Annotated in this window: 50 protein-coding genes and 2 tRNA genes (2 of these 52 running past the window's edge); 33 read left to right on the top strand and 19 right to left on the bottom strand. The window is 67.9% G+C overall.

What is annotated here, in order from left to right; all coding sequences use genetic code 11:
- A protein-coding gene (locus P8T65_RS23350; protein ID WP_215456920.1) for a single-stranded DNA-binding protein crosses the window boundary here: on the bottom strand, positions 1 to 229 show its beginning. The gene continues 359 nt to the left of window position 1, outside the view; the window shows 229 of its 588 coding nt (coding positions 1-229); its start codon is at positions 227 to 229; its stop codon lies off the left edge, out of view.
- 77 nt (positions 230 to 306) lie between these two features.
- Positions 307 to 597, bottom strand: coding sequence for a 30S ribosomal protein S6 (rpsF, locus tag P8T65_RS23345; protein WP_005482942.1), 291 nt, complete (start codon positions 595 to 597; stop codon positions 307 to 309).
- Positions 598 to 860: 263 nt separating this feature from the next.
- Between rpsF and P8T65_RS23340 the strand changes: the two genes are divergently transcribed.
- From P8T65_RS23340 to P8T65_RS23330, 3 genes are all read left to right on the top strand, one after another.
- Positions 861 to 1,175 (top strand): hypothetical protein, encoded by a 315-nt coding sequence (locus P8T65_RS23340; protein ID WP_005482944.1) that lies wholly within the window; start codon positions 861 to 863, stop codon positions 1,173 to 1,175.
- Between the two features lie 225 nt (positions 1,176 to 1,400).
- The gene (gene femX, locus P8T65_RS23335; RefSeq protein ID WP_184906387.1) at positions 1,401 to 2,522 is read left to right on the top strand and encodes a peptidoglycan bridge formation glycyltransferase FemX; all 1,122 of its coding nucleotides are present in this window, start codon (positions 1,401 to 1,403) and stop codon (positions 2,520 to 2,522) included.
- A gap of 65 nt (positions 2,523 to 2,587) precedes the next feature.
- Positions 2,588 to 3,619, top strand: coding sequence for an alanine racemase (locus P8T65_RS23330; RefSeq protein ID WP_033530670.1), 1,032 nt, complete (start codon positions 2,588 to 2,590; stop codon positions 3,617 to 3,619).
- 169 nt (positions 3,620 to 3,788) lie between these two features.
- On the opposite strand, the gene P8T65_RS23325 is transcribed toward P8T65_RS23330, so the two are convergent.
- Positions 3,789 to 5,297, bottom strand: a complete 1,509-nt coding sequence (locus P8T65_RS23325) for a glycosyltransferase 87 family protein (protein WP_316727208.1) — start codon at positions 5,295 to 5,297, stop codon at positions 3,789 to 3,791.
- A 185-nt stretch (positions 5,298 to 5,482) separates the two neighbouring features.
- A complete protein-coding gene (locus tag P8T65_RS23320; RefSeq protein WP_316727207.1) occupies positions 5,483 to 8,143 on the bottom strand; it encodes a transglycosylase domain-containing protein in 2,661 nt (886 codons plus the stop codon).
- Positions 8,144 to 8,516: 373 nt separating this feature from the next.
- Between P8T65_RS23320 and P8T65_RS23315 the strand changes: the two genes are divergently transcribed.
- From P8T65_RS23315 to P8T65_RS23305, 3 genes are all read left to right on the top strand, one after another.
- A complete protein-coding gene (locus P8T65_RS23315) occupies positions 8,517 to 9,197 on the top strand; it encodes a helix-turn-helix transcriptional regulator (protein ID WP_316727206.1) in 681 nt (226 codons plus the stop codon).
- A gap of 44 nt (positions 9,198 to 9,241) precedes the next feature.
- Positions 9,242 to 10,324, top strand: coding sequence for an inositol-3-phosphate synthase (locus tag P8T65_RS23310; RefSeq protein WP_316727205.1), 1,083 nt, complete (start codon positions 9,242 to 9,244; stop codon positions 10,322 to 10,324).
- A gap of 78 nt (positions 10,325 to 10,402) precedes the next feature.
- Complete coding sequence (locus tag P8T65_RS23305; protein ID WP_316727204.1) at positions 10,403 to 11,692, top strand: MFS transporter; 1,290 nt, start codon at positions 10,403 to 10,405, stop codon at positions 11,690 to 11,692.
- Between the two features lie 98 nt (positions 11,693 to 11,790).
- Here P8T65_RS23305 and P8T65_RS23300 read toward each other — a convergent pair whose 3' ends face one another.
- Positions 11,791 to 13,239, bottom strand: a complete 1,449-nt coding sequence (locus P8T65_RS23300) for a CCA tRNA nucleotidyltransferase (RefSeq protein ID WP_230212281.1) — start codon at positions 13,237 to 13,239, stop codon at positions 11,791 to 11,793.
- 236 nt (positions 13,240 to 13,475) lie between these two features.
- Between P8T65_RS23300 and P8T65_RS23295 the strand changes: the two genes are divergently transcribed.
- The 7 genes from P8T65_RS23295 (at position 13,476) to trxA (ending at position 23,135) form a co-directional block, all read left to right on the top strand.
- Complete coding sequence (locus tag P8T65_RS23295; RefSeq protein WP_316727203.1) at positions 13,476 to 15,884, top strand: DUF6049 family protein; 2,409 nt, start codon at positions 13,476 to 13,478, stop codon at positions 15,882 to 15,884.
- A 47-nt stretch (positions 15,885 to 15,931) separates the two neighbouring features.
- The gene (murJ, locus tag P8T65_RS23290; protein WP_316727202.1) at positions 15,932 to 18,148 is read left to right on the top strand and encodes a murein biosynthesis integral membrane protein MurJ; all 2,217 of its coding nucleotides are present in this window, start codon (positions 15,932 to 15,934) and stop codon (positions 18,146 to 18,148) included.
- Positions 18,149 to 18,266: 118 nt separating this feature from the next.
- Entirely contained in the window at positions 18,267 to 19,994 is a 1,728-nt protein-coding gene (locus tag P8T65_RS23285; protein ID WP_316727201.1) for a protein kinase family protein, read from the top strand.
- A gap of 25 nt (positions 19,995 to 20,019) precedes the next feature.
- The gene (gene sigM / locus P8T65_RS23280) at positions 20,020 to 20,733 is read left to right on the top strand and encodes an RNA polymerase sigma factor SigM (RefSeq protein ID WP_316727200.1); all 714 of its coding nucleotides are present in this window, start codon (positions 20,020 to 20,022) and stop codon (positions 20,731 to 20,733) included.
- Positions 20,730 to 21,617 carry a hypothetical protein gene (locus tag P8T65_RS23275; protein WP_316727199.1) on the top strand — a complete coding sequence of 296 codons (888 nt, stop codon included), beginning with the start codon at positions 20,730 to 20,732 and terminating at the stop codon, positions 21,615 to 21,617. Before sigM ends, P8T65_RS23275 begins: the two co-directional genes overlap by 4 nt.
- Positions 21,618 to 21,790: 173 nt before the next feature.
- Positions 21,791 to 22,762, top strand: a complete 972-nt coding sequence (gene trxB, locus P8T65_RS23270) for a thioredoxin-disulfide reductase (RefSeq protein ID WP_316727198.1) — start codon at positions 21,791 to 21,793, stop codon at positions 22,760 to 22,762.
- 40 nt (positions 22,763 to 22,802) lie between these two features.
- A complete protein-coding gene (trxA, locus tag P8T65_RS23265) occupies positions 22,803 to 23,135 on the top strand; it encodes a thioredoxin (protein WP_184906362.1) in 333 nt (110 codons plus the stop codon).
- A gap of 52 nt (positions 23,136 to 23,187) precedes the next feature.
- Here the strand turns inward: trxA and P8T65_RS23260 are convergent, their stop codons facing one another.
- The 9 genes from P8T65_RS23260 to rpmH all read right to left on the bottom strand — a co-directional run bounded on the left by P8T65_RS23260 (position 23,188) and on the right by rpmH (position 30,099).
- On the bottom strand, positions 23,188 to 23,805 hold the full coding sequence (locus P8T65_RS23260; protein ID WP_184906360.1) for a GNAT family N-acetyltransferase: 618 nt from the start codon (positions 23,803 to 23,805) through the stop codon (positions 23,188 to 23,190).
- A gap of 322 nt (positions 23,806 to 24,127) precedes the next feature.
- A complete protein-coding gene (locus P8T65_RS23255; RefSeq protein ID WP_316727197.1) occupies positions 24,128 to 25,222 on the bottom strand; it encodes a ParB/RepB/Spo0J family partition protein in 1,095 nt (364 codons plus the stop codon).
- Positions 25,219 to 26,292 (bottom strand): ParA family protein, encoded by a 1,074-nt coding sequence (locus tag P8T65_RS23250; protein ID WP_078853556.1) that lies wholly within the window; start codon positions 26,290 to 26,292, stop codon positions 25,219 to 25,221. Before P8T65_RS23250 ends, P8T65_RS23255 begins: the two co-directional genes overlap by 4 nt.
- 288 nt (positions 26,293 to 26,580) lie before the next feature.
- Positions 26,581 to 27,297, bottom strand: a complete 717-nt coding sequence (gene rsmG / locus P8T65_RS23245) for a 16S rRNA (guanine(527)-N(7))-methyltransferase RsmG (protein ID WP_184906356.1) — start codon at positions 27,295 to 27,297, stop codon at positions 26,581 to 26,583.
- 115 nt (positions 27,298 to 27,412) lie between these two features.
- Positions 27,413 to 27,925: a R3H domain-containing nucleic acid-binding protein gene (locus P8T65_RS23240; protein ID WP_184906354.1), complete on the bottom strand. Its 513-nt coding sequence runs from the start codon at positions 27,923 to 27,925 to the stop codon at positions 27,413 to 27,415.
- 15 nt (positions 27,926 to 27,940) lie between these two features.
- Positions 27,941 to 29,215, bottom strand: coding sequence for a membrane protein insertase YidC (yidC, locus tag P8T65_RS23235; protein WP_316727196.1), 1,275 nt, complete (start codon positions 29,213 to 29,215; stop codon positions 27,941 to 27,943).
- Positions 29,216 to 29,218: 3 nt separating this feature from the next.
- Positions 29,219 to 29,572 carry a membrane protein insertion efficiency factor YidD gene (gene yidD / locus P8T65_RS23230; protein ID WP_316727195.1) on the bottom strand — a complete coding sequence of 118 codons (354 nt, stop codon included), beginning with the start codon at positions 29,570 to 29,572 and terminating at the stop codon, positions 29,219 to 29,221.
- Positions 29,569 to 29,940, bottom strand: a complete 372-nt coding sequence (gene rnpA, locus P8T65_RS23225; RefSeq protein ID WP_078853524.1) for a ribonuclease P protein component — start codon at positions 29,938 to 29,940, stop codon at positions 29,569 to 29,571. The genes yidD and rnpA overlap by 4 nt, the downstream gene beginning before the upstream one ends.
- A 21-nt stretch (positions 29,941 to 29,961) precedes the next feature.
- On the bottom strand, positions 29,962 to 30,099 hold the full coding sequence (rpmH, locus tag P8T65_RS23220) for a 50S ribosomal protein L34 (RefSeq protein WP_005482975.1): 138 nt from the start codon (positions 30,097 to 30,099) through the stop codon (positions 29,962 to 29,964).
- A 416-nt stretch (positions 30,100 to 30,515) separates the two neighbouring features.
- Between rpmH and dnaA the strand changes: the two genes are divergently transcribed.
- The 9 genes from dnaA to P8T65_RS23175 all read left to right on the top strand — a co-directional run bounded on the left by dnaA (position 30,516) and on the right by P8T65_RS23175 (position 43,676).
- Positions 30,516 to 32,543, top strand: a complete 2,028-nt coding sequence (gene dnaA / locus P8T65_RS23215) for a chromosomal replication initiator protein DnaA (protein ID WP_316727194.1) — start codon at positions 30,516 to 30,518, stop codon at positions 32,541 to 32,543.
- A gap of 1,005 nt (positions 32,544 to 33,548) precedes the next feature.
- A complete protein-coding gene (dnaN, locus tag P8T65_RS23210) occupies positions 33,549 to 34,679 on the top strand; it encodes a DNA polymerase III subunit beta (protein WP_037689673.1) in 1,131 nt (376 codons plus the stop codon).
- Positions 34,680 to 34,890: 211 nt separating this feature from the next.
- Entirely contained in the window at positions 34,891 to 35,766 is an 876-nt protein-coding gene (gene gnd, locus P8T65_RS23205; RefSeq protein WP_316727193.1) for a phosphogluconate dehydrogenase (NAD(+)-dependent, decarboxylating), read from the top strand.
- A gap of 119 nt (positions 35,767 to 35,885) precedes the next feature.
- Complete coding sequence (gene recF, locus P8T65_RS23200; protein WP_184906344.1) at positions 35,886 to 37,010, top strand: DNA replication/repair protein RecF; 1,125 nt, start codon at positions 35,886 to 35,888, stop codon at positions 37,008 to 37,010.
- Positions 37,007 to 37,540 carry a DciA family protein gene (locus P8T65_RS23195; RefSeq protein ID WP_316727192.1) on the top strand — a complete coding sequence of 178 codons (534 nt, stop codon included), beginning with the start codon at positions 37,007 to 37,009 and terminating at the stop codon, positions 37,538 to 37,540. Before recF ends, P8T65_RS23195 begins: the two co-directional genes overlap by 4 nt.
- Before the next feature lie 395 nt (positions 37,541 to 37,935).
- Positions 37,936 to 40,005, top strand: coding sequence for a DNA topoisomerase (ATP-hydrolyzing) subunit B (gene gyrB, locus P8T65_RS23190; RefSeq protein WP_316727191.1), 2,070 nt, complete (start codon positions 37,936 to 37,938; stop codon positions 40,003 to 40,005).
- Between the two features lie 42 nt (positions 40,006 to 40,047).
- The gene (gyrA, locus tag P8T65_RS23185) at positions 40,048 to 42,642 is read left to right on the top strand and encodes a DNA gyrase subunit A (RefSeq protein ID WP_316727190.1); all 2,595 of its coding nucleotides are present in this window, start codon (positions 40,048 to 40,050) and stop codon (positions 42,640 to 42,642) included.
- Between the two features lie 18 nt (positions 42,643 to 42,660).
- The gene (locus tag P8T65_RS23180) at positions 42,661 to 43,491 is read left to right on the top strand and encodes a DUF3566 domain-containing protein (protein WP_316727189.1); all 831 of its coding nucleotides are present in this window, start codon (positions 42,661 to 42,663) and stop codon (positions 43,489 to 43,491) included.
- A 108-nt stretch (positions 43,492 to 43,599) separates the two neighbouring features.
- Positions 43,600 to 43,676: transfer RNA gene (locus tag P8T65_RS23175), tRNA-Ile, on the top strand.
- Between the two features lie 337 nt (positions 43,677 to 44,013).
- On the opposite strand, the gene P8T65_RS23170 is transcribed toward P8T65_RS23175, so the two are convergent.
- The gene (locus tag P8T65_RS23170) at positions 44,014 to 44,382 is read right to left on the bottom strand and encodes a DUF6344 domain-containing protein (RefSeq protein ID WP_316727188.1); all 369 of its coding nucleotides are present in this window, start codon (positions 44,380 to 44,382) and stop codon (positions 44,014 to 44,016) included.
- Positions 44,383 to 44,753: 371 nt separating this feature from the next.
- Between P8T65_RS23170 and P8T65_RS23165 the strand changes: the two genes are divergently transcribed.
- A complete protein-coding gene (locus tag P8T65_RS23165; RefSeq protein WP_003999697.1) occupies positions 44,754 to 44,882 on the top strand; it encodes a DLW-39 family protein in 129 nt (42 codons plus the stop codon).
- A gap of 296 nt (positions 44,883 to 45,178) precedes the next feature.
- Positions 45,179 to 46,738 carry a hypothetical protein gene (locus tag P8T65_RS23160; protein ID WP_316727187.1) on the top strand — a complete coding sequence of 520 codons (1,560 nt, stop codon included), beginning with the start codon at positions 45,179 to 45,181 and terminating at the stop codon, positions 46,736 to 46,738.
- 8 nt (positions 46,739 to 46,746) lie between these two features.
- On the opposite strand, the gene P8T65_RS23155 is transcribed toward P8T65_RS23160, so the two are convergent.
- On the bottom strand, positions 46,747 to 48,573 hold the full coding sequence (locus P8T65_RS23155; RefSeq protein WP_316727186.1) for a protein kinase domain-containing protein: 1,827 nt from the start codon (positions 48,571 to 48,573) through the stop codon (positions 46,747 to 46,749).
- Positions 48,574 to 48,866: 293 nt separating this feature from the next.
- Positions 48,867 to 49,415: a transcriptional regulator gene (locus P8T65_RS23150; protein WP_033530590.1), complete on the bottom strand. Its 549-nt coding sequence runs from the start codon at positions 49,413 to 49,415 to the stop codon at positions 48,867 to 48,869.
- A 182-nt stretch (positions 49,416 to 49,597) separates the two neighbouring features.
- Between P8T65_RS23150 and P8T65_RS23145 the strand changes: the two genes are divergently transcribed.
- Positions 49,598 to 49,670 (top strand) — tRNA-Ala (locus tag P8T65_RS23145).
- 466 nt (positions 49,671 to 50,136) lie between these two features.
- On the opposite strand, the gene P8T65_RS23140 is transcribed toward P8T65_RS23145, so the two are convergent.
- Positions 50,137 to 50,838 (bottom strand): DUF5324 family protein, encoded by a 702-nt coding sequence (locus P8T65_RS23140; protein WP_316727185.1) that lies wholly within the window; start codon positions 50,836 to 50,838, stop codon positions 50,137 to 50,139.
- A 360-nt stretch (positions 50,839 to 51,198) separates the two neighbouring features.
- Between P8T65_RS23140 and P8T65_RS23135 the strand changes: the two genes are divergently transcribed.
- Entirely contained in the window at positions 51,199 to 51,732 is a 534-nt protein-coding gene (locus P8T65_RS23135) for a peptidylprolyl isomerase (RefSeq protein WP_230215517.1), read from the top strand.
- A 152-nt stretch (positions 51,733 to 51,884) separates the two neighbouring features.
- Positions 51,885 to 52,772, top strand: coding sequence for a rhomboid family intramembrane serine protease (locus tag P8T65_RS23130; protein WP_316727184.1), 888 nt, complete (start codon positions 51,885 to 51,887; stop codon positions 52,770 to 52,772).
- A gap of 303 nt (positions 52,773 to 53,075) precedes the next feature.
- On the opposite strand, the gene crgA is transcribed toward P8T65_RS23130, so the two are convergent.
- Positions 53,076 to 53,330, bottom strand: a complete 255-nt coding sequence (crgA, locus tag P8T65_RS23125; protein ID WP_045558527.1) for a cell division protein CrgA — start codon at positions 53,328 to 53,330, stop codon at positions 53,076 to 53,078.
- A gap of 142 nt (positions 53,331 to 53,472) precedes the next feature.
- Between crgA and P8T65_RS23120 the strand changes: the two genes are divergently transcribed.
- The 6 genes in view from P8T65_RS23120 to P8T65_RS23095 are tightly spaced (at most 53 nt apart) and all read left to right on the top strand, a layout consistent with a single transcriptional unit that may run on beyond the window.
- Positions 53,473 to 54,252, top strand: coding sequence for a DUF881 domain-containing protein (locus tag P8T65_RS23120; RefSeq protein ID WP_316727182.1), 780 nt, complete (start codon positions 53,473 to 53,475; stop codon positions 54,250 to 54,252).
- 17 nt (positions 54,253 to 54,269) lie between these two features.
- Entirely contained in the window at positions 54,270 to 54,962 is a 693-nt protein-coding gene (locus tag P8T65_RS23115) for a class E sortase (RefSeq protein WP_316727181.1), read from the top strand.
- A 53-nt stretch (positions 54,963 to 55,015) separates the two neighbouring features.
- On the top strand, positions 55,016 to 55,177 hold the full coding sequence (locus P8T65_RS23110; protein WP_033530583.1) for a hypothetical protein: 162 nt from the start codon (positions 55,016 to 55,018) through the stop codon (positions 55,175 to 55,177).
- Positions 55,174 to 55,824, top strand: a complete 651-nt coding sequence (locus P8T65_RS23105) for an aminodeoxychorismate/anthranilate synthase component II (protein ID WP_033530582.1) — start codon at positions 55,174 to 55,176, stop codon at positions 55,822 to 55,824. The genes P8T65_RS23110 and P8T65_RS23105 overlap by 4 nt, the downstream gene beginning before the upstream one ends.
- Positions 55,821 to 57,065 carry a class E sortase gene (locus tag P8T65_RS23100; protein WP_316727179.1) on the top strand — a complete coding sequence of 415 codons (1,245 nt, stop codon included), beginning with the start codon at positions 55,821 to 55,823 and terminating at the stop codon, positions 57,063 to 57,065. Before P8T65_RS23105 ends, P8T65_RS23100 begins: the two co-directional genes overlap by 4 nt.
- 25 nt (positions 57,066 to 57,090) lie before the next feature.
- On the top strand, positions 57,091 to 57,671 hold the 5' portion of the coding sequence (locus tag P8T65_RS23095; RefSeq protein WP_316727178.1) for a class E sortase. The gene runs 160 nt beyond the window's last position; only the first 581 of its 741 coding nucleotides appear in the window; the start codon lies at positions 57,091 to 57,093; the stop codon falls past the right edge of the window.

Genomic DNA, 57,671 nt, shown 5'->3' with positions numbered 1-57,671 from the left:
CGCGCATGCCTCGCTGGAGCGACTCGGCGACGTTCTCCGCCGCCTGACGCCAGACCGAGCAGGTCAGGAACAGGCTCTCGCCGTCCTTCCACTCGTTGGTCTGACGGTCGAAGGTGCGGGGGGTGGACGCGACACGGAACTTCGCGACCGCCGCACCGGAAGGGGTGAAGCGCAGCTCGGGGTCGTCGACAAGATTGCCGACGACCGTGATGACGGTCTCGCCTGCCATGGGGGAACCTCTCGGCGGGTTTGCTGCTGGCTGCTTGTGCTGCTACTCGGATCCCGGGAACGACTGAGCGGGAAGGCTCAGTGGGTCTCGGGGCGGAGGACCTTGGTCCGGAGGACCGACTCGTTCAGGTTCATCTGGCGGTCGAGCTCCTTGACGACCGCAGGCTCGGCCTGCAGGTCGATGACCGAGTAGATGCCCTCAGGCTTCTTCTTGATCTCGTACGAGAGACGACGACGGCCCCAGGTGTCGACCTTCTCGACCTTTCCGTTGCCCTCACGGACGACGGAGAGGAAGTTCTCGATCAGGGGGGCGACAGCGCGCTCCTCCAGATCGGGGTCGAGGATGACCATCACCTCGTAGTGACGCATGTGGAACCCACCTCCTTTGGACTCAGCGGCCACGGTCGTTCCGTGGCAGGAGGGTTGTGATGCGTACGCAACGGTATCGGCAGCCACTGACAATCGGGGGTCCCGTGGGGGATCCCTGTCATGGCCTGGGCAGACACCGGTGCAGACGGTACAGACTACCCGCACACCCGCTTCCGGTTGAAATCAGGTGGCGGTGACCGTCAATCTGTACACATCGGGTGTGTATGGCGCTACGATGCGCCGCCTTCCGCAGGAGGTGCCCCATGGCACAGACATTGCGACCCAACATCGCCGGCTCCTTGTTCGCCACCGACGACAAACCTCACCCAGTGCAGGACACCCTGCTTGCCGTGACGCTCGTCCTCGGGGCGGTCTCTTTCATCACGGCGATGTTCCACCATCTGCACCTGCTCAGTTCCTGGACGGGCCTGGTGGGAATTCTGACCGGCGCGTACGGGCAGTTCATCTCGGAGACGACCCGTGAGCGCTTCGGCCTGATCGTGGGTCTCGGTGCCTCGGCCGTCGGATTCTTCCTCGGCATGGCCCACGGGGGTCTCTTCGGCGGGGTCATCGGCTGACTCCGCCGCCCCGGTCGAACGGTCGGCGGCCGGTGCGCCATGCTGTCCGTGGTCTCACATCGGACCAAGCGGCCGAATATCACCACCTGACGTCCTGACCACGTGCTGGGCGGGCTTCCAGGTTCCATACAGCCATTCGGGGCGCCCGCAGGGCGCAGTAGGCTTCGGCGCGAGAGCCGGAGCCCCTGTACCCATGGGGACACACCAGCCCGAGGAGCGCCCCGAATGAGCCTGACCCTGAGGACGATCAGCCGTGAGCAGCATCTGGCATACATCCAGAGCCTGCCCTCGGCTAGCCACATGCAGGTCCCGGCCTGGGCCGACGTCAAGGCCGAGTGGCGCTCCGAGAACCTCGGGTGGTTCGACGACAGGACGGGCGAGATGGTCGGCGCCGGCCTGGTGCTGTACCGCCAGTTGCCCAAGATCAAGCGCTACCTCGCTTATCTGCCCGAAGGCCCGGTCATCAACTGGTTCGCGCCGAACCTGACCGACTGGCTGGAGCCGATGCTCGCGCACCTCAAACACCAGGGCGCCTTCTCGGTGAAGATGGGCCCGCCGGTGATCATCCGGCGCTGGGAGGCCACCTCCATCAAGGCGGGCATCCAGAACCCGGACGTGAAGCGCCTGCGCGACATCGAGGCCGACTTCATCGAACCGCGGGCCTTCGAGGTCGCCGACAAACTGCGCCGCATGGGCTGGCAGCAGGGGGAGGACGGCGGGGCCGGCTTCGGTGACGTACAGCCGCGCTACGTCTACCAGGTGCCGCTCGCCAACCGGTCCCTGGAAGAGGTCCACAAGAACTTCAACCAGCTGTGGCGCCGCAACATCAAGAAGGCCGAGAAGGCCGGGGTCGAGGTCGTCCAAGGCGGCTATCACGACCTGGAGGAGTGGCAGCGGCTGTACGAGATCACGGCCGTGCGCGACCGCTTCCGGCCCCGCCCGCTGTCGTACTTCCAGCGCATGTGGACGGCCCTCAACACCGAGGACCCCAACCGCATGCGGCTCTATTTCGCCCGGCACAACGGCGTGAACCTGTCCGCGGCGACCATGCTCGTCGTCGGCGGGCACGTCTGGTACTCCTACGGTGCCTCGGACAACATCGGCCGTGAGGTCCGGCCCTCGAACGCGATGCAGTGGCGCATGCTGCGCGACGCCTACGCCCTCGGCGCGACCGTCTACGACCTGCGAGGCATCTCCGACTCGCTGGACGAGACGGATCACCTCTTCGGCCTGATCCAGTTCAAGGTGGGCACGGGCGGACAGGCCGCCGAGTACCTCGGTGAGTGGGACTTCCCGCTGAACAAGCTGCTCCACAAGGCGCTCGACATCTACATGTCGCGCCGCTGACGCCCCCGTTTTTTCTTCCATACATCTGATACACCGCAGCCACGAGAAAGGTTCCGGGACCGTCCATGGCGCTCACACTGTACGTCGACACCGCGCGCTGGCGGGCACACCACAAGCACGTTCAGGAGCAGTTCCCGGGACTCGTCCCCGTCTGCAAGGGCAACGGCTACGGCTTCGGGCACGAGAAGCTGGCGGAAGAGGCCACGCGTCTCGGGTCGGACATCCTCGCCGTCGGCACCACGTACGAGGCCGCCCGGATCAAGGACTGGTTCAGCGGCGACCTGCTGGTGCTGACCCCCTACCGGCGCGCCGAAGAGCCCGTCCCGCTGCCCGACCGCGTCATCCGCTCCGTGTCGTCGGTCGACGGCGTGTACGGCCTCGTGGGGGCCCGCGTCGTCATCGAGGTCATGTCCTCGATGAAGCGGCACGGGGTGAGCGAGCAGGAACTGCCCCAGCTCCACGCGGCCATAGAGAACGTGCGCCTGGAGGGCTTCGCCATCCACCTGCCACTGGACCGCACCGACGGCTCGGACGCCGTCGAGGAGGTCATCGGCTGGATGGACCGGCTTCGAGCGGCTCGTCTGCCGCTGCACACCATGTTCGTCAGCCACCTCAAGTCCGAGGATCTCATCCGCCTCCAGCAGCAATTCCCGCAGACCCGCTTCCGGGCCCGTATCGGCACACGGCTGTGGCTGGGCGACCACGAGGCGACCGAGTACCGCGGCGCGGTGCTGGATGTCACCCGCGTCGCCAAGGGGGACCGTTTCGGCTACCGGCAGCAGAAGGCGGCCTCCGACGGCTTCCTGGTCGTCGTGGCGGGCGGTACGTCGCACGGAGTGGGCCTGGAGGCCCCGAAGGCCCTGCACGGCGTCATGCCGCGCGCCAAGGGCGTCGCCCGGGCGGGCCTCGCCACGGTCAACCGGAACCTTTCTCCGTTCGTCTGGGGCGGCAAGCAGCGCTGGTTCGCCGAGCCTCCGCACATGCAGGTGTCGATCCTCTTCGTGCCGTCGGACGCCCCGGAGCCGAAGGTCGGTGAGGAACTGGTGGCGCATCTGCGGCACACCACCACGCAGTTCGACCGGATCGTCGACCGCTGAACCCCCCGCTCCGAAGGGCGGAGGAGCCGAGCGCCGAGCAGATCAGCGCCGCAAGGACGCATACGGAAGGCCGCATGCGGAAGGCCGTACACGCGATGTCGTGTGCGGCCTTCCGCGTTTGTCGTTCGTCCCCGCGCCGTCCCAGGGGCGCCACTCCCGCCCTGTTCGCTCAGAGCGAACTACCGCCTGGGCCGCGACTTCCCCACTCGACCTGAGGCCCTTCGAAGGGCAGCACGTGTCTCGGAGGGCGCGCGGCCGCACCGAGCACATGGAGATCCTCCGCGCCGTCGAGGACCCCTCCGGAGGGATCGTCGTCACCGGCCCTGCGCACCACGTCCCGCTCGGGCATGAAGATGTCGCACACGACGACGACGCACAGGTAGAGCGTGCCCAACAGGTGCGCCATGATGGCGAGTTGGTAGCCCTCAGCAGGCAGGCCCTTGTGAGCGTCTCCGCTGGTCGTGTAAGCGAGGTACATCCAGATCCCCAGGAAGTACGCCACCTCACAGGCCTGCCAGATCAGGAAGTCCCGCCAGCGGGGCCGGGCCAGGGCGGCGAGCGGGACCAGCCAGAGCACGTACTGCGGCGAGTAGACCTTGTTGGTCAGGATGAAGGCCGCGACGATCAGGAAGGCGAGCTGCGCGAAGCGGGGACGGCGTGGGGCGGTGAGCGTGAGCGCGACGATGCCGGTGCAGACGATCACCATCGAGACCATCGCGTACGCGTTCGCCGTCTCGGCGGTGATCTGGATGTTGAGCCGTTGCGAGATGACGAGGAAGAACGAACCGAAGTCCACGCCGCGCTCCTGGCTGAAGCGGTAGAACTTCGACCATCCGTCGGGTGCCAGCAGCATCACCGGGAGGTTCACCGCGAGCCAGGCCCCGACGGCACCGAGCAGCGCCGTCGCGAACGCGCGCCACTTGCCCGCTCGCCAGCACAACACGAAGAGCGGTCCGAGCACCAGGAACGGGTAGAACTTGGCGGCCGTGGCGAGCCCGATCAGCACACCGAAGGCAAGGGGGCGCCGACGCGACCACATAAGCATCGCGGCGGCCAACAGGGCCACCGCGAGGAGATCCCAGTTGATGGTGGCGGTCAGGGCGAAAGCGGGCGCCAGGGCCACCAGAAGGCCGTCCCACGGGCGCCGGCGGTGAATGCGCGCGCAGCAGACCGCGATGACCGCCGCGCACACCATGAGCATCCCGGCGTTGACCATCCAGTACCACTGCTCCTGGTCCTGGATGGTGCCGCTGCCCGGCGTGAGCCATGCGGCGACCTCCATGAACACGCCGGTCAGTACCGGGTACTCCAAGTACTCCATGTCGCCGGGGATCTTGTCGAAGTACGGCACGAGGCCGTCCGCGAAGCCACGCCCCTGGTACAGATGCGGGATGTCCGAGTAGCAGGCGTGCGTGTACTGGGAGCTGGCCCCGAAGAACCATGCGCCGTCGTAGCAGGGCAGCTTCTGCACCATACCCAGCGCGAACATGCCGATGGCCACCAGCGCGACGACCCGCACCGGCGTCCACCAGGACGTGCCGAGCAGCGCCCGGCGCCCGATCGGGCCGCCGATCAGCTCGCTGCCGGTCGCAGCGACCTCGTCCTCCTTGGTGGGCCGCACCGGCTCCGGCTCGTCCGTGCTCACTCGCGTCGTCTCTGCACTGGGCATGCCGCACATCCTGCCGTACGCACCTAGGGATACGCCGAGGACCACCGCATCCCGTCGTATCCGGCGGCCTGTGTTTCACGTGAAACACAGGCCGCTTCATCATCGGGTCCGGCGGGGGATACGGCATGGGCCACCGCACCTGGTCGGTGCGATGGCCCATGTTTCACGTGAAACAGATCCTGCCGGGTGGGGAGCTACCCGCCGTTGCCTCCGAAGAGCCCCCCGTTCTGGTTGCCTCTCGAATCATCCTCCGACTCCGAAGGCGACGCGGTCACCCCGCCATCGATTCCACCGGTGTCCGTGCCACCCGTGTCGGTACCGCCGGTCTCATCGCAGGTGGGGTTGAACGGGTTGCGGCAGGTCTCGCTGGGGGTCGGCGAGGGCAGGGCCTCGCTCTCGGTGGGCGTCGGGCTCGGCTCGGGCGACTCCTCCTCCGACTCGGTCACCGTCGGGGTCGGCGTCGGGTCCGGGTCCTCGTTGACGATGACACCGATCGGCTCCGGCTCCGGGAAGTCCTCCGCCGGCTGGCCCTTGAGCGCGTCCTCCATGTAGTCGTGCCAGATCTCGGCCGGGAACGAGGCGCCGTGGATCGTCTCCTGGCCACCCGTGCCGTACATCTCCAGGAACTTGCGGTTCTTGTTCGACTCGTCGTCGTCCATGCGATACATGCTGATCGCGGTCGACAGCTGCGGGGTGTACCCGACGAACCAGGCCGACTTGTTGCCGTCGGTGGTGCCGGTCTTGCCCGCCACCTCGCGGCCGGGCAGCTGGGCCGACGTACCGGTTCCCTCGTCGACGACGGTCTTGAGGACGTCGGTCACGTTGTCGGCGACCTTCGAGGTGAAGGCCCGCTTGGTGTCGGCGATGTCGTCGTGGTCGAACCGGGTCAGCCCCTCGTACTCGACGGACTTCACCGAGAACGGCTCGTTCTGCTTGCCACTCGCGGCGAAGGTCGCGTACGAGCCCGCCATACGGATCGCACTCGGGTCGGAGATACCGATCGAGAAGGACGGGAAGCTCGTGCCCGTGAGGCTGCCCTCCTTGAGGCCTGCCTCCATGGCCGCCTCCTTCACCCGGTCCAGGCCGACGTCCATGCCCAGCTGGACGTACGGGGAGTTCGCCGAGACCCGCATCGCCTCACGGAGATCGATCTGGTACTTCGGCGGGCTGCCGTACGACTCGTCGCCGTCGTTGGCCTGCAGCCACTCCTTGCCCTCTTCGTTGGTCCAGATGTCGCCGTTGTAGTCTCTGATCTTGAGATTGTTCTTACCGCTGTAGAGACTCTTCGGCGAGACGATGGTCCGCTCGTCCTGCGCCTGGTCCGGATCGAGGTCAGGGTCGCGCTTGCCCCAGGTCATGGCCGCCGCCAGGACGTAGGGCTTGAACACCGAGCCGACCTGCGCTCCGGTGACGTCGGCGTTGTTGGTGAAGTGCTTGGTGGCGTCCTCGCCACCGTAGATCGCCTCGATGGCGCCCGACTTCGGGTTCACCGACGCGCCACCGAACTGCACGTGGGTGTCGGTCTTCGGGCGCAGGTCCGGCTTGATGTTCTCCTTGCGGACCTTCGTCACGGCCTTCTCAAGTTCCTTGACCTTCTTCTTGTCGAAGGTCGTGTGAATCTCGTAGCCACCCTGTTCGAGCTGCTTCTGCGTGATGTCGGTGTTGTTGAGGATGTAGCCCTTGGCCGTGTCGACCAGGTAGCCGATCTGCCCGCCGAGCTGTGCGTTGGAGCGGGGACGCTGGATCTTGGGGAAGTTGGGGTACTTGGCCGCCTCGGCCGCGGACAGATGCTTGTCCTTGACCATCTCGTTGAGGATCCAGCTCCAGCGTTCCGTGGCCCGCTTGGTGTTGGCATCCGGCGTGGCGGCCGGGTCGATCGATGTCGCACCCGCCGGGTCGTAGTACGTGGCGCCCTTGAGCACCGCGGCGAGGAAGGCACACTCGCTGGGGTTGAGCTTCTCCGCGTCCTTGCCGAAGTAGGTGCGGGCGGCCGCCTGGAGACCATAGGCGCCACGGCCGAAGTAGGCCGTGTTCAGGTAACCGCGCATGATCTCGTCCTTGTCGACGGAGGCGCCCACCTTCACCGAGATGAAGAGTTCCTTCACCTTCCGAGACAGCGTCTGCGACTGGTCGTCGAGCATGGCGTTCTTCACGTACTGCTGGGTGATGGTCGAGCCACCCTGCGTCTGCCCGCCCTTGGCCATGTTGACGACGGCGCGCGCGATTCCCATCGGGTCGACGCCGCTGTCGGTCTCGAACGTCTTGTTCTCGGCCGACATGACGGCGTAGCGCATCGCCTTGGGGATCTTCTCGTACGCGATGATCTGGCGGTTGACCTCACCACCCGTCGCGACCATCTGCGAGCCGTCCGACCAGTAGTAGACGTTGTTCTGCGCCGTCGCGGCCTGAGCCGGGTCGGGTACCGCCACCACCGCGTACCCGATGCCCGCGGCCGCCACGAGGCAGCCGAAGAAACCGATGAACAGCCCTGTCACCTGGCGCCAGGAGGGCACCCACCGCATCGCCCCGTACTTGCCGGCGCGCGGATAGTCGATAAAGCGCTGTTTGCCAGGTGGAGCGGCGCGCCCTCGGCGACCCGGCCCACGCCCTGCGGGCTCGGCCGCTCTACGACGGCCACCGCCCGCACCCGCGCCAGCGCTTCTCTGCGCCGCACGTCGCGTAGCCGCGCGGCCCTCGAACGGGGACTCCTCACCTCCCGCACCATAGGTATCGGAAAGTGACCCGGTGGCGCCCCGCGGTGCCGCGCGGCGGCCGGAGGACGCCGACTGGCCGCGTCGGGCCGCGGCACGTCCGCCTCCCTGCGGCTGCGGCGGTTTGCGACGGTGCTCGCTCATCGAACGACTACTCCTCGGGCAGGCGCATCCGTGCGCGCCTGGAAACGGCGGCTGGTTTCCGGTCCCCCCGAAGTACGGATGCGGTCGTGCAGGCATTCATCCGTACCGCACCCAGGACGACGACGTGCTCATACGTCACTCGGCTCCCGGTGGTGTGCATGCCGCACAGACTACGCACCACCCAAACCCACCGGGCACTTAACTTCATCCCAAATCAGGCAACTTGCTTCCTACTAATCGGTGATGTGACCCCGTTCACCGAATCCCCACTTGTCGCATCCGTAGGGGCGTTCTATCGTCGTGATGTATCGAGTCGATACATCAGCTCGGCATACATCGTGCCGACAGGGCCAGCGGGAGACGGGAGGCGACGATGAGCCGGCGCTCCGGGATACTCGAGTTCGCCGTCCTCGGTCTGCTCCGCGAAGCCCCGATGCACGGCTATGAGCTGCGCAAACGACTCAACACGTCGTTGGGCGTGTTCCGGGCCTTCAGCTACGGGACGCTCTACCCCTGCCTCAAGACGCTGGTAGCCAACGGCTGGTTGATCGAGGAGTCGGGCAGTACCCCGGAGGATGCTGCCGCGGTTCCGCTCACGGGTCGCCGCGCCAAGATCGTCTACCGGTTGACGGCGGAAGGTAAGGAGCACTTCGAGGAGCTGCTCTCGCAGACGGGTCCCGACGCCTACGAGGACGAGCACTTCGCCGCTCGTTTCGCGTTCTTCGGGCAGACCTCCCGGGATGTGCGGATGCGCGTCCTGGAAGGCCGTCGCAGCCGTTTGGAGGAACGGCTGGAGAAGATGCGCGTCTCTCTGACGCGCACCCGCGAGCGCCTCGACGACTACACGCTTGAGCTCCAGCGCCATGGGATGGAGTCCGTGGAGCGCGAAGTGCGCTGGCTGAACGAGCTCATCGAGAGCGAGCGGGCGGGCCGGGACCTGAAAGGTCCCGGCCGCGGAGAGCCCGCTCGCGACACCACAGAGGGAGCGCCGGGCGCCCTGCCCCGGACCGGGGACGCCCCCGGTCCGGACGCGCCCGGCGACACCACCACGTGAGGTCCCTGCCAGGACCTCACTCGTACACACAGGGAGCAACCGGAATGGGTTCGGTTCGCGTAGCCGTCGTCGGCGTGGGCAACTGCGCCGCGTCGCTGGTGCAGGGAGTCGAGTACTACAAGGACGCCGACCCGGCGTCCAAGGTCCCGGGTCTCATGCACGTGCAGTTCGGGGACTACCACGTCAGTGACGTGGAGTTCGTCGCCGCCTTCGATGTCGACGCCAAGAAGGTCGGTCTGGACCTCGCGGACGCCATCGGCGCCTCCGAGAACAACACGATCAAGATCTGCGACGTGCCGAGCACCGGTGTGACCGTGCAGCGCGGCCACACGCTGGACGGCCTCGGCAAGTACTACCGCGAGACCATCGAGGAGTCCGCCGAGACCCCGGTCGACGTGGTCCAGGTCCTCAAGGACAAGCAGGTCGACGTCCTCGTCTGCTACCTGCCCGTGGGTTCCGAGGACGCGGCGAAGTTCTACGCCCAGTGCGCCATCGACGCCAAGGTCGCCTTCGTCAACGCCCTTCCGGTCTTCATCGCCGGCACCAAGGAGTGGGCGGACAAGTTCACCGAGGCGGGCGTCCCGATCGTCGGTGACGACATCAAGTCCCAGGTGGGCGCCACCATCACGCACCGCGTCATGGCGAAGCTGTTCGAGGACCGTGGCGTGATCCTGGACCGCACGATGCAGCTGAACGTCGGCGGCAACATGGACTTCAAGAACATGCTGGAGCGGGACCGCCTGGAGTCGAAGAAGATCTCCAAGACCCAGGCCGTCACTTCCCAGATCCCCGACCGGGAGCTCGGCGAGAAGAACGTCCACATCGGCCCGTCGGACTACGTCGCCTGGCTCGACGACCGCAAGTGGGCGTACGTCCGTCTCGAGGGCCGTGCCTTCGGTGACGTCCCGCTGAACCTGGAGTACAAGCTCGAGGTCTGGGACTCCCCGAACTCCGCCGGCGTCATCATCGACGCGCTGCGCGCCGCGAAGATCGCCATGGACCGTGGCATCGGCGGCCCGATCCTGTCGGCGTCGTCTTACTTCATGAAGTCCCCGCCAGTGCAGTACTTCGACGACCAGGCCCGTGAGAACGTCGAGAAGTTCATCAAGGGCGAGGTCGAGCGCTGATCACGCGCTCGTAGTGGGCCGTTGAGGGTCCCCGGGGCAGGCGCCCGGGGACCCTCCCCGTATGTGAGGCTGTGCCCCATGTCCGTCGTGCGCGACCTGCGCGTCCTGCTCCGTTTCCGGGACTTCCGGCGTCTGCTCGCCGTACGGCTGCTGTCCCAGGGAGCCGACGGCGTCTATCAGGTCGCGTTGGCCACGTACGTCGTCTTCTCACCCGAGAAGCAGACGTCGGCAGCCGCGATCGCCTCCGCGATGGCGGTCCTGCTTCTCCCGTACTCCCTCGTCGGCCCCTTCGCCGGAGTCCTGCTCGATCGTTGGCGACGGCGCCAGGTGCTGCTGTACGGAAACCTGCTCCGCGCTCTCCTGGCTTCGGTGACCGCCGTCCTGATCCTGAGCCATGTGCCCGACTGGCTCTTCTACGTCTCCGCGCTCTGCGTCACGGCGGTCAATCGCTTCGTCCTGGCGGGCCTCTCCGCCGCACTGCCCCGAGTGGTGGACGCCGACCGCCTGGTGGTCGCCAACTCGCTCTCACCGACAGCCGGGACGCTCGCCGCGACCGCCGGCGGCGGACTCGCCTTCGTCGTACGCCTGGTGGCGTCGGATTCCGACGCCGCAGTGGTCCTCCTGGGTGCGGGCCTCTACCTGTGTTCGACCCTGGCCTCCCTGCGTATCGCCCGGGAACTGCTGGGCCCGGATCCCGAGCTGGTGCAGCCACGACTGGGAGCCTCCCTGGCCGGCACCGCGCGCGGTCTGGCAGCGGGTGTACGGCATCTCGCCGAGCCGGGACGGCGGGCGGCTGCCTGGGCGCTGGCCTCGATGACGCTGATGCGGTTCTGCTACGGCGCCCTGACCGTCATGGTGCTCATGCTCTGCCGTTACGCCTGGCCGTCCGACAGCTCTGGGGTGTCCGACTCCGAGGAAGGACTGGCCCTCCTCGGTCTCGCCGTGGGCATCTCGGGAGCGGGCTTCTTCACAGCGGCGGTGATCACGCCCTGGGCCGCGGGCCGGTTGGGCCCCGGGCTGTGGATCGTCACCTGCGCCGCGGCCGCAGCCGTGCTGGAACCGGCGCTCGGCCTGCCCTTCACGGAAGTGCCCATACTGATCGCGGCGTTCGTCCTGGGTATGGTCACACAGGGCGCGAAGATCTCGACGGACACGATCGTCCAGTCGTCCGTCGAGGACGGATACCGGGGCCGGATCTTCTCCCTCTACGACGTCCTGTTCAACATCGCCTTCGTCGGCGCTGCTGCCGTGGCCGCCCTGATGCTCCCGCCGGATGGCCGCTCGGCCGCTTTGGTCATCACTGTGGCGGTGATCTATGGATCGATCGCTGCGGCCATGGCCCGCTTCGGCGTGACGAAGCAGCGCTGATGCGGAACGAGCGATGTTTCACGTGAAACATCGCCCTCTGTTTCACGTGAAACATCGCGTCGCGTCGATGCCGAACGAAAGCCGCGGACTGGCTGCCGTCAGGAAACCTGCGACGTCTGCGCCCACCACTCCTTGAGTGCTGTCACGGCCTCGTCGTGTTCCATCGGCCCGTTCTCCAGACGCAGTTCCAACAGGAACTTGTACGCCTGCCCGATCACCGGGCCGGGCCCCACGCCCAGGATCTCCATGATCTGGTTGCCGTCGAGATCCGGGCGGATGGCGTCCAGCTCTTCCTGCTCCTGGAGCTGGGCGATGCGCTCCTCCAGGCCGTCGTACGCGCGGGAGAGAGCGTTCGCCTTGCGCTTGTTCCGGGTGGTGCAGTCGGAGCGAGTCAGTTTGTGGAGGCGGTCGAGGAGCGGGCCCGCGTCGCGCACGTAGCGGCGTACAGCGGAGTCCGTCCACTCGCCGGTGCCGTATCCGTGGAAGCGCAGATGGAGCTCCACCAACCGTGAGACATCCCTCACTAGGTCGTTGGAGTACTTCAGGGCTGTCATGCGCTTCTTGGTCATCTTTGCGCCCACCACCTCGTGGTGGTGGAAGGAGACCCGGCCGTCCTTCTCGAAACGACGGGTACGGGGCTTACCGATGTCGTGCAGCAGCGCGGCAAGCCGCAGTGTGAGGTCCGGGCCGCTCTCCTCGAGCGCGATCGCCTGTTCCAGGACGATCAAGGTGTGTTCGTAGACATCTTTGTGCCGATGGTGCTCGTCCCGTTCCAGTCGCAGCGCCGGCAGCTCGGGCAGGACGTGCTCGGCAAGGCCGGTGTCGACCAGCAGGGTCAGGCCCTCACGGGGGTGGGCGGAGAGGATCAGCTTGTTCAGCTCGTCCCTCACCCGCTCCGCCGAGACGATCTCCAGCCGACCGGCCATGTCGCTCATCGCCTGGACGACCTCGGGAGCCACCTCGAAGTCCAGCTGGGCGGCGAAGCGCGCCGCCCTCATCATGCGCAGCGGGTCGTCGGAGAAAGACGCCTCAGGTGTCCCGGGGGTACGCAGAACACGCGCAGAGAGGTCCTCCAGCCCGCCATGCGGATCGATGAACTCCTTCTCGGGCAGGGCCACCGCCATCGCGTTCACGGTGAAGTCACGGCGTACGAGATCATCCTCGATCGAGTCGCCGTACGAGACCTCGGGCTTGCGCGAGGTCCGGTCGTACGCCTCGGAGCGGTAGGTCGTGACCTCGATCTGGTAGCCGTCCTTCTGCGCGCCCACCGTGCCGAACGCGATCCCGACCTCCCAGACAGCGTCCGCCCAGGGTCGCACGATCCTCAGCACGTCCTCGGGGCGGGCATCCGTCGTGAAGTCCAGATCGTTGCCGAGCCGGCCGAGCAGCGCGTCCCTGACCGACCCACCGACCAGGGCGAGCGAGGACCCGGCCTCCTGGAAACGGCGGGCGAGGTCGTCGGCGACAGGGGACACCCGCAGCAGTTCACTCACCGCGCGGCGCTGCACCTGGCTCAGGGCACTGAGGTCTTCGTTGGCGTTCGGCACAACAGAAAAGGGTACGGGGCGCTGGTGGCCGCGGTCGCCTCCATTGAACGTGCACAAAGGCTTCGTGCAGGTGACCCCCTCGCCCACCCCTTTGATACGTGCACATACGGGGACAGCCTGGCCTCGTCCCCCGATCTTGTGGAGCGGACCGCGGCACTTCCCCTCAGCGCACATCGTTACCATGCGTGGACGCACATTCCGACGACCACTGACGACGACGAGGGACGGGCGAGCGCGTGGCCGAGGCGGCAGACTTCCAGGGGACGAGTCCCTCACCTGCCCGCCGGTGGCTGCTGCGCGCCGGGGCCCTCTTCGCCGGGGTGCCCCTGCTGGCCGGCCTGTTCCAGCTGCCCGTGGCCCCGTCGGCGCAGGCGGCCCCGAAGGCCGCCCTGGCCGAGGCCACGGGGTCGAACACCGTCGAGGTCTCCCTCGACTCGCTCAGCCCCAGCGTGCCCACCGAGGGCGACACCGTGACCGTGTCGGGCACGGTCACGAACAAGGGCAAGCAGACCGTCACGGACGCCCATGTGGGCCTGCGTGTGGCCCCGGCTGCTGTGAAGGGCCGCTCCTCCATCGACGACGCGGCCAAACGGACCGGCTTCGACCAGTACGCCGACGGCCCGGAGGTCGGCGGCAAGTACGTGCAGAAGTTCTCCGCGCTCGCCTCCGGCGTGGCCCAGCCCTTCACCATCTCCGTGCCCGTCAAGGAACTGGACCTCGGCTCGGACGGTGTCTATCAGCTGGGAGTCTCCCTCTCGGGCAGGACCGCCGCAGCGCAGTACGACCAGGTCCTCGGCATCCAGCGCACGTTCCTGCCCTGGCAGCCGGACGAGTCGGGCAGCAAGACCAAGACCACGTTCCTCTGGCCGCTGATCTCGAGCACCCATCTGACGGCCGAGACCGGTCCCGGCGAACGGCAGACGCCTATCTTCCGCAACGACGACCTGGCCAAGGAGATCTCCGCGGGCGGACGTCTGGAGCAGCTGCTCACGCTGGGCAAGGACCTGGACATCACGTGGGTGATCGATCCGGACCTGCTGGCATCCGTGGTCGCGATGACGGGCGGCTACCAGGTCCGCAGCGGGGACACCACCGTCGCGGGCAGGAATCAGGCCGTCGCCAAGGATTGGCTGGCGGAGCTGGAGACAGCGGTCCAGGGCGAGGAGGTGATCGCCCTTCCCTTCGCCGACCCCGACCTCGCGGCGCTGGCCCACAACGGCAGGACGATCACCGGCTCGCTGAGCCGCCTGAAGGACGCCACCGATGTGGCATCGGACACGGTCCAGAACATCCTCAGGGTGGAACCGGAGACCGACTTCGCCTGGCCGGTGAACGGTGCCGTCGACCCGTCGATCGTCAAAGTCGCCATCTCCGCGGGCGCCGACAAGGTGATCGCCCGCAGCGACAGCCTGCAGGAGAGCAGCGGCCTGTCCTACACGCCCAGCGCGGCTCGGCCCGTCGGCGGCGGCACCACGGCGGTGGTCGCGGACGCCCGACTGTCGACGGCTTTCCAGGGCGACATGACGAAGGCCGAGAGTTCCACGCTGGCGGTGCAGCGGTTCCTCGCCCAGAGCCTGACCACGGACCTCCAGAACAGCAAGCAGCGCAGCATCGTGATCGCTCCGCAGCGCATGCCGTCGGCCAGCCAGGCACAGACGATGGCGCAGGCTCTCACCGCGCTCCAGGGCGGAACCTGGTCGCAGCCCCAGGAACTCGCGGCTGCCGCCGCCGCGAAGCCCGATCCGAGCGCCAACACCAAGATCCCGTCGGCCTCGGCCTACCCCTCGTCACTGCGGAAGCAGGCCCTGCCGAAGTCCGCCTTCGAGGAGATCCGGACCACGCAGGCCAACCTCGACCGCTTCAAGGTGATCCTCTCCGACCAGTCCCGCGTGGTCACACCGTTCGGCAGGACCATGGACCGGGAGATGTCCACCTCCTGGCGAGGCCGTTCCATGGACGCGGCGGTGTACCGCAACAGCGTCCAGTCGTACCTCAACTCGCTCACCGAGCAGGTGCGGTTGATCGAGAAGTCCGAGACGAAGCTCTCGGGCCGCAGCGCGACGATCCCCGTGACCGTGCAGAACAACCTCGTGCAGGGTGTCGACAACCTGACGCTGCGCCTCACGTCCGAAGCGCCGAAGCGTCTGAAGATCGATGACGACGACTTCGACGAGCAGTCCGTCGACATCTCCGGTGGGCACAGTGAATCGGTGAAGTTCACCACCAACGCCGAGGCCAACGGGCCGGTCACCGTCGTCGCCCAGCTCTACACCGTGGACGGCGAGAAGTATGGTGACGAGGTCACCTTCACGGTGGACGTCACCGAGATCACCCCCACGGTGATGCTGGTCATCGCCGGAGGTGTCCTGCTCCTCGTCCTCGCCGGTTTCCGGATGTACACCCAGCGCAAGCGCGCCGCCGCCCGGCTGAAGGCGGAGGGAGCCCCGACGGACGACGAGGCGTCGCAGAGGACCCCGAGGGACGACGACGCGAACACCGAGGCCGCCTCAGTCGTACACACTGTCGATGAGGAGCGCCCGGTGAATTCCGGGACAGACGAGCCGGAGCACCCGAGTGACCCGGCACCGGACACCGCTCCGGAAAGCGCCGACCCGTCCGGCACGGGTGAGAGAGTGGACCGTTGAGCGATTGTCGTGGCCCGTGGGCCCGGGGACGATGAGGTGGGGTAACCATGAACGCGCCGTACGACGGTGACCGCGGCCAGGGCGCGGCCGACTCGGGGTATCCCGACGGCCCGCTGCCCGGGCCGGGCCAGGTGCCGCCGCAGCCCCCCGCGGACATGTACCTCCAGGACGCCTACGACCAGGACCCCTACCGCGCTCGGGATCTCGCCGCCCAGGATCCGGTCGCGGAGGCTCTCTACGACCGTGCCGCCCACCCGCCGCCGGCTCCGGGCACCTACCAGCCGCAGCAGCCGCTGTATGCGCAGCCGTCGGCTCCGCAGTACGCGCCCGACCCTCGTGTGTGGGCTCAGACGCCGGCGCCCGAGCCCGACGGGCCGACCCGGCATCTGCCCTACGGCGACGACGCCCGTACCACCCAGTTCGTGGGCGTGGACGACCTGGTGACCCAGGCCGGTGAGGAGCGTCACGAGCCGGACGCCTTCGCCCATCTCTTCCACGACCAGCAGCAGGGCAGCTCCCCGGTGGGGCAGCCGTCCGTTCCGGGTCCGACCCCGCCCTCGGGCCCCGGGGCCGGCCGACCGACGCTGGAGGAGCCCGCACCCATTCTCACGCCCGCCCCTGCCGCGAAGAAGAGCGGCAGGGCGTCGGGCCTGCTGAAGTCGAGCGCGGTCATGGCGGCGGGCACCATGGTCTCGCGCCTCACGGGCTTCATCCGCTCGGCGATGATCGTGTCGGCGCTCGGCCTCGCTCTGCTGGGTGAGTCCTTCCAGGTCGCCTACCAGCTGCCGACGATGATCTACATTTTGACCGTCGGTGGCGGTCTGAACTCCGTCTTCGTGCCACAGCTCGTTCGGGCCATGAAGGATGACGACGACGGTGGGGAGGCGTATGCCAACAGGCTGCTGACCCTGGTCATGGTGATCCTCGGCCTGCTGACCGCACTCGCCATGTTCGCCGCGCCGCTTCTTGTCCGTGCGCTGTCGACACCCCTCGCCAACGATCCCGCCGCCAACGACGTCGCGGTCACCTTCACCCGGTACTTCCTGCCTTCGATCTTCTTCATGGGCATCCACGTGGTGATGGGCCAGATCCTCAACGCACGTGGCCGCTTCGGCGCGATGATGTGGACCCCGGTCCTCAACAACATCGTCATCATCGTCACGCTCGGAGCGTTCCTGTGGGTCTACGGCAGCGCCGCCGACTCCGGAATAAAGGTCGAAAACATCCCGCCGGAGGGCGAGCGGCTTCTCGGTATCGGCATCCTCCTGGGTCTGGTGGTGCAAGCCCTGGCGATGGTCCCGTACCTGCGGGAGACCGGGTTCCGGATGCGGCTGCGTTTCGACTGGAAGGGCCACGGTCTCGGCAAGGCCGCGATGCTGGCCAAGTGGACCATCCTGTTCGTGCTCGCCAACCAAGCGGGCGCCCTGGTCGTGACTCAGCTGGCGACCGCGGCGGTCACGGACACGAAGATCGCCGGTACCGGTTTCAGCGCCTACGCCAACGCTCAGCTCATCTGGGGCCTGCCGCAGGCCATCATCACGGTCTCGCTCATGGCCGCCCTCCTGCCTCGCATCTCGCGCTCGGCCGCCGAGGACGACGCCGGCGCCGTGCGTGACGACATCTCACAGGGCCTGCGCACCACGGCCGTCGCCATCGTGCCGATCGCCTTCGGCTTCGTCTCGCTCGGCATCCCGATGTGCACGCTGATCTTCGGTTCGTCCGGCACCGGCGCGGCGACGAACATGGGCTTCATGCTGATGGCCTTCGGGCTCGGCCTGATCCCCTACTCCGTGCAGTACGTCGTCCTCCGCGCCTTCTACGCATACGAGGACACCCGGACGCCCTTCTACAACACGGTCATCGTGGCGGCCGTCAACGCGAGCGCCTCGGCGGTCTGCTTCTTCGTGATCCCCGCCCGCTGGGCCGTGGTCGGCATGGCGGCCTCGTACGGTCTCGCCTACATCATCGGTGTCGGCGTGGCCTGGCGTCGCCTCAAGAAGCGGCTGGGCGGGGACCTGGACGGCTCCAGGGTCATGCGGACCTACGCGCGACTGTCCATCGCCTCACTGCCCGCGGCGCTGCTCAGTGGTGCCGCCTGCTACGGCATCAGCCGCGCCCTGGGACAGGGCGTCGGCGGCTCGATGCTCGCACTCTTCGGGGGAGGAATCGTTCTGCTCGGTGTCTTCTACGTCGCCGCGCGACGCATGCGCATCGAAGAGCTCAACTCGATGGTCGGTATGGTCCGTGGACGGCTGGGGCGCTGAGGCTGGGGTACGCGCACAACCATCGTCCGCCGACGCGTGTCGCTCATAGCGGCGGACTGTGGGCACAATTGGCTTTGGCGTCTTGGAACGCTCAACGGATGGGGAGGCAGGGACGACGGTGGCGGAACGGAGCACGGCTGCCGTCGACGTGGCAGACAACAGCGGCGACGAGCCGCTGACCGCACAAGCGGACCAGTCCACGGCCGACGGGGAGGCCCAGAACCGGGAGCGGGACACGGAAAGCTCGGCGAGCGAAGAGGCACAGGGAAGCGGCGGTACCGAGGTCCCTTCGAAGACGACACCGCCCGAACTGCACAGCGGTCACAAGCTCGCCAGGCGCTACCGCCTCGAAGAGTGCGTCACCCGTCTGGACGGTTTCAGCAGTTGGCGTGCCGTGGACGAGAAACTGCGTCGCGCGGTCGGGGTGCATGTGCTGCCCGCCGATCACGCACGCGCGCGTTCCGTACTGGCGGCGGCCCGTTCCTCCGCGTTGTTGGGTGATCCCCGCTTCGTCCAGGTGCTGGACGCGGTCGAGGAGAACGACCTCGTGTACGTGGTGCACGAATGGCTGCCCGACGCCACGGAACTGACGACGCTGCTGGCGTCGGGTCCACTGGAACCGCATGACGCCTACCAGATGGTCACGCAGATCTCCCACGCCATGGCCGCCGCGCACCGCGAGGGCCTCTCACATCTGCGGCTCAACCCGAGTGCGGTGCTGCGTTCCGCCTCCGGCCAGTGGCGCATTCGCGGTCTCGCGGTGAACGCCGCGCTGCGCGGCATCGGCTCGGACACCCCGCAGCGCACGGACACGGAGGCGATCGGCGCGCTGCTGTACGCGGCGCTCACCCAGCGCTGGCCGTACGAGAACGACGCGCACGGCCTCTCCGGGCTCCCCAAGGGCGTCGGTCTCATCGCGCCCGATCAGGTCCGAGCGGGCGTTCACCGAGGGCTGTCGGAGCTGTCCATGCGGGCGCTCGTCAACGAGGGTGCCACCGCCTCCCGTCATGAGTCCCCGTGCACGACGCCGGAGGAGCTGGTGAAGGCGATCGGTGAGATGCCCCGCATCCGCCCGCCGGAGCCCGCGTTCACCGCGCCGCCGGACTACCAGCACACGACGTACCAGCAGGGCACGTACGGCCGTCAGTCCCCCCACGCCGGCATCACACAGCCCCTGCCGACCCCGCCACCCCCGCTGCAGAGCCGCACCGGCAAGGCCCTCAAGTGGGCCGTCTCGGCCCTGTTGATCGCCGCACTCGGTCTCGGCAGCTGGCAGCTGGCCGACGCGCTCATGGGGAAGGGAGGCCAGTCCGGCGAGCCGGGCACGAGCCAGACGACCGACGGCAACGACAAGGGCACCGACAAGGCAAAGCCCATCACGGCGCTCAGCATCACGGGCGCCGCGGAGTACTACCCGGACGGGAAGCCCCAGCACGCGGACGACGCGGATCTGACGTACGACAACAGCTCGTCGACGTACTGGAGGACCTACTCCTTCAGGGACGGCCCCACGCTGGCCCCCTTCAAACAGGGTGTCGGCATCGTCTACGACCTGGGCTCGGCCAAGGACGTGTCAGCGGCCTCGATAGGGCTCTACTACTCCGGGGACCACACCACGGCCACGCTGTACGCGGCCGACTCCCTGTCGTCGTCCGCCCCCCTCAGCTCCATGACGAAGATCGCTACGAACAGGACGAGCGGCACGGACCTGAAGATTTCCACCAAAAAGCCGGTGAAGACCCGGTACGTTCTCGTCTGGCTCACCGATGTACCCAAGGGCGACGGTGACCAGTTCAGTGGTGCCGGATACAAGCAGGCGATCACCGACGTGAAGTTCATGGGCTGAGAGCTCGTCGAAGAAAGGGGGTCCGGTGGCGCACAGCGCCGATCACAGCGGGGTGAGCGACCAGGATCTCCTGGCCCGCCATGTCGAGGGCGACCCCGACGCCTTCAGCGAACTCGTACGGCGGCACCGGGACCGCCTCTGGGCGGTGGCGCTGCGGACCCTGGGAGACCGCGAGGAAGCCGCCGACGCCGTCCAGGACGCCCTGGTGTCCGCCTACCGGGCCGCCCACACCTTCCGTGGTCAGTCGGCCGTCACGACCTGGCTACACCGCATCACGGTGAATGCCTGCCTGGATCGTGCCCGCAAGGCGGCGTCCCGCAAAACGTCGCCCGTCGACGACACCGAGCGTCTGGAACAGCTCCTGGAGCCGCACGAATCGGCGTCCGCTCCTGCTGAGCGCAACGATCTGCACCGCCAGCTGCTGGAGGCTCTGGGCACCCTCCCGAAGGATCAGCGGGCGGCGCTCGTCCTGGTGGACATGCAGGGCTATCCGGTGGCGGAGGCCGCCCGCATCCTCGATGTGCCGACCGGCACGGTGAAGAGCCGCTGCGCCCGTGGCAGAGCCAGACTTCTGCCGCTCCTGACCCATCTCCGAGCGGAGGGTGCGGGGGAGGGCGGCAAAAAGTCGGGGCGCGGAAGGAACCGGACGCAGGGGACATCCGTCCCACCCGCAGCGGAAGCACATGATGCAGGGCCAAGCGATTCAGCTGCTGTGAAGGGCGGAGGTGGGCGAGCGTGACATCCACGACCGACACGGCCGGGCACCCGGAGGTCACGGAGATCGCCGACCTCAGTGAGGGTCTTCTGCCCCCTTCCCGCACCGCGGATGTCCGTCGGCACCTGGACGAATGCCCGCTCTGCTCCGACGTCCACGCATCACTGGAAGAGATCCGCGGTCTGCTCGGCACCTTGCCAGGGCCTCCGCGTATGCCCGACGACGTAGCGGGAAGGATCGACGCCGCCCTGGCCGCTGAGGCTCTGCTGAACGCCACGGCACCCGAGAGCGAGACGGCCGAAGAGCAAGCCGATGTCTCCCGCCCCGCTGTGAGCGAGTTCGGCGCGCATGTTTCACGTGAAACATCGCCTGCCGCGGATCGCCCTACCGGTCGTCCACGCGCGTCCACCGGCCCGGGCCGGACAGGTCAGAAGCAGCGCAGTCGTCGCAGGACGGCCATCGGTGCCGTTCTCGCGATCGCGGTCCTCGGCTTCGGCGGCGTTCTCGTCCAGTCGCTCGGCGAGAACGACAATCCCCCGAGCTCAGCTTCCGCCGCGTTCTCAGGCGTCAAGCTGGAGAAGCGGGTCGAAGACCTCCTGAGCAAGACGGAAAGCGGCGGTCGGCCCGAGAAGGATTCCTTCGGGACTGCGGCGTCCCCGGACGAGCGCACGAAGACGTTCTTCGCCACTGACGTGCCCGACTGCATCGCGAAGGGCATCGGAGACACCACGGGGGCGATCGCTTCCGAGCCGGGTACCTACCGGGGAGCTGACGCGTACCTCGTGCTGCTGCCCGACCGCTCCGACGACGCACGCGTCACCGCTTACATCGTCGACGCCTCCTGCCTGAAGAAAGCTTCGGAACCTGCCGGCCACGTTCTCCTGAAGCGTTCCTACGCCCGTCCTTGAGGGCTGTCTCCCGCTCTGGGCCACTTCCGGCGAGCCCGTGGCCGGGTCGCGCCTCCGTGTGCCCGGACACAGCGGGAATGCGCGCCCCTTAGGATCCGTTGGGTGGGGTGAGAGTTTCGAGAGCAGCTCCCACCGGCAGTACGCAGCAGTCTCCAGAGACGAGGAATCAAGCCGTGAGCGACGTCCGTAACGTGATCATCATCGGCTCCGGGCCCGCCGGCTACACGGCAGCGCTCTACACCGCGCGCGCGTCGCTGAAGCCGCTGGTGTTCGAGGGCGCCGTCACCGCAGGCGGCGCCCTGATGAACACCACCGAGGTGGAGAACTTCCCCGGCTTCCGGGACGGCATCATGGGCCCGGACCTCATGGACAACATGCGTGCCCAGGCTGAGCGCTTCGGTGCCGAGCTCGTTCCGGACGACATCGTCGACGTCGACCTGAGCGGCGAGATCAAGACCGTCACGGACACCGCGGGCACGGTACACCGCGCCAAGGCCGTCATCGTCACGACGGGCTCCCAGCACCGCAAGCTCGGGCTCCCCAACGAGGACGCGCTCTCCGGTCGCGGTGTCTCCTGGTGCGCCACGTGTGACGGGTTCTTCTTCAAGGACCAGGACATCGCCGTGATCGGTGGCGGTGACACCGCCATGGAGGAGGCCACCTTCCTCTCGCGGTTCGCCAAGTCCGTGACCATCGTCCACCGCCGGGACACCCTGCGTGCCTCCAAGGCGATGCAGGAGCGTGCGTTCGCCGACCCGAAGATCTCCTTCGTGTGGGACAGCGAGGTGGCCGCGATCCAGGGCGACCAGAAGCTCGCCGGTCTGAAGCTGCGCAACCTCAAGACGGGCGAGACGTCCGAGCTGCCGGTGACGGGTCTGTTCATCGCCATCGGACACGATCCGCGCACGGAACTGTTCAAGGGACAGCTCGACCTGGACGACGAGGGCTACCTGAAGGTGGATTCTCCGTCGACCCGTACGAACCTCACCGGTGTCTTCGGCGCCGGCGACGTCGTCGACCACACGTACCGCCAGGCGATCACCGCCGCCGGTACCGGCTGCTCCGCCGCCCTCGACGCCGAGCGCTTCCTCGCCGCCCTTGCCGACGGTGACCAGGCCGCCGAGCCCGAGAAGACCACCGTCTGACCCCCGTCCGCCCCACGCACCAACCAGTTAGGAGCCCTCAGTGGCCGGCACTCTGAAGAACGTGACCGACGACTCCTTCGAGCAGGACGTCCTCAAGAACGACAAGCCCGTCCTGGTGGACTTCTGGGCCGCCTGGTGCGGTCCGTGCCGCCAGATCGCGCCGTCCCTCGAAGCGATCGCCCAGGAGTACGGCGACAAGATCGAGATCGTCAAGCTCAACATCGACGAGAACCCCGGTACGGCTGCCAAGTACGGCGTCATGTCCATCCCGACGCTCAACGTCTACCAGGGTGGCGAGGTCGCCAAGACCATCGTCGGTGCCAAGCCCAAGGCGGCGATCGTGCGGGACCTCGAGGACTTCATCTCCGAGTGATGTTTCACGTGAAACGCGAAAGGGCCGACCCAGGAGGGTCGGCCCTTTCTCATTAGAGCGGTCGCAGCGCCGGTTCCTTCTGGACGGCTCCCAGGAGCCGGTCCAGCGCCAGCTCGACGTCTTCCTTCCAGGAGAGCGTCGTCCGCAACTCCAGTCTCAGTCGGGGATGCGTGGGGTGGGGTCGCACCGTCTTGAAGCCCACGGCCGTCAGATGGTCTGCGGGAAGCACACACGCAGGTTCCTTCCAGCGAGCATCCCCGAAGGCCTCGATCGCCTTGAAGCCTCGCCTCAGTAGATCCTTGGCGACCGTCTGGACCATCACACGGCCCAGCCCTTGGCCCTGGTAACCCTGCATGATGAAGGCCGTCATCAGCTGGACGGCGTCAGGGGAGACCGGACTCGTGGGAAACGCCGTCGAGCGGGGGACATAGGCCGGAGGCGCATACAGCACGAAGCCCACCGGTACCTCGTCCACGTAGACGACCCGACCGCAGGATCCCCAATCGAGCAGGACGGCTGAGATCCACGCTTCCTTCTCAAGAGCGGGAGTACCCGCCTTTACCGCGGCTTCGCCGCTGACTGGGTCCAACTCCCAGAAGACACACGAGCGACACCGCTTGGGAAGGTCCTGAAGGTTGTCCAGCGTGAGAGGTACGAGCCGACGGCCCATAAAGGCTGTTCCTCGCTTCCTTCGCCCGCAGCGTCGCGAGCGGCTGTCAGAGCGCTCCGCTCCCTGAGCAGACTGCCGACGAATCCGCCGACGGCCCCCAGTCCCAGGCCTGCGGTCACCAGTCCGGAACGGCTCACGGTTCGCATGGCCCGCCTCTCCACAAAGATCCGCCAGGTCGATGCGCCATACCCGAACGCATCGTATCGACGATGCGATTGCCTAGATACCGCCCCAAAGCAAAGAGCGGGCTGTGTCCGGTATACATCGGACACAGCCCGCTCATGCGGTCGACGAGCCGAAGCCCGTCGCGCGAATCGGGGGGTCAGGCTTCCGACTCCTCCGAGGCATCGTCCAGGAGACTCTTCTGGAGAGCGAGCTTCTCGCCGGGAGCGAGCGTGCTCAAGATTCGCTCAAGGTCCTCCGTGGAGGCGAACTCCACGGTGATCTTGCCCTTCTTCTGCCCCAGATCGATCTTCACGCGCGTCTCGAAGCGATCCGACAGTCGGGTCGCGAGCTCGCCCAGCGCCGGGGACGGTACGGAGCCGGCCCGCGGCCCCTTGGAGCGTGCCGCGCTCTTCGGACGCGACCCCATGAGGGTGACAATCTCTTCGACCGCCCGCACCGAGAGCCCCTCGGCCACGATCCGGTGAGCCAGCTTGTCCTGCTCCTCCGAGTCCTCGACGGAGAGCAGCGCCCGTGCGTGCCCGGCCGAGAGAACACCGGCGGCCACACGGCGCTGGACCGCCGCGGAAAGCTTCAGCAGACGCAGGGTGTTGGAGACCTGCGGGCGCGAGCGACCGATGCGGTCCGCCAGCTGGTCATGCGTGCAGTTGAAGTCCTTGAGCAGCTGGTCGTACGCAAAGGCTTCTTCCAGCGGGTTCAACTGCGCACGGTGCAGGTTCTCCAGAAGCGCGTCCAGCAGCAGTTTCTCGTCGTCCGTCGCCCGTACGATCGCCGGGATCGCGTCGAGCTCGGCCTCATGACAGGCCCGCCAGCGCCGCTCACCCATGATGAGCTCGTAGCGGCCCTGGCCCACCTGCCGTACGACGATGGGCTGGAGAAGGCCGACCTCCTTGATGGAGGTGACGAGTTCCTGGAGGAGATCCTCGTCGAACACCTCGCGGGGCTGGCGCGGGTTCGGGGTGATGGAGTCGAGAGGCAGCTCAGCGAAGTAGGCACCGACCGGTGCTGCCGGCAGTTCGACTGCGGCGCTCGGCGACAACTCCTCTGTTTCACGTGAAACAGAGGGGAGCGTAGCCAGCTTCGCGGCTGCCACCCCACGTTCGGGAACGAAAACAGATGCAGCTGGTGGCGTAGCGGCGGGCACAGCGGCGGCCGGAGCCTCCTTCTCGCCCGTCGCGGCCGCTGGGATCAGTGCGGCGAGACCACGGCCCAACCCCCTCCGTCGATCACTCACTGGATCCCCTCCACCACACTCGGATTGTTCTGAGCACCGATGTGGGCGTGCGTCGGGTCGTACCCGACGCCCACGCCCTTCAGTGCGATTTCTCGTGCTGCCTCAAGGTAGGAGAGGGCACCGCTCGATCCTGGATCGTAAGTCAGCACCGTCTGCCCATAGCTCGGCGCCTCGGAGATACGGACGGAGCGGGGAATGCTCGTCCGCAACACCTCCTCACCGAAGTGGGTGCGCACCTCGTCGGCGACCTGGGACGCCAGGCGGGTCCGGCCGTCGTACATGGTGAGCAGGATGGTCGACACGTGGAGGACGGGGTTGAGGTGCCCCCGTACCAGGTCGACGTTGCGGAGCAGCTGACCGAGGCCCTCCAGCGCGTAGTACTCGCACTGGATCGGGATGAGGACTTCCTGGCCGGCCACCAATGCGTTCACCGTCAGGAGACCGAGCGAGGGCGGACAGTCGATGAGGATGTAGTCCAGGGGCTGCTCGTACGCCTGGATGGCTCGCTGCAGTCGGCTCTCTCGTGCCACCAGCGACACCAGCTCGATCTCCGCACCGGCGAGATCGATCGTGGCTGGGGCGCAGAAGAGACCTTCCACATCGGGAACGGGCTGGACGACCTCCGACAGCGGCTTGCTGTCGATCAGCACGTCGTAGATGGATGGCACCTCGGCGTGATGGTCGATCCCCAGCGCGGTGGACGCGTTGCCCTGGGGGTCCAGATCGACCACAAGGACACGGGCTCCGTGCAGAGCCAGCGAAGCCGCGAGGTTGACCGTCGTTGTGGTCTTGCCGACGCCGCCCTTCTGGTTGGCGACGACCATGACTCGGGTCTGTTCGGGCCGAGGCAATCCCTCACCGGCCCGGCCCAGTGCCTCTACCGCCAGTTGGGCGGCACGACCGATGGGAGTGTCGTCCATCGGGGGCGGTGTTTCACGTGAAACATCCTCCCCCATCGACTCGGTACGGGGACCGGGGACCGGATCGGTCATCGGTCCCGCGATGTTGGCGTCGGACCGCAACGATTCACTCTCCTCGACTTCAGGCTCGCAATGAACAGAGCCTCCCATGCCTTCGGGGTCGTGAACCAGTGAGGCCTGGTGTTCTGTGGAGAATTCCACCTCTGTGGAAAACTCCGTTACCTCTCCGAGTGACCCGAGAGGCTTCCGGTCGCGCGGTTCGGCCGCGGCGCGGCCACGGCTGATGATGCCGTGCAGCAGTGAGCGACGTTTCACGTGAAACACGATGCCCAGCAGCACAGGCCAGGCTTGCGCGACACTCCGAGATGCATCGGTTTGGAAGCTTGTGTGGAGTACGACTCGTCGTCAGGACGGATCAGCGAACGTCCAGATGAGTGCCTAGCGGCGACGCCGTACTCGACCTGACCGAGCGGCCTTCGCCCGCTTGGCGGCGAAGCGCACTCCTCCGGGGCTCTCCCCGACCTCCACCCGGACGACCGTGGACAGCGGTTCGACCACGCCCTCACCCACATGGTGGATGGAGGTCTCCACCGCGCCGAGCTTGCTCAGGGCGGTGGCGGCGCTCTTCAGCTCCTCTTCCGCGGTGTCGCCCTTGAGCGCCAGCATCTCCCCGTACGGGCGCAGCAGCGGGATACCCCAGCCGGCCAGGCGGTCCAACGGTGCCACCGCTCGTGCCGTCACCACGTGGACGGGCTGCAGCGTCCCCAGGACTTCCTCGGCTCGGCCACGAACGACAGTCACATGGTCGAGGCCCAGGAGCTCAACCACCTCGGTCAGGAAGTTCGTGCGCCGCAGCAGGGGCTCCAGCAGCGTGATCTTCAGATCGTTCCGGACGAGGGCCAGCGGGATACCGGGCAGCCCGGCACCGGAGCCGACATCGCACACCGTCACCCCCTCGGGCACGACCTCAGAGAGCACCGCGCAGTTCAGCAGGTGCCTCTCCCATAGACGGGGTACCTCCCTCGGGCCGATGAGCCCGCGCTGTACTCCCGCCTCAGCCAGGAGCTCGGCGTATCGGACCGCGTCCGCGTAGCGATCACCGAATACGTCGCGCGCCTGCTCGGGCGCAGGGGGGAGCTCCACTGCCTCCGTCACGGGGACCGTCCTTCCGTACCGCAAGAGCGCACTGGGCGCTGACACCAGAACAACAGGCTGACAAAGTTCGGCCCCGCCTGCAGGCAGACGGGGCCGGAGAAGCGTTGGTACCGAATCAGGCAGGCAGGACGACGACGAAGCGTTGCGGCTCCTCGCCCTCGGACTCGCTGCGCAGACCGGCGGACTTGACCGCGTCGTGCACAACCTTGCGCTCGAAGGGCGTCATCGGCTGCATCTTCACAGGCTCGCCCGTGCTCTTGGCCTCGGCCGCCGCCTTGGCACCCAGCTCGGAGAGCTCGGCGCGCTTCTTGGCCCGGTACCCGGCGATGTCCAGCATCAGACGGCTGCGGTCACCGGTCTCGCGGTGCACGGCCAGGCGTGTGAGCTCCTGGAGCGCCTCAAGCACCTCGCCCTCTCGGCCGACGAGCTTGCTCAGATCACGGCTACCGGAATCGCTGATGATCGAGACAGAGGCACGGTCGGCCTCGACGTCCATGTCGATGTCGCCGTCGAGGTCGGCGATGTCCAGCAGACCTTCCAGGTAGTCCGCCGCGATCTCACCCTCCTGCTCCAGGCGGGTCAGGGTGTCGCCACCCTCGGAGGCGGCGGAGGTGGTGCCTTCCGTCACGGGATGGACTCCTTCTTACTTCTTGGACGGGGACTTGGGGCGCTGCTGACCCTTACGCTGACCGGACTGAGCCTTGCTGCGGCCGCCGGCACCGGGCTTGGGCGCGACCTTCTTGGCAGCGGCCGCCGGCTTGGCGTCCTCCGGCTCGTCCGACTTGCTCAGGGACGTGGGCTCGGTCTTCGGATCGGTGTCGTCGGCGGTCTTCGCGCCGCCGGACTGACGCTGCGCCTTGGTCTGGCGCTTCGGCTGCTGGCGCTTGGGGGCCGCCGACGTACCGTCCTCGATGGTGGCGACGGAGACCTCGCTCTTGATCACGGTGCCGTCGCTCTGGGCCGCGAGGCCCTCCTTGCCCAGGCCGGTGATGAACTTCCGCTCGTACTCGTTGCGGTCACGGCCCTTGGCGACGATCGCCTTGACGATGGCGCGCTCACGGCGGTTACGGGTCTTGCCGTGCCGCGTGATGTGCTTGGCGAGGCGCTCGAGGTAGGACGCCTGAGCCTTGGAACCCGGGGTCGGGTTGTTGTGGATGACGTACATCTGCTGGCCCATGGTCCACACGTTGGTGGTCAGCCAGTAGACGAGGACACCGACCGGGAAGTTGATGCCGAAGACGGCGAACATGATCGGGAAGATGTACATCAGCATCTTCTGCTGCTGCATGAACGGCGTCTTCACCGTGGTGTCGACGTTCTTCGTCATCAGCTGACGCTGCGTGTAGAACTGCGACGCCGACATCAGGACGATCATGATCGCGGTGACGATCCGGACCGTGGTGATCGAGGCGTCGAGTGCGGCGGCCTCGGCAGCGCTGTCCGTGAAGGTCGCGGCCAGGGGGGCACCGAAGATGTGCGCCTTCTGCGCGCTCTCCAGCAGGCTCTCGTTGATGACACCGATGGTGTCGTTGTTCGCGATGCTGTTGAGCACGTGGTACAGGGCGAAGAAGAACGGTGACTGCGCCAGGATGGGAAGGCACGAGGAGAGCGGGTTGGTGCCCGTCTCCTTGTACAGCTTCATCATCTCTTCGGACTGACGCTGTTTGTCGTTCTTGTAGCGCTCCTGGATCTTCTTCATCTCGGGCTGCAGCGTCTGCATCGCCCGGGTCGCCTTGATCTGCTTCACGAAGAGCGGGATCAGGCAGATACGGATCAGGATCACCAAGGACACGATGGACAGGCCCCAGGCCCACCCGGTGTCAGCGCCGAAGAGGGCGCCGTACACCTTGTGGAACTGGACGATGACCCAGGAGACAGGTGTCGTGATGAAGCTGAAGAGGCTGGCAATCGTGTCCACTAATCATGCTCCTTGGGCATGGGACGGGGTCTCTGCGGCCGGGCCCGAGGAGACGTGCCCCTCGGTGGCCGGTTCGGCGGCGGAGGTCCCGCCCTTGCGTGCACGCCAGGCGTCACGCAACATCTCGTGCCACCGTGGGCGCTTGCGCGGCGGGACATGATCCACACCGCCGAGCGACCACGGATTGCACCGCAGGATGCGCCAGGCGGTGAGTGCCGTTCCCTTGATCGCACCGTGCCGGTCGATGGCCGTGAAGCCGTAGTGGGAGCACGACGGGTAGTACTTGCACACCGGCCCGAGCAGCGGACTGATCGTCCACTGGTACAGCTTGATCAGCGCCAGCAGCGGGTACTTCATCGTGCGCCCCCTCCCAGCAGCCGCCCTATGGCGGCATCCAGGTCTTGGGCCAGTTGTACGTGGTCGGCGTCACCCGCTCCGGGCAGCGCTCGTACGACTACCAGGCTACCGGGGGGAAACAGGGCGACTCGATCGCGCATCAGATGGCGAAGCCTGCGCTTCACCTTGTTGCGCACAACCGAACCACCGACGGCCTTGCTCACGACGAAACCCGCACGCGTCGGGGGAGCGCTCTCCCCAGGCGCGTGCGGGTCCGTGGCACCGCTACGTAGGTGAACGACGAGGAGAGGGCGTCCGGCCCGGCGTCCTCGTCGTACCGCGGTCGCGAAGTCCTCGCGCCGCCTCAGCCGATGCTCGGTAGGCAGCACGACGTCATGACCTGATCAGGATCAGGCGGACAGGCTGGCGCGACCCTTGCTGCGGCGGTTCGCGAGAATCGCGCGACCGGCACGGGTACGCATCCGCAGGCGGAAGCCGTGGGTCTTCGCGCGACGACGGTTGTTCGGCTGGAAGGTGCGCTTGCTCACTCGGGGGCTCCAGAAAGAAATCGGTGTTTGCGGGTGCCGTCCTGGCTGTCACCGTGCGCCCACGAGTAGCTCGTATCAACGCCCGAGTGCACCGCTGTCCGATCACCTGACGTGACCTGTGCCCATCGGAGGCAGGCGGCAGCAGCCATCGACAACTCGACCTGGTTACGGTACGCGCGGCTACGCCATCCGGTCAAACCAGCGGCCACGGGGAGACACTATCCACAGGCTGGGGACAACAACTTGAACCGCACCGGTCGCCGTGACTACCGTGCTGAACTCCGATTCGTTCCCTTTGCTTTGGCTGTTGGGCCCCGACCCGCCCACCAGCACCTCGTTCCGAGTGCCCCACCCGAGTTCCAAACCGACCTGTCCCAGAACCACACGTTCGTGGGACCTGTGAGAGAGCGTGCCCTGTGGCTGACGTACCTGCCGATCTTGCCGCAGTGTGGCCACGCGTACTGGAAAAGCTTCTGGGTGAGGGCCAGGGCCAGGGCGTCGAGGTGAAGGACGAGCGCTGGATCAAGCGCTGCCAGCCGCTCGCCCTGGTCGCGGACACGGCACTTCTCGCCGTACCCAACGAGTTCGCGAAGGGCGTACTCGAGGGCCGTCTCGCGCCGATCGTGAGCGAGACGCTGAGCCGGGAGTGCGGTCGTCCGATCCGGATCGCGATCACCGTCGACAGCTCCGTCGGCGAGCAGCCGCTCCCGCCGGTCCAGCACCGCTTCGAGGAGCCCGAGCTCCCTTCCGTTCCGGCCCAGAACCGCGAGTCCTACGACAGCAGGGACTCGTACGACAGCCAGGGGCGCGAGGCGCGCGGCGGGTACGAGGCGCAGAACACCTACGAGAGTCCGAGCGGGTACGACAGCCAGGGACGCGATCCTTACGAGGGGTACGGCCGCCACCGGGCCGCCGATCGTGGACCGGGACGCGGCGACCAGCCGGGCGGCGGCCCCGGCGACCTGCTGCCGCCCCCGCGCTCGGACCAGCAGCCCTCCGGCCGCTCGGACCAACTTCCGACCGCGCGTCCCGCGTATCCGTCCGAGTACCAGCGGCCCGAGCCGGGCGCCTGGCCGCGGCCGTCGCAGGACGACTACGGCTGGCAGCAGCAGAGGCTCGGCTTCCCGGAGCGGGACCCCTACGCTTCGCCCTCGTCGGACTACCGCTCGCAGTCGACGGACAGGCGTCCGTACGACCAGCGCCCCGAGTACGACTCCGGACGCCCCGACTACGACCAGCCCCGCGGCGACTACGACCGGCCCGGCGCCGACTCCGACTACCCGCGACCGGACCGACGAGAGCTCCCCGACCCGCCGCCGGGTTCGGGACACGTGCACCGGGGTGGTCCGGCCAGCAGTGCGCCCGGCCCGCTGGCGGCGCAGCCCGCACCGGCCCCCGGCCCGGGTGAGCCGACGGCACGCCTGAACCCGAAGTACCTCTTCGACACCTTCGTCATCGGCGCCTCGAACCGCTTCGCGCACGCGGCCGCGGTGGCCGTCGCCGAGGCGCCGGCCAAGGCGTACAACCCCCTTTTCATCTATGGGGAGTCGGGCCTCGGCAAGACTCACCTGCTGCACGCGATCGGGCACTACGCGCGCAGCCTCTACCCGGGCACGCGCGTGCGGTACGTGAGTTCGGAGGAGTTCACCAACGAGTTCATCAACTCCATCCGCGACGGCAAGGGCGACAGCTTCCGCAAGCGGTACCGCGAGATGGACATCCTGCTCGTGGACGACATCCAGTTCCTGGCGGACAAGGAGTCGACGCAGGAGGAGTTCTTCCACACCTTCAACACGCTCCACAACGCGAACAAACAGATCGTGCTCTCCAGCGACCGGCCGCCGAAGCAGCTGGTGACCCTGGAGGACCGGCTGCGGAACCGTTTCGAGTGGGGTCTGATCACCGACGTCCAGCCGCCGGAGCTGGAGACGCGGATCGCGATCCTCCGCAAGAAGGCAGTCCAGGAGCAGCTCAACGCCCCGCCGGAGGTGCTGGAGTTCATCGCCTCCCGTATCTCGCGCAACATCCGCGAGCTGGAGGGCGCGCTGATCCGGGTGACGGCGTTCGCGTCGCTCAACCGGCAGCCGGTCGATCTCGGTCTGACCGAGATCGTCCTCAAGGACCTGATCCCGGGCGGCGAGAACGCGTCCCCGGAGATCACCGCCACCGCGATCATGGGCGCCACGGCCGACTACTTCGGGCTCACGGTGGAGGACCTGTGCGGCACCTCGCGCGGCCGCGCCCTCGTCACGGCCCGCCAGATCGCCATGTATCTGTGCCGTGAGCTGACCGATCTGTCGCTGCCCAAGATCGGCGCGCAGTTCGGCAACCGGGACCACACCACCGTCATGCACGCCGATCGCAAGATCCGCGCGCTCATGGCCGAGCGCCGGTCCATCTACAACCAGGTGACGGAGCTGACGAACCGCATCAAGAACGGCTGACGACAGAGCCGGCGATACAGCCGACCACTGACACGGCCGACCCCGACACAGCCGACGACGAAACGGCTGCCGTACGGCGGTCAGAACGCCGTCGTACATCGCTGAGGGCGCCCCGGAACGAGTTCCCGAGGGCGCCCTCGGCGTTTCCGGGCGGCGTCGATCCCTCTCTTCGACGGGTGCGATCGGCTCCGGAGCGGCCAAGTCCGTCGCCGTCCCGTCATCAGGTGTTCGATTACCTGCGGCGTCACGGCCTTCCTCCACAGATTCGGGGACTTTCTGCCGTCCACACCCTGGGGACCGGGAAGTTATACAGATCGTGTCCACAGGGCGGGCTGTTGAGAGATCATCGGGCCAGGTCACCCCCCTGTGGATCGGTGGACGAAAGATCTCCACAGTCTGTGGACGAAGCGGTGATCCACAGACTGTGGACGGAGTTGTCCACCGACGACCCACAGGCTGCGGCTGGTTGTCCCCAGTGACCGTCGGCTTCTCCACATGCCTGTCCACTGTTCGGCAAGCCCACGCGCCTCCTCACCGTGTCGAGTGAAAGGCGTCACACGAAGTTGCCTGGTTGGGTTGTGGGAAAGACGGGTAAACCTGGGGACGCCGCTGGGGAGAAGTGCCCCGGGGCTGTGCACGGTGTGTGCAGAACTTTCCGTTCTCCACAGAGACCCCGGGTTGTCCACCGCCTCCGCCCACAGGCGCGGTGGACAAAATTTGCCGCCTGAGCTGCGAAAACGGGGTTATCCACGGTTTCCACAGGCCCTACTACTACTCCCAACTAGAGAGAGCTGGGAATCCGTTTCGAAGAGGGTCCTGTGCACAACTCGCTCTCGGCTGCCTGACCGCGCCTCGTCACGACTTGACCCCGAGAGGCTCCGAGTGTCAGTGGTGTGCGTCAGACTGTTCCCCGGTGTCCTTCCCGTCACAGGAGCCAGCGACACCGAGACAGACGACGAAGCCAGGCAGGGCGAGAAGCGCCGGCAACAGCAGGAGGCGGCAACAGTGAAGATCCGGGTGGAACGCGACGTACTCGCGGAGGCAGTTGCCTGGGCGGCGCGCAGCCTCCCGGCCCGTCCGCCGGCGCCGGTCCTCGCCGGCCTCCTTCTGAAGGCCGAGGAAGGCCAGCTGAGCCTCTCCAGCTTCGACTACGAGGTCTCCGCGCGGGTGTCCGTGGAGGCCGAGGTCGACGAGGAGGGCACGGTGCTCGTCTCCGGCCGCCTGCTCGCCGACATCTGCCGCGCCCTCCCCAACCGCCCGGTGGAGATCTCCACAGACGGTGTACGGGCGACGGTCGTCTGCGGCTCCTCGCGGTTCACCCTCCACACACTGCCTGTGGAGGAGTACCCGTCGCTGCCGCAGATGCCGAACGCCACGGGCACCGTCCCGGGCGAGGTCTTCGCCTCAGCCGCCGCCCAGGTGGCCATCGCCGCCGGTCGTGACGACACGCTGCCCGTCCTCACCGGTGTGCGCATCGAGATCGAGGGCGACACGGTCACGCTGGCCTCCACCGACCGCTACCGCTTCGCGGTCCGCGAGTTCCTGTGGAAGCCGGAGAACCCCGAGGCGTCCGCGGTCGCCCTGGTGCCCGCCAAGACGCTCCTGGACACCGCCAAGGCCCTCACGAGCGGCGACAGCGTCATCCTGGCGCTCTCCGGCTCGGGCTCCGGGGAAGGCCTGATCGGTTTCGAGGGAGCGGGCCGTCGTACGACCACGCGGCTGCTGGAGGGCGACCTCCCGAAGTACCGCACCCTCTTCCCGACGGAGTTCAACAGCGTGGCCGTCATCGAGACCGCGCCCTTCGTCGAAGCCGTCAAGCGCGTCGCGCTGGTCGCCGAGCGGAACACCCCGGTGCGGCTGAGCTTCGAGCAGGGCGTGCTGATCCTGGAGGCCGGCTCCAGCGACGACGCACAGGCTGTGGAAAGGGTCGACGCCCAGCTGGAGGGCGACGACATCTCGATCGCCTTCAACCCGACGTTCCTGCTGGACGGCCTGAGCGCCATCGACTCCCCGGTGGCCCAGCTGTCGTTCACGACGTCCACCAAGCCCGCGCTGCTCAGCGGCAAGCCGGCCGTGGACGCCGAGGCTGACGAGGCCTACAAGTACCTGATCATGCCGGTGCGGCTCAGCGGCTGACCGGGCGGACGCCGCCGCGGCCGAGCCGCGGAGGTCGTCCACAGCGCTGTGGGGCCCGGTGGATCACCGGGCCCTCGGCGCGAAGCCGCAGGTAGGGGTGTACTTATGAGCGGGTATGCCCACAGGTGTGCGTGAGCGTCCGGGTTTAGGCTCGTGCGTGGGTACGCAGTCCAGGTGCCCTCCTGCCACGTCGCAACCTAAGGAACAACTGATGGAGCTCGGTCTCGTCGGCCTCGGCAAGATGGGCGGCAACATGCGCGAGCGGATACGCCGCGCCGGCCACACCGTCATCGGATACGACCGGAACCCGGATCTCGCCGATGTCCACAGCCTCGAAGAGCTTGTGGGCAAGCTCAAGGGCCCGCGGGTCGTGTGGGTGATGGTCCCGGCCGGTGCCGCCACCCAGTCGACCGTCGACGAGCTGGCCGAGCTGCTGGAGCCCGGTGACGTCGTCGTGGACGGTGGGAACTCCCGCTGGACCGACGACGAGAAGCACGCCGAGGAGCTGGCGGCCAAGGGCATCGGCTTCGTCGACTGTGGGGTCTCCGGCGGCGTCTGGGGTTTGGAGAACGGCTACGCGCTGATGTACGGCGGCGACGCGGAGAACGTTGCCAAGGTACGACCGGTCTTCGACGCGCTGAAGCCCAAAGGCGACCTCGGCGCGGTACACGCCGGCAAGGTCGGCGCCGGGCACTTCGCGAAGATGGTCCACAACGGCATCGAGTACGCGATGATGCAGGCCTATGCCGAGGGCTGGGAGCTCCTGGAGAAGGTCGACTCTGTGACGGACGTCCGCGAGGTCTTCCGTTCCTGGCAGGAGGGCACGGTCATCCGCTCCTGGCTCCTTGACCTGGCGGTGAATGCCCTCGACGAGGACGAGCACCTGGACGGTCTGAAGGGCTTTGCGCAGGACTCCGGCGAGGGCCGGTGGACCGTGGAGGCCGCCATCGACCACGCCGTGCCGCTGCCCGCGATCACGGCCTCCCTCTTCGCGCGGTTCGCGTCGCGCCAGGAGGACTCTCCGCAGATGAAGATGATCGCGGCGCTGCGGAACCAGTTCGGCGGCCACGCGGTCGAGAAGAAGTAGCCCACGGCGACAAGCAACGCACGGCACAGAAGACAACGACGACCGCACTACGGTCGACGAGAAGTCGTCCACAGGGCCGCACGGTGGTCCACAACCCTGGGGGAGGTCGGCACCCGACCATGCACGTCACGCACCTGTCACTGGCCGACTTCCGCTCGTACGCCCGGGTCGAGGTCCCGCTCGACCCGGGCGTCACCGCGTTCGTCGGCCCCAACGGGCAGGGGAAGACCAACCTGGTCGAGGCGGTCGGCTATCTCGCGACCCTTGGCAGTCACCGGGTCTCGTCGGACGCGCCCCTGGTCCGCATGGGCGCCGACCGCGCGGTGATCCGGGCACAGGTGCGACAGGGCGAACGGCAACAGCTGGTCGAGTTGGAGCTGAACCCCGGCAAGGCCAACCGCGCCCGGGTCAACAGGTCCTCGCAGGTCAGGCCACGCGACGTCCTCGGCATCGTCCGGACGGTGCTGTTCGCGCCGGAGGACCTCGCGCTGGTCAAGGGCGACCCCGGTGAGCGGCGGCGCTTCCTGGACGAACTGATCACCGCGCGGGCCCCGCGCATGGCGGGGGTGCGCTCCGACTACGAGCGGGTCCTCAAGCAGCGCAACACCCTGCTCAAGACGGCCGCGTTGGCCCGTCGGCACGGCGGCCGCTCCATGGATCTGTCCACCCTCGACGTCTGGGACCAGCACCTCGCGCGCGTGGGAGCGGAACTGCTCGCCCAGCGTCTCGATCTGGTCGCCGCGATCCAGCCGCTCGCCGACAAGGCGTACGAGCAGCTGGCGCCCGGCGGCGGCCCGGTCGGCCTCGAGTACAAACCCTCCTCGCCCGGCCTCGTCGGGCACGCGCGCGAGGAGCTGTACGAGCAGCTGACGGCGGCCCTCACCGAGAGCCGCAAGCAGGAGATCGAGCGGGGCGTCACACTCGTGGGACCCCATCGCGACGACGTGATCCTCAAGCTCGGTCAGCTGCCGGCCAAGGGATACGCCTCCCACGGTGAGTCCTGGTCGTACGCCCTGGCGCTGCGGCTCGCCTCCTACGACCTGCTGCGCGCCGAGGGCAACGAACCGGTGCTGATCCTCGACGACGTCTTCGCCGAGCTGGACACCCGTCGGCGGGAGCGGCTGGCGGAGCTGGTCGCGCCGGGCGAGCAGGTCCTGGTGACCGCGGCGGTCGACGACGACGTACCGGGCGTACTGACGGGGACGCGGTACGCCGTGTCCGACGGGACGGTGGAGCGCGTATGAGCGGATCCGACGCAACTCCCGAGCCGCCCGAGCCCTCCGGCGTTGACCTCGCGCGCGTGGCGCTGCGCGCCGCGAAGGAGGCCGCACGCGCGCGTGGCGAGGCCACCCAGCAGCAGAAGCAGGCACGACGGGGCCCCGGACTGCGCTCCGGCGCGCGTGCCGACGGCCGGGACCCGATGCCGCTCGGCCCCGCCATCAACAGGCTGATCACCGAGAGGGGCTGGGAGACGCCGGCCGCCGTGGGCGGCGTCATGGGGCGCTGGCCCCAGATCGTCGGCGACGACCTGGCCAGACGGTGCGTTCCCGAGCGCTACGACGAGGACGAGCGGGTCCTGCACGTGCGGTGCGACTCCACCGCCTGGGCCACGAACGTCCGGCTGCTCGCCCCGCAGCTGGTCGCCCGGCTCAACGAGGACCTCGGCCACGGCACCGTGCGGCTCCTCAAGGTCCACGGCCCCGCCGGCTCGGCCCGTCGCTACGGTCCCCTGCGGGCCCCGGGAAGCACGGGTCCCGGCGATACCTACGGGTGACCGTAGTCACATTTCCAGGTGCTCCCGCGCCCATGACCGGCGGTCCTCCGAGCGTCGGCGGGCGCCCGTGCGCTTCGGCGCGGACGTTCGCATGCGGATGCGAACGTCGACCTGACCCGGGAGTAGCAAAGGGTTGACACCCGGAAGCGCTGAGTGCCGCTGTGAGCCTCTTGGAGCCCCGCTCCGCATATGGGGAGTCGGGAGAGACCGGTTCAGGGCGGCACATGCGGACCCAGGTACCGGCAAACCCCCATCACTGTCGGCGCTACCGGTAGACTGGAAGCTAATCCCGCCCCATTCGTGGGGACCGCTTCGGAAACACTGTGCAACGCTGACAAAGGCTTCCACCGCAACATGCCGCAGCCGCTCCGGCAAACCCGCCAAGAGCCTGGCTTGTGCTGTGCCAGAAAGGGCGCTTCGTGGCCGATTCCGGCAACCCCAACGAGAACATCCCGTCCACCGAGGCCCTGGCCGGAACGGCCGCGGCCTCTCCCTCGGCGTACGACGCCAGTGCCATCACCGTCCTCGAAGGGCTGGACGCGGTCCGCAAGCGGCCCGGCATGTACATCGGCTCGACCGGTGAGCGCGGCCTGCACCACCTCGTGCAGGAGGTCGTGGACAACTCCGTCGACGAGGCCCTGGCAGGCCACGCGGACACCATCGACGTGACGATCCTTCCCGACGGCGGTGTCCGGGTCGTCGACAACGGCCGCGGCATCCCGGTGGGCATCGTGCCGTCCGAGGGCAAGCCGGCCGTCGAGGTCGTGCTGACCGTCCTGCACGCGGGCGGCAAGTTCGGCGGCGGCGGCTACGCGGTCTCCGGCGGTCTGCACGGCGTGGGCGTCTCCGTCGTGAACGCCCTGTCGACCAAGGTGGCCGTCGAGGTCAAGACGGACGGCTACCGCTGGACGCAGGACTACAAGCTCGGCGTCCCGACCGCTCCGCTCGCCCAGCACGAGGCCACGGAGGAGCACGGCACCTCGGTCACCTTCTGGGCCGACCCGGACATCTTCGAGACGACCCACTACTCCTTCGAGACGCTCTCGCGGCGCTTCCAGGAGATGGCGTTCCTCAACAAGGGGCTGAGGATCAACCTCACCGACGAGCGCGAGTCGGCGAAGGCCACGGCCGGGGCGGACGAGGCCGGTGAGGACGAGAAGCACGAGGTCAAGGCCGTCTCGTACTACTACGAGGGCGGCATCGTCGACTTCGTGAAGCACCTCAACTCCCGCAAGGGCGACGTGGTGCACCCCTCCGTGATCGACTTCGAGGCCGAGGACAAGGACAAGGCCCTGTCCGTCGAGGTCGCGATGCAGTGGAACAGTGGTTACAGCGAGGGCGTGTACTCCTTCGCCAACATCATCCACACGCACGAGGGCGGTACGCACGAAGAGGGCTTCCGTGCCGCGATGACCGGTCTGATCAACCGCTACGCGCGTGACAAGAAGCTGCTCCGCGAGAAGGACGACAACCTCACGGGTGACGACATCCGCGAGGGTCTCACCGCGATCATCTCGATCAAGCTGAGCGAGCCGCAGTTCGAGGGCCAGACCAAGACCAAGCTGGGCAACACGGAGGCCAAGACCTTCGTGCAGAAGGTCGTCCACGAGCACCTGACGGACTGGCTGGACCGCAACCCGGTCGAGGCCGCGGACATCATCCGCAAGTCCATCCAGGCGGCCACCGCGCGCGTGGCGGCCCGTAAGGCGCGTGACCTGACCCGCCGCAAGGGCCTGTTGGAGACGGCGTCGCTGCCGGGCAAGCTGAGCGACTGCCAGTCGAACGACCCCACCAAGTGCGAGATCTTCATCGTCGAGGGTGACTCCGCCGGCGGCTCGGCCAAGTCCGGCCGCAACCCGCAGTACCAGGCGATCCTCCCGATCCGCGGCAAGATCCTCAACGTCGAGAAGGCGCGGATCGACAAGATCCTGCAGAACCAGGAGATCCAGGCGCTGATCTCCGCCTTCGGCACGGGTGTGCACGAGGACTTCGACATCTCGAAGCTCCGCTATCACAAGATCATCCTGATGGCGGACGCCGACGTCGACGGCCAGCACATCAACACCCTGCTGCTGACCTTCCTGTTCCGCTTCATGCGGCCGCTGGTCGAGGCCGGGCACGTGTTCCTGTCGCGTCCCCCGCTGTACAAGATCAAGTGGGGCCGGGACGACTTCGAGTACGCGTACTCGGACCGTGAGCGCGACGCCCTGATCGAGCTGGGCCGGCAGAACGGCAAGCGCGTCAGGGAGGACTCGATCCAGCGCTTCAAGGGTCTCGGCGAGATGAACGCCGAGGAACTGCGCATCACGACCATGGACGTCGACCACCGGGTACTCGGCCAGGTCACGCTGGACGACGCCGCCCAGGCCGACGAACTGTTCTCGGTCCTCATGGGCGAGGACGTCGAGGCCCGGCGGCAGTTCATCCAGCGCAACGCCAAGGACGTCCGCTTCCTCGACATCTGAGTCGGTCTCAGCTGACCGCACCAGGAAGGATCCCCACCAGCAATGGCCGACGAGAACCCCACCGTCACGCCTGACGACGCCGGCGAGACGACCGTGCGCATCGAGCCCGTCGGGCTCGAGACGGAGATGCAGCGCTCGTACCTGGACTACGCGATGTCCGTCATCGTGTCCCGCGCGCTGCCCGACGTACGCGACGGTCTCAAGCCCGTCCACCGCCGTGTCCTGTACGCCATGTACGACGGCGGCTACCGGCCCGAGAAGGGCTTCTACAAGTGCGCCCGCGTCGTCGGCGACGTCATGGGCAACTACCACCCGCACGGCGACTCCTCGATCTACGACGCACTGGTCCGCCTCGCGCAGCCGTGGTCGATGCGGATGCCGCTGGTGGACTCCAACGGCAACTTCGGCTCGCCGGGCAACGACCCGGCGGCGGCCATGCGCTACACCGAGTGCAAGATGGCGCCGCTGTCGATGGAGATGGTCCGCGACATCGACGAGGAGACCGTCGACTTCACGGACAACTACGACGGCCGCTCCCAGGAGCCGACCGTCCTGCCGGCCCGCTTCCCGAACCTGCTGATCAACGGCTCGGCGGGCATCGCGGTCGGTATGGCGACGAACATCCCGCCGCACAACCTCCGCGAGGTCGCGGCCGGCGCCCAGTGGTACCTGGAGAACCCCGAGGCATCCCACGAGGACCTCCTGGACGCGCTGATCGAGCGCATCAAGGGCCCCGACTTCCCGACCGGTGCCCTCGTGGTCGGCCGCAAGGGCATCGAGGAGGCCTACCGCACGGGCCGCGGCTCCATCACGATGCGCGCGGTCGTCGAGGTCGAGGAAATCCAGAACCGCCAGTGCCTGGTGGTCACGGAGCTGCCGTACCAGGTCAACCCGGACAACCTCGCGCAGAAGATCGCCGACCTGGTGAAGGACGGCAAGATCGGCGGCATCGCGGACGTCCGCGACGAGACGTCGTCCCGTACCGGCCAGCGCCTGGTCATCGTTCTGAAGCGCGACGCGGTCGCCAAGGTCGTGCTGAACAACCTGTACAAGCACACCGACCTGCAGACCAACTTCGGCGCCAACATGCTGGCCCTGGTCGACGGCGTGCCCCGGACCCTCTCGCTGGACGCGTTCATCCGCCACTGGGTGACGCACCAGATCGAGGTCATCGTCCGCCGTACGAAGTTCCGGCTGCGCAAGGCCGAGGAGCGCGCGCACATCCTGCGCGGCCTGCTGAAGGCCCTGGACGCCATCGACGAGGTCATCGCGCTGATCCGGCGCAGCGACACCGTCGACATCGCGCGCACGGGCCTGATGGACCTCCTGGAGATCGACGAGATCCAGGCCAACGCCATCCTCGAGATGCAGCTGCGCCGCCTGGCCGCCCTGGAGCGCCAGAAGATCATCCAGGAGCACGACGAACTCCAGGCCAAGATCCGCGAGTACAACGAGATCCTCGCCTCCCCCGTGCGTCAGCGCGGGATCGTCAGCGCGGAACTCGCCGCGATCGTCGAGAAGTACGGCGACGACCGCAAGACGATGCTGGTCCCCTACGACGGCGACATGTCCATCGAGGACCTCATCGCCGAGGAGGACATCGTCGTCACCGTCTCGCGCGGCGGCTACGTCAAGCGCACCAAGACGGTCGACTACCGGGCGCAGAAGCGCGGCGGCAAGGGCGTTCGCGGCACGAAGCTCAAGGAAGACGACATCGTCGACCACTTCTTCGTGTCCACGACCCACCACTGGCTGCTGTTCTTCACCAACAAGGGCCGTGTCTACCGGGCCAAGGCCTACGAGCTCCCCGACGCCGGACGTGACGCGCGTGGACAGCACGTCGCCAACCTGCTGGCCTTCCAGCCGGACGAGGCGATCGCCGAGATCCTCGCGATCCGCGACTACGAGGCCACGCCCTATCTGGTGCTCGCCACCAAGGGCGGTCTTGTGAAGAAGACGCCTCTGAAGGATTACGATTCGCCCCGTTCCGGCGGTGTCATCGCGATCAACCTCCGTGAGAAGGAGGACGGTTCCGATGACGAACTGATCGGAGCCGAACTCGTATCGGCAGAGGACGACATCCTTCTGATCAGCAAGAAGGCTCAGTCGATCCGCTTCACGGCGACGGACGAGGCGCTGCGGCCCATGGGCCGTGCCACCTCGGGTGTCAAGGGCATGAGTTTCCGCGAGGGGGACGAGCTGCTCTCGATGAATGTTGTTCGACCCGGTACGTTCGTGTTCACTGCCACAGACGGCGGGTACGCGAAGCGGACCGCCGTCGACGAGTACCGCGTCCAGGGTCGCGGCGGCCTCGGCATCAAGGCCGCCAAGATCGTCGAGGACCGCGGTTCCCTCGTCGGCGCGCTGGTGGTCGAGGAGACCGACGAGATCCTCGCCATCACGCTGTCGGGCGGTGTGATTCGTACGCGAGTCAACGAGATCAGGGAAACCGGCCGTGACACCATGGGCGTCCAACTGATCAACCTGGGCAAGCGCGATGCCGTGGTCGGTATCGCTCGCAACGCCGAGGCGGGGCGGGAGGCGGAGGAGGTCGACGGCGACGATGCTGTCGACGAGACCGTCGAGGCTGCCCCATCGACCGGTACGGACGAGGGTGAGGCGCCCTCGTCCGAGTAGCACGAGGAGTGAGTCAGCGTGAGCGGAGCCACGGGCGCCGGATCGTCCGGTACTTCGGCCGGCACTTCGACCGGGTCGGAGGCGGACGGCGGCGGCCGTGGCTCCGCCGCGCGTGCGATGGACACGCACACGACCCAGCTGAAGGCCATCAAGCCGGACGCGACCGACGCGGCCGCGCCCGCGCCGGAGAAGCCGGGATCACAGGGAGCGGCCGCGACGGACACCCGTGGTCCGCAGGCCCAGAAGCCCGCGTCCGGAAGTCCGGCCGCGGCTCAGGCCGGGCCGGGCCGTCAGGGCGGTCCGTCGGCCGCCGCGGCACAGCCGCAGCCCCAGGCCCCGGCGCAGGCCGCCGGCTCCGCGCTGCCGGGTGAGCGGCACTCGCAGCAGCAGGCGGGCCCGTATCACCCGCCGCAGGCCTATGCGCCGGCTCCGGAGGCGTCCTCCCGCAAGCCTCGTACGGGGGCACGCACGACGCCGCGCACGCGCAAGGCGCGGCTACGGGTGTCCAAGGCCGACCCGTGGTCCGTGATGAAGGTCAGTTTCCTGCTCTCCATCGCCCTGGGCATCTGCACGGTCGTCGCGGCGGCGGTGCTGTGGATGGTCATGAACGCGATGGGCGTGTTCTCGACGGTCGGCGCCACCATCTCGGAGGCGACCGGCTCGAACGAGTCCAACGGATTCGACCTGCAGGCGTTCCTGTCGCTGCCCAACGTGCTGATCTTCACCACGATCATCGCAGTCATCGATGTCGTGCTCGCCACCGCCCTGGCCACCCTCGGAGCCTTCATCTACAACCTCTCCGCGGGCTTCGTGGGCGGCGTCGAGCTGACGCTCGCCGAGGACGAGTAGGCGCGGCTCACCGCGTCGCGGTCGCCCTGCGGGTATCGATTTTGGGACTGCCCACGTCGTGCGCTAATCTTCAGGAGTCAGCGCGCGGGACACACCGCAGAGCGCGGCGGGGCTATAGCTCAGTTGGTTAGAGCGCATCCCTGATAAGGATGAGGCCACAGGTTCAAATCCTGTTAGCCCCACCAGACAGAAGACCCCCAGCCGGTTGCGGTTGGGGGTCTTTGCTGTCGTGGGTGACACGTGGGGTGCCGCGGACCTCGGCGATGGGCGGCAGGACGGCTTCCAGCCTCGGCCCCCTCCTCTCCTGATCCGCCAACACAGAGTCGGAGCGGACCACTTGCTGCGACTCGCTCTCTTGCCACCTCCACCGGCCGCCCCGGCGTATCCCGTGGGCTGCGCGCGAACGCGCTGCCGCATGGAAAGACCCTCAGCCGAGTCCGGCTGAGGGTCTTCGCTGTTCAGGGTCTTGCCGCGGGCGTCGTACGCAAGATCGCCGCTGGGTCTGTCCTGGCCTGCCGCAGCTCAGCGCAGGAGAGGTGCGCCTGGATGCTCGGGCTCACGCACAGGTGCCTCCGGGGCCGCTGCCTGGCCGGCGACGTCCGTGGCGGTGTCCGTGGCCGTGTGCAGGGCCGTGCGGCGGCGGCAGGAGGGGGAGGAGCCGTGGGCCTCGGCGCGGATGCGCTGTTTCATCGTGGGGGGCAGGGCGCGGTCGTGGGGCCGGGCCGGGAGGGACATCGCCGGGGTCGCAGCGGTGGCCGCGCAGGTGCGGGTGGTCTCGGTCTGCGGTACAGCCGCCGAGGCGGTGGTCGTGACGAGTCCGAGCGCCGTGCACAGCGCGAGGAAGGCGGTGACGATGGCGGTCCACAGCTTCATGACCTTGTTCTGGGCCATGGCCCCTCACTTTCGGGTTGGGCGATTTGCGTACTTTCCTCATGATGTGTATGTGGGCTTCGAAATCACGGACCGACGTTCATGGCGCGTCGATCTTCGGATGAACACCACTCGGATGGGTGCAGGGAGACCCGAGGAGTTGCAGGGAGGTCTGAAAAGTTGCAGGAAGTCGAGGTCCGTGGGATCCGCCAAGGTGTGCGAGATGTGATGGACCTGTGTGATGAACCTGCGATCGGAACAGTGGCGTCTGGTTCTACTGCGGTCTTCCCTGCGGGAGTTGAGGGGCCGACGCAGGTCACCGATCGGTATCGGTCGGTGTGTATAGTCGGGCGCCAGAGGTCCCCTACGTCAAGGAAAGACGAGGTCGCGCGGTGAAGAAGCTTCTCCTGGTCGCACTGGCCGCCATCGGCGGGCTCCTCGTGTACCGCCAGATCCAGGCGGATCGCGCCGAGCAGGATCTGTGGACGGAGGCGACTGACTCCGTGCCCACGGGTTCGTGACGTCGACATCAGTCTCAGAGCAGACCCCGGCCGCCCTGGCGGCCGGGGTTTTGTGTTGCTCGGCCGCACCCCTCCCGGCTTCTGGGGCATTTGCGAAATTCCGCCGGACTTGAATTCGCGCTAGCGAGCGATGTGATTGCAATGGCAAGGTGCCGGTCCGGTTAGGGGCTGTTTTCAGCCGCTCGTCCCCAGGAACACCGGCATCGGCCCGCATGGCCGGGCAGGATGGGCGCGTTCGGGGCCGCGACCACAGGGCTGGGCCTCGCATCACGGTCTACGACGAGGGGTGGCGCTTGATGGGGCGGCGCACGGTCTGGTGGCGAGCCGGGACGGCCGTGGGAGCGGTCCTGTGCGTGACGACGGCGCAGCCCGGGCCCGCCGTGGCGGCCGACGGGCCTGCCCCGTACTCCTACGCCGAGGACGCGAGGGCGGTCGAGGGCGCCCCGAGCAGCACGGGAGCCGTGCGGCTGGCGGCCGGCAGGACCTACCGGAGCTCCATCGGGCCGGGCGGCAAGCTGTACTACCGTCTCGATCTCGGCGCCGCCACCAACGCGTACATTTCGGCCACGGCCGTGCCCGAGGAGGGTTCGGCGGTCGGCTCCGCGGACGGGGTCAGGGTGTCCGTGCAGGACGCCGACGCACATCGCTGCTCCTACAAGACCGCCCGCTTCGGACCGACCCGCAGCGCGCACCCCGTCACAGCCTGGGCCTCGCGGGAGGTCGGCACCGACGAGTACATGTGCCAGGGGGCCGGGGTGTACTACGTCGTCGTCGAACGCGTCGGCTCGGCTGTCGGAGCCGGTTCGGGGACGAGCGCGGGCTCTGCCTCCGGCTCAGCGACCGGCTCGGAGACCGGCTCATCTTCCGGTTCGGCTTCCGGCTCCGTGACGGGTTCCCCCTCGGAGGGTGCGTCTGAGGAGTGGGGGCTGGAGCTCGGCTTCGTTTCGGAGCCCGCCGTGACGAAGGGCGGTTCGACGAGCGCTCCCCAGAGCTGGAACTCCGCCTCCCCCGATGCTGTCTCCGGTGACCCCGAGCCCCGTCGCGGCGGGAGCGGCTTCGCCGCGGCGAGCCCCGTGGCACAGGGAGTCTGGCAGGACGAGGTCGGCATCAGATCCGGGGAGACCCTCTTCTACAAGGTGCCCGTCGGCTGGGGGCAGCAACTCCAGGCCACCGCCGAACTGGGCAGCACGACCGAGGGCGACGGCTACATCGGGAACGCGTTCGTGATGTCGCTCTACAACCCCGTACGCGGCCTGGTGGACGACAGGACGGCCAACTACGGGGGTGACCAGCGCTCCGTCTCCCTGGACCCGCTCCCGCCCGTCGTGTACGAGAACCGTTTCTCTCCCGACGACGAGGTGGGCGGGATGCGGTTCGCCGGCTGGTACTACCTGGCACTGCACCTCGGGACGTCGGTCGCCGACCGGTTCGGCGACGAGCCGGTCGGCTTGACGCTACGGGTGCGGCTGGAGGGAGAGGCCGGAGCCGGGCCGGGATATCTGGGAGACTCCGAGCCGCGCGGCGTCTTCGAGGTCACCGAGGGGGATCGGGAGGCCGCGGAGAACGGCATCACGGGGGACACGCTGGAGGGGGGCTCCCGGGACGGCGGTGATGGAGGGGGCCCGGGGGATTCCGACGAGGGGAAGGGCTCCGGGAACTCCCTGGCCAGTGGAGACCGACGACTGGCCATGACCGTCGTCGCGGCGGGCGGCCTCGGCGCGGGCAGTCTGCTGGTTCTCGGGCTTCTGGCGTGGACACTCGTGGCCCGCAGGAGGGCGTCTGCTGCCATCGAGTCCGAACGCCTGAAGGGCATGGGCGCGGCAGCACGTGGGCGGCACGGGGCGTCCCGGGGGTAGCTCGGGGATCAGAGTTGTCCCAGTGCCCAGAACCCCACCGCGAAGCAGGCCAGGGCGAGCAGCAGGACCGGGACGACCACCTTGACCGGCGGGCCCGGACGGCGTCGCGGAAGCGCCCTCGATCGACGTGGAACCTCCGGGGGCCGAGCGGTGTATGAACCAGTAGAGGCGTACGCGTGCTGCACCGCCGCGGCGGGGTTCTGAAAGAGGCCCAGCTGCGGGTGCGACTGGGGGGAGGGCACATGCGCGGGTTCGGGGTGCTGCGCTGGGGCTGTTCGGAGGGGCGTCCCGGCCGGGGGACTGGCCTGCTGCTCGGGGTGCTGCTGTGGGTGGCCCGGGCCGGGGGCGCGCTGGTCGATCTGTCGCGAGGCCGCGTGGGCGGTGAGCACCTGGGGCGGGGGCAGGTGGAAGCTGCCGGTGTCCGACATCGTGGAGGGCTGCGGTGCGGGGGCGCGTTCGGGGCGCGGTGGTACGTCGGAGGGGGGTGCCCCGGGCGATATGTGACCGGGGTGGGGCGAGTGCGCCGGAGACGCCGAAGACGAGGCCCCGGAATCCTGGGACCAGTGGCTGGTTCCTGTTCCCGTGCCGGTGCCGGCGCCCGTGCTTGGGTCGGTGCCCGCGGCATCAGCACCAGCACCAGCACCGGTACCAGTACCGAAGCCCGAGCCCTTGCCAGTGCTGGAGGGGTCGGTCTGGGGCGGGGCGGTGGTGGGCATGGGGGGCGGAGATATGGAGCCTGTGGCCGTGTACGAGGGCTGAGGGGCGCTGCCTGGGAACGGCGCCGGTAACGCCGGGCCCGCCCCGGGTTGGGACGGCGGCCCCATGGGCGGCGGTCCGTAGGCCGGCGGATGGTGAGGCGGTGGTGGGGTCGTGTCCGTGACGGGAGTCGGGGAGGACGTGCCGCTGGTGTCGACACCGGTGCCTGTGCCCGTTTTGTCCAGTCCCGATGCCCTGTGCAGGGGACCCTCGGGAGCGAACCCGGTGGGAAGCGGGCCGAGTTGGTCGAAGACCTCCACCAACTCGTCGTCGGGCCCCGGCTCGGGCAGCAGCTCGATGGCCGCGGCGAGGGCCTTTCGGGCGCCTGTGGCGGTGCGGAAGCGGGAGTTGGGGTCCGGCTGGAGCAGCGTGGCGATGACCTGCCACAGTGGCTCCGGGATACCCCGCGGTGCCTTCGGAGTGCCATGGGCGGCGAAGTGCTCGATGAGGGCCTTGGCGTCGGGCTTCGCGCCCTCCAGGAGGTACAGGGCGACGAGACCCACAGCGAAGAGATCGGCGGGGAAGTCCGGATCCGCGCCCAGCATCTGCTCGGGAGCGAAATAACCAGGCGTTCCCACCACGTAGTTGGTCTCGGTGAGGCGGGGCTCGCCCAGACGCATGGCGATGCCGAAGTCGGACAGGCGCAGGCGGGGGCGGGCCGTGCCCGTGGCCTCCAGGAGCACATTGGCGGGCTTGATGTCGCGGTGGATGACGCCCTCGGCGTGCACGGCGGCGAGGCCGGACAGGAGTTGATCGAGCAAGCCGCAGACATAGGTCGGCGGGAGAGGACCGTAGTCGTTGACGAGGTTGACCAGGGACCCTCCGGCCACCAGATCCATGGTGAACAGGACCTTGTCGTCGTCGGCGGCCCAGCTGGCGGGGGCGAGCACATGCGGGTGGTCGATCCGTACGGCCTGCTCACGGACGAAGCGCAGCAATGCGTGCGCGTCACGCTGTTGCAGGACCTTGGCGGCCACATAGCGGCGGCGGCGGTGGTCCCAGGTGCGCCAGACCGCGCCGACTCCCCCGCGCCCGATCGGGTCGACCAGTTCGTACCGGCCGGCGAAGACCTCACCCATGGCTGTGCGTCGTTCCCCCTTCGGCTCCCCTCGTGGTTGCCCGTCGGCGGAGGGCACGGCGCTCGCGCCGCCCTCTGCGGAGCCGGCTCGCACGTGCCCGGCTTCCCTCGGAGCTGGTACCCGCTTCTGTCTCCCTGCCGCTCTGTCCTGTTCCTTATTCCGGTTCCTGCGCGGAGCCTACGTCCACAACGCTGCCGCTCACGAGAGGCCTACAGACCCCTTCCCCCGTCTCGGCCCCCCTCTTCGGCCTCGGCCCGGTCGCCGAACCCCCTTTCGGGGACCGGGCCTTGAGCTCAGTTCTGGTGGGACTGGTAGTGCGCCACCGCGTCCGAGGTGCGGCCCGCGCCGTACACCCGGAGGAACTCTGCCAGCTCAGGGTGGGTCGGGGCGAGGGTGTCCGCCGCCTCGATGATGTCGCCCGCGGCCGCGACAGACCGCAGCAGCGACTGGATCTCGCGGACGACCCGCTTGACCGTGGGCGCCCCCGAACTCGTCGTCGACTGAGTGGTGTTGCTGAGCACCGAGCCCCCCTGTGACTTCTTGATCTCATCCATGCGCTCGGTCGCCTCGGCGGCGCTCACGCTGCCGTCCGCGACCTGACCCGCCAGGTCCTGCAGCAACTGCACCCGCTGGACCACCGCCGGGTTGCCGATCTTGGCACGCTGACCGCTCATCAGCTGCGACAGCATCGGTGCGGACAGGCCCAGCACCCCCGCGAGCCGGGCCTGGTTGAGCCCCAGGTCCTCGATGAGCCTACGGAAGAGCGCCCCCAACGGCTCTCCGTACCAGTTCCGCTGCAGCTCCCGGGCTCTTGCGGTCGCTTCCTGCTGTGCGGCGTCCATTGCGTCTCCCCATCGCTTCCCCAAATACCGTGGTTCGCTGTAGCGAACCACGACGAGCATCTTACGGAGAGTGGTCGTTCACGGGGACCCCCAATCTTTTTGCGAGATCCCGGGGGTGACCCGGTACTCTGGTCTGCGCAGCCTCCCGGTGGCCCTTGCCTCCGGGTGGACGCTTCCCTTCCGGGGCCTTAGCTCAGTTGGTAGAGCGCTGTCTTTGCATGGCAGATGTCAGGGGTTCGACTCCCCTAGGCTCCACAGCGGATTGACCGGGCCGGATGTCCTACGACATCCGGCCCGGTCTTTTTCCTGCCTCGGGAAGCATGGTCGTCACCGGCGCCCTGGGCGGCGGTCATCGCGATCGCTATCTGTGCACTCCGCGGAAAGAAGCCTGCTGGAACGGGGCAACGGATGCTGGCACGTGTCGATGTGCGCAAATGCGAAACCAGTGTTCTGGGTCACGCGAGGGCTGGTGGGATGTGTGCGTCACCCTTCGCAATCGGATCAATACATTCCGGCTGGGAAGGTGCGGGGCTCGTGGGGTGGTGCTGTTTCACGTGAAACAGCCCTGTGGGGCAGAAGACCTTCAAGTCTTCTGCCCCACAGGGCTGTTGAAAGATGTCCCGCGGAACGCACCCTCGGGCAGGGCTGAGCCGGAAAGGAACACGTCCTCCGACGCCGACCGTAGAGAAAGCGGCCTCGGCTGCCGATGCTCAGTCGGTTCTCAGTGGCGGTTGTCCCGGTCGGCCGCTTCGTCCTCAGCCTGCTTGGCCTCGACCTCGGGGTCGAGAACGGACTGACCACTGCCGTCCACAGCGGACAGACGACCGGAGTCGGAGACCTCGGTGGCGGCAGGGGGCTCGACGAGCCAGTCGGGGTTGGCCTGTTTGTCCCACCACTTCCAGGCGGCGAAGACGCCGCCCGCCAGGACACCCAGGACGGCCAGGCCCTTGGCGGCACGGCCGAGCCTGGCCCTGCGCTGCTGCCTGCGGACCAGCCGCTGGATCTGCTGGGGTGAGACCTGTCCCCGCAATGCGGCCAGCGCCGCGACACTGCGGGCGGTGGCCTCCTCGCGGACGGGGCCGGCGGCGGCCACGGCCTGCTCGATACGGGGACGGGAGTAGTCGGCGGCCTGACGGGCCGCCTTGCGGGTGCGTGCAGCGGCTTCGTGGGCCGCGTGGTCGACCTTCGGCGGCACATGCGTGCGAGCCTGCTCCAAGCGCGGGACGACATGGGCGCCGTACTGGACGCGTGCCTGTTCCGCGGCCTGCGACACCTTCGGCGCGAGTCGTACACGTGCCTCTTGCGCGTAGTGCGAGGCCTTGTCCTTGGCCGTGTCGGCGTAGGGCGCCACCACTTCCGCGGCGTGCAGCACGCTGTCCTTCGCCGAGCCGGTCGCGGCGCGCACGCTGTCGATGCGGGTCACGGGATCCTCCTCCTCGGTGGCGTACGTAATTCGACTTTCCACCCTTTTGGGGATCATGCCTCTCGGAGCGCTCCGGGGCATGTGTGGGCGGGCATCCGGGTCATGGCATCGGCCCCGGCCGGTCATCGACAGAAGCCGCTCATGAATCCGGTCACGTGCAATAGAGGATGAATGCGGGACAACGGGAACTTGTCCACGACAGGGCCGACAATGCCACGGATCGCCGCGAAGCGCGCCGGTACCGGCGGTACTCGGCCGGTTTTCCGTAAGCCCGCCGTACGAGAGCGAGGGCGTCGGGGGACGCACGGCGTCGTCCGTGCGAGGATCGGGGGAGTCACAGAGGACAACGGAAGGCAGATCGTGGCAGAGCAGCTGTACGCCACCCTGAAGACCAACCATGGCGACATCGAGGTGCGGCTGCTGCCGAACCACGCGCCCAAGACGGTCCGTAACTTCGTCGAGCTCGCCCAGGGCGAGCGTGAGTGGACCAACCCGGCCACCGGGCAGAAGTCCACGGACAAGCTCTACGACGGCACGGTCTTCCACCGGGTGATCAGTGGATTCATGATCCAGGGCGGTGACCCGCTGGGCAACGGCACCGGGGGTCCCGGCTACCAGTTCGCGGACGAGTTCCACCCGGACCTCGCCTTCGACAAGCCCTACCTGCTGGCCATGGCCAACGCCGGCCCGGGCACCAACGGCTCGCAGTTCTTCATCACCGTCTCCCCGACGGCGTGGCTGACCCGCAAGCACACCATCTTCGGTGAGGTCGTCGACGCGGGCAGTCAGAAGGTCGTGGACGCCATCGCCGGCGCCCAGACCAACCCGCGCACCGACCGTCCGGTCAACGACGTCGTCATCGAGTCGGTCGTCGTCGAGACCCGCCAGGGCTGAGCCCTCGGGCCTGGTGCCCGGACGCGCATGACGGGTTCACCGCACGGACCGGACCCCGAAAGGTTCACAAGGTCCCGAAGGGAACCAATCGCCCCGCTCATCCGTAAGGATGGGCGGGGCGATGCGTTCCACCCAGGAGACGGAGGAACCCGATGGAACAGGTGCCGAGCGGCTCGCAGGACGCGCGGAGCCTGCCCACCTGCTACCGGCACCCGGACCGGGAGACAGGAATCCGCTGCACCCGCTGCGAGCGGCCCATCTGCCCCGAGTGCATGGTGAGCGCTTCCGTCGGCTTCCAGTGCCCCGAATGCGTCCGCAACGGCTCCGGCACGGGCCACACCCCCTCCGCCTCCGCCCCGCGCACCCTCGCGGGCGGCTCGGTCACCGCCGACCCCAGGCTCGTCACCAAGATCCTGATCGGCGCGAATCTGCTGTTCTTCCTGGTGCAGGAGGCCGTCGGCGACTCCTTCACCGAACGGTTCGCCCTCGTCGGGCGGGCCTGGGACTCCGATTTCGGCTCGGTCCAAGGCGTCGCCGAGGGACAGTGGTACCGGCTGGTCACGTCGATGTTCCTGCACAGCGGTGTCATGCACATCGCCTTCAACATGCTCAGCCTGTGGTGGATCGGCGGTCCGCTGGAAGCCGCCCTCGGCCGAGCCCGCTATCTGACGCTCTATTTCGCCTCGGGCCTCGCGGGCAGCGCGCTGACCTACCTGCTCGCCGCACCGAACCAGTTGACGCTCGGCGCGTCCGGCGCCGTCTTCGGCCTCTTCGGCGCGACAGCCGTCCTCATGCGTCGGCTGAAGTACGACATGCGCCCGGTCATCATCCTGCTGGTCATCAACCTGGTCATCACGTTCGGCTGGTCCGGCATCGCCTGGCAGGCCCATGTCGGCGGTCTCGTCGGCGGTGTGCTGATCGGCTATGCGATGGTGCACGCACCGCGCGAACGACGAGCGCTGATCCAGTACGGCGTGTGCGCGCTGGTACTGGCCGCCGTGGTCGTCGTGACCCTGCTGAGGACGATCCAGCTGACCTGAGGTGATGGCGGATCGTCACCGTCCGGGTGCTGGTCCGGGCACCGTTACAGCACTGTTGTCCACAGACGGTGGCGGATCTTGTGCATAGGGTGCGGGAACAGGTGTGCCCCCTGTCGCTCACCTGTGTTTTCGCAGGTCAGGCAGGGGGCGAACATGCTTGCGGGTGCCAGTAGGTCAGTCGTACCGGCGTCAACGCCCAGTGAGTTATCCACAGATCGTCGTTCTTTTCCCCACTGTGGAAAACACCTGTGGATAACTCCGTGGATTGCTCTGGGGAGAACTAGCCCCACCGAGCGGAGACCACTACTTCCACTGGGTGGAGACACCGAATCCGGCGGCGATGAAGCCGAAGCCGACCACGATGTTCCAGTTGCCGAGCGAGTCGATCGGCAGCGAGCCGTCCGTCACATAGAAGACGACGATCCAGGCCAGCCCGATGAGGAACATGGCCAGCATGACCGGGGCCACCCAGCCGCGGCTGTTCAGCTTGATGTTCGTGGCCTGCTTGGACGGCGGCGGCGTGTAGTCGGCCTTCTTGCGGATACGTGACTTCGGCACGAGGGTCTCTCCTGTCGATGCGCTGCGTGGCCGCGCAGGGAACTGTGGCGGGCTCCGGGGCAGCGTACAAGGGGACACTGAATGCTCCCCCGGGCGTCCGTTAGCGTAGTGCTTCCGCGGCGCCTAAGGAGATAAGGGTACGTTGAGCAATTCAGCCGACTCCCCCGAGGCGGGTAACGGCACCTCCCCCCGAGGCGGTTTCCGGCCCGTGCGCGTGCTCACCGTCGGGGTCTTCGCCCTCGCCGGGCTGATCTTCTTCACCAGCTTCGACACGGCCAAGGGCACCAACATCCGTACGGACGCATCTCTGCTGAAGCTCTCCGACCTGATCCAGGAGCGCAGCCACAAGAACGGGCAGCTCGACGAGTCCAACGCGGTCCTCCGGGACGACGTGGAGGCCCTGGCCGAGCGGGACGACGGCAGCACGAAGGCCGAGGACGCCCGGCTCAGGGCACTGGAGAAGAACGCCGGCACCCAGAAGCTCAGAGGGCAGGCCCTCACGGTCACCCTCAACGACGCTCCGCCGGACGCCACCGCCAGACTCCCCGGATATCCCGAGCCGCAGCCCGACTACCTGGTCATCCACCAACAGGACCTGCAGGCCGTGGTGAACGCCCTGTGGCTTGGCGGCGCCGAGGGCATCAAGGTCATGGACCAGCGGCTGATCTCCACCAGCGCCGTCCGCTGCGTCGGCAACACCCTGATCCTCCAGGGCCGCGTCTACTCGCCCCCGTACAAGATCCAGGCAGTCGGTGATCCCGAGAAGCTGCAGAAGGCGCTCACCGCCAGCAAGGCGATCCAGAACTACATGGTCTACGTGAACGTCTACGGGCTGGGCTGGAAAGTCACCGAGGACGGGCCGGTGACTCTTCCCGGCTACTCGGGCACAGTGGATCTGAAGTACGCGAAGCCCGTGGAGTGACGGCAGCCGGGGGACCCGTGTCGGTGCGCGTGATCGTGAGGACCGCCAGCGAGCTCTGCATCACCGTCGGCACCCTGATCGTGCTCTTCGTCGTCTACGTGCTGTTCTGGACCGGCGTGAAGGCCGACACCGAGATGGACCACCAGGTCGACCTGCTCCAGGACCGGTGGGCGAAACAGCCGACGAGGCCGACGCCCGGCCCGGTCTCCTCTTCGGCGCCGGAGCCGCCCGCCGCGTACGAGAGCGGCGAGCCCTTCGCGCTCATGTACATCCCGCGTCTTGGTTCCACATGGAACAAGCCCGTCTTGGAGGGCACGAAGACGGACACTCTCAAGAAGGGACTCGGCCACTACGCGAACACCGCGCAGCTGGGACAGAAGGGGAACTTCGCGGTCGCCGGCCACCGGCGTACCTACGGCGATCCCTTCAAAGATTTTCCCAAGCTGCGTCCCGGCGACGAGGTCGTCCTGTCCGACGGCGCGGACTGGTTCACGTACGTCATCGACAAGGGTCCCTACCGGACATTGCCCACGGACGTCCAGGTCATCGACCCCGTGCCGGCGAAATCGGGCTACACGCGCGAGGGGCGCTATCTGACGCTGACGACGTGCGACCCGGAGTGGGGACACAGCCATCGGCTCATCGTCTGGGGCCATCTGGATTCCACACAGCCTGTCGAGTCAGGGAAACCGGAGGCACTACGCCGTTAGTCTGGTGGCGGTACGGCGTGATTCCGGTGCCGTGGTGTGAAGGAAGGGACGGCATGTACGGCTGGATCTGGCGACATCTGCCGGGTAACGCGTGGCTGAAGGCGCTGATCTCGATCGTGCTGACCCTGGCCGTCGTCTATGTCCTCTTCCAATACGTCTTTCCCTGGGCCGAGCCCCTGCTGCCCTTCAACGATGTGACGGTGAACGACCAGTGAGTGCCGCCCGACCCGCCCGGGTCCTCGTCGTCGACAACTACGACAGCTTCGTCTTCAACCTGGTCCAGTACCTGTACCAGCTGGGCGCCGAGTGCGAGGTGCTGCGCAACGACGAGGTGGCGACCGCCCACGCCCAGGACGGCTTCGACGGCGTGCTCCTGTCCCCCGGGCCGGGCACTCCTGAGGAGGCCGGGGTCTGCGTGGACATGGTCCGCCACTGTGCCGCGACCGGCGTCCCCGTCTTCGGCGTCTGCCTCGGCATGCAGTCCATGCAGGTGGCGTACGGCGGTGTCGTGGACCGCGCGCCCGAGCTGCTGCACGGAAAGACCTCGCTGGTGGAACACGAGGGCAAGGGGGTCTTCGCGGGCCTGCCCACCCCCTTCACCGCGACCCGGTACCACTCCCTGGCCGCGGAGCCGGCCACCGTGCCGGCCGAGCTCGAGGTCACGGCGCGCACGCACGACGGGATCATCATGGGCCTCAGGCATCGGGAACTACCGGTCGAGGGCGTGCAGTTCCACCCCGAGTCGGTGCTCACCGAGCACGGCCACCGCATGCTGGCCAACTGGCTGGCCGAATGCGGCGACCAAGGGGCCGTGGCCAGGTCGACGGGGCTCGCCCCCGTGGTGGGCAGGGCCACGGCGTGACGGCACTGCGCCCCGAGCGCGAGAGTGCCCCCTACGGCGGCGAGGCCGCGTACGGGGGCGCCGAGGCGTTCGAGGCGGAGGCCTTCCAGCCGGGGGAGTCGTTCGGTGACACGGCCGAGCCTCAGGCCTGGACCGTCCAGCAGGGCTCGCAGTACGGGCAGGGGGACTGGTTCGGCCAGCAGCAGCCGTACACGGAGCCCTCGTTCGAGCCGTACCAGCCTTACCAGCCGTACGACACCTACGAGCCGCGTCCTCGACCCACGGCCGAGGGGCTGTACGGGACCGACACCGCGCTGCAGCACCCTCCGATCGACGAGGAGACGGTGGCCCTCCGGGTGGAGGAGGCGCGGCGGCTGGCCGCCGCGGTCGAGCCGATACCCGCGCCCCCGACTCCCGGAGGCCGTGCGGCCCGCCGTAAGGCCGCGAGGCGGCACGGGAGGCACGGGGGCTCCCCGGGGGCCCACGCGGGCCCAGGAGTCGCTCAGGGGCCCGAGGAGGGCTTAGGAGAGGACGGGCTGTCGGCGCCCCGTTCCAGGATCGAGGCGCGGCGGGCGGCGCGGGCGCGCAAGCCCAGCGCGGGAGTGATCGCGAGCCGGATCATCGGCGAGGTGTTCATAACCACCGGCGTGGTGATGCTGCTCTTCGTCACCTACCAGCTCTGGTGGTCCAACATCCGCGCCCATCAGCAGGCGGGCCGGGAGGCGACGAGCCTCCAGGAGGAGTGGAAGAGCGGCAAGCGCGCGCCCGGCGCCTTCGAGCCCGGGCAGGGCTTCGCCATCCTGCACATTCCGAAGCTGGACGTCGTCGTGCCGATCGCCGAGGGCATCAGCAAGTCGAAGGTCCTGGACCGCGGAATGGTCGGCCACTACGACGAGAACAGCATCAAGACGGCCATGCCCGAGGACAAGACGGGCAATTTCGGCATCGCGGGCCACCGCAACACCCATGGTGAACCGTTCCGTTACATCAACCGACTCAAGCCGGGCGACCCGATCGTCGTGGAGACGCAGGACAAGTACTACGTCTACGACATGGCCTCGATCCTGCCGGTGACCCCGCCGTCGAACGTCAGCGTGCTCCAACCCGTGCCCCCGGGCTCCGGCTTCACCCAGCCGGGTCGCTACATCACGCTGACCACGTGCACGCCGGAGTTCACGAGCAAGTACCGCATGATCGTGTGGGGCAAGATGGTGGAGGAACGGCCGCGCAGCGAGGGGAAGCCCGACGCGCTCGTCCAGTAGGGGCTCGACCAAGGGCGGAAGAACTGTGGCAGTGACCACCGACGACACCGAAGAGAAGACGGATGCGTCCGAGGCCACGCCGCGGCGCCGCGGCATGAGCCGGATCGCCATGGCGGTCAGTGTCTTCGGTGAACTCCTCATCACGGCGGGCCTCGTGCTCGGCCTGTTCGTCGTCTACTCGCTGTGGTGGACGAACGTGCTCGCCGACCGCGAGGCGGACAAGGAAGCGAACAAGGTCCGTGACACCTGGGCCTCGGACGGCGGACCGGGCGCCCTGGACACCAAGGACGGCATCGGTTTCCTGCACGTCCCCGCCATGAGGAACGGCGAGGTCCTGGTGAAGAAGGGCACCTCCACCAAGATCCTCAATGATGGTGTCGCCGGCTACTACACCGACCCGGTCAAGGCGACCCTCCCCAGCTCCGACAAGGACGGCAACTTCACTCTGGCCGCCCACCGGGACGGCCACGGCGCGAAGTTCCACAACATCGACAAGCTGGAGAAGGGCGACGCGATCGTCTTCGAGACCCGCGACAACTGGTACGTCTACAAGGTCTACGACACCCTCTCCGAGACCTCGAAGTACAACGTCAAGGTTCTCTCGAA

It is taken from the genome of Streptomyces sp. 11x1 (assembly GCF_032598905.1).
GTDB lineage: Bacteria > Actinomycetota > Actinomycetes > Streptomycetales > Streptomycetaceae > Streptomyces.
This window is presented reverse-complemented; position numbering and strand designations above follow the sequence as displayed.

What these genes read in the sequence shown, in the direction of transcription:
- P8T65_RS23315 (WP_316727206.1), top strand. Translation starts at nt 8,517, where the DNA reads ATGAGCCGGCGCTCCGGGATACTCGAGTTCGCCGTCCTCGGTCTGCTC.
- P8T65_RS23330 (WP_033530670.1), top strand. Translation starts at nt 2,588, where the DNA reads ATGGCGCTCACACTGTACGTCGACACCGCGCGCTGGCGGGCACACCAC.
- P8T65_RS23305 (WP_316727204.1), top strand. Translation starts at nt 10,403, where the DNA reads ATGTCCGTCGTGCGCGACCTGCGCGTCCTGCTCCGTTTCCGGGACTTC.
- P8T65_RS23195 (WP_316727192.1), top strand. Translation starts at nt 37,007, where the DNA reads ATGAGCGGATCCGACGCAACTCCCGAGCCGCCCGAGCCCTCCGGCGTT.
- gyrA (WP_316727190.1), top strand. Translation starts at nt 40,048, where the DNA reads ATGGCCGACGAGAACCCCACCGTCACGCCTGACGACGCCGGCGAGACG.
- P8T65_RS23310 (WP_316727205.1), top strand. Translation starts at nt 9,242, where the DNA reads ATGGGTTCGGTTCGCGTAGCCGTCGTCGGCGTGGGCAACTGCGCCGCG.
- P8T65_RS23110 (WP_033530583.1), top strand. Translation starts at nt 55,016, where the DNA reads ATGTACGGCTGGATCTGGCGACATCTGCCGGGTAACGCGTGGCTGAAG.
- recF (WP_184906344.1), top strand. Translation starts at nt 35,886, where the DNA reads ATGCACGTCACGCACCTGTCACTGGCCGACTTCCGCTCGTACGCCCGG.
- P8T65_RS23260 (WP_184906360.1), bottom strand. Translation starts at nt 23,805, where the DNA reads ATGGGCCGTCGGCTCGTACCTCTCACGCTGGACAACCTTCAGGACCTT.
- P8T65_RS23250 (WP_078853556.1), bottom strand. Translation starts at nt 26,292, where the DNA reads ATGGGAGGCTCTGTTCATTGCGAGCCTGAAGTCGAGGAGAGTGAATCG.
- P8T65_RS23320 (WP_316727207.1), bottom strand. Translation starts at nt 8,143, where the DNA reads ATGAGCGAGCACCGTCGCAAACCGCCGCAGCCGCAGGGAGGCGGACGT.
- gnd (WP_316727193.1), top strand. Translation starts at nt 34,891, where the DNA reads ATGGAGCTCGGTCTCGTCGGCCTCGGCAAGATGGGCGGCAACATGCGC.
- P8T65_RS23155 (WP_316727186.1), bottom strand. Translation starts at nt 48,573, where the DNA reads ATGGGTGAGGTCTTCGCCGGCCGGTACGAACTGGTCGACCCGATCGGG.
- rpsF (WP_005482942.1), bottom strand. Translation starts at nt 597, where the DNA reads ATGCGTCACTACGAGGTGATGGTCATCCTCGACCCCGATCTGGAGGAG.
- P8T65_RS23130 (WP_316727184.1), top strand. Translation starts at nt 51,885, where the DNA reads ATGGAACAGGTGCCGAGCGGCTCGCAGGACGCGCGGAGCCTGCCCACC.
- femX (WP_184906387.1), top strand. Translation starts at nt 1,401, where the DNA reads ATGAGCCTGACCCTGAGGACGATCAGCCGTGAGCAGCATCTGGCATAC.
- yidD (WP_316727195.1), bottom strand. Translation starts at nt 29,572, where the DNA reads ATGAAGTACCCGCTGCTGGCGCTGATCAAGCTGTACCAGTGGACGATC.
- P8T65_RS23150 (WP_033530590.1), bottom strand. Translation starts at nt 49,415, where the DNA reads ATGGACGCCGCACAGCAGGAAGCGACCGCAAGAGCCCGGGAGCTGCAG.
- P8T65_RS23325 (WP_316727208.1), bottom strand. Translation starts at nt 5,297, where the DNA reads ATGTGCGGCATGCCCAGTGCAGAGACGACGCGAGTGAGCACGGACGAG.
- P8T65_RS23160 (WP_316727187.1), top strand. Translation starts at nt 45,179, where the DNA reads ATGGGGCGGCGCACGGTCTGGTGGCGAGCCGGGACGGCCGTGGGAGCG.
- P8T65_RS23340 (WP_005482944.1), top strand. Translation starts at nt 861, where the DNA reads ATGGCACAGACATTGCGACCCAACATCGCCGGCTCCTTGTTCGCCACC.
- murJ (WP_316727202.1), top strand. Translation starts at nt 15,932, where the DNA reads ATGAACGCGCCGTACGACGGTGACCGCGGCCAGGGCGCGGCCGACTCG.
- P8T65_RS23170 (WP_316727188.1), bottom strand. Translation starts at nt 44,382, where the DNA reads ATGGCCCAGAACAAGGTCATGAAGCTGTGGACCGCCATCGTCACCGCC.